The following is a 55,942-nucleotide window of genomic DNA, read 5'->3' on the forward strand; positions in this document are numbered from 1 at the left end:
CCGACCGCGCATGCGGTCATCAGGCCGATGCCGATGTCGAGCCCTGGATAGGCCTGGACCATGCTCGCCGCCATGTAAGCCGACAAGCCGATCACCGCGGCGATCGAAAGGTCGATGTTGCGGGTGATCAGCACCAGCATCTGAGCGAGCGCTGCAACCACGAGCAGCGCGGCATCCATCGACACTGCGGTCAAGTTTGCCGCGCTCACCATGCGCGGGTTGATGATGGTGACCGGGATGGCGACCGCCAGCATCGCGGCGAGCAGACCGAACTCCCGCCGTTTCAGTATGTCGAGCGGTCCTTTTCTCTTCTCCTCGCCGGCGGCCTGTGCCGCCGCATCGGCGCTTTCGCCGGCCTTCGTCGCTGCTTCCAGCACCTTTTCCTGAGTAGCTTCGCCCCTGCTGAATTCGGCCGTCCGATGGCCTTCGCGCAGAACGATGATGCGGTCGCACATGCCGATGAGCTCGGGCAGTTCGGAGGAGATCAGGATGATGGCCATGCCCTGCGCGGCAAGGTCGGCGATCATCGCATGCACTTCCGCCTTGGTGCCGACGTCGATGCCTTGTGTCGGCTCGTCGAGGATGAGGACGCGCGGTTCGGTGCGCAGCCATTTGGCCAACACCACCTTCTGCTGGTTGCCGCCGGACAGTTCCTTCACCGGCTGCGCGTAGCCGGAAAAGCGAAGCTTCATGCGCTTCAGCCAGTCCGAAACCAGATCGATCGCGCGGTCCGTGCGGTAGAAGCCGGAGCGGGCTGCCTTGTCGAGGACGGGCAGCACCGCGTTGTCGAGGATGGAAAAATCCATCACCAGGCTCTGGCCCATGCGGTCTTCCGAGACATAGGCGATGCGCGCATCCATGGCGTCGCGTGCCGATGCGAAGCGCACAGCCTCGCCGTCGATCAGGATTTCGCCGGCATCGGGCTGGTCGATTCCGAACAGCACGCGCGCGATCTCGGTCCGCCCGCTGCCGACCAGGCCGCCGAGCCCGAGCACCTCTCCGGCGTGGAGCTTGAGGTCGATGTTGGAAAAGCCGCCGGCGTGCGAAAGCCCCCTCGCCTCCAGCACCAGCGCGCCGGTTGCGTGGTTTCGTTGCGGATAGAGGTCGGTCACCTCGCGGCCGACCATCATGCCGATGGCGGCGGCGCGGCCAAGCTCGGCCTTCGGCTTGACGCCAATGAGGCGCCCGTCGCGCAGCACCGCGATGCGGTCGGCGATGCGGAAGATCTCGTCCATGCGGTGGCCGACGAACATCATCGCCACGCCATGCAGCCGCAGGTCGGCAACGACGGTGAACAGCCGCTCGACCTCGCGCTGCGACAGGGCGGCCGTCGGCTCGTCCATGATCAGCACCCGCGCGTCGAGCGACAGGGCGCGGGCGATCTCGACCAGTTGCTGTTCAGAGGTGCGCAACATCCCGAGCCGGGTTTCGGCCGGCACGTCGAGGCCGACTGTCGCCAGCACCTTACGCGCACCGGCAAGCATGGCGGCGTTGTCGATGCCGCCGAAGCGGTCGCGCGGTATATGGCCGAGATAGATGTTCTCCGCCACCGAAAGATCCGGGAAAAGACCGGGGTGCTGGTGCATGACCGAGATGCCGGCAGCCTGGGCATCGTGCGGCGAATGGAAGACCACAGGCTTGCCGTCGACTTCGATATGGCCGCCGGTAGGGAGGTACACGCCGGCCAGCAGCTTCACGCAGGTGCTCTTGCCGGCACCGTTTTCGCCAAGCAGAGCCAGCACCTCGCCTGAGCGCAATTCGAAGGACGCGTCCTTGAGGGCAATCGTGCCGCCGAAGGCCTTTGTCGCCTGAACCAGGGCAACGGGGACAGCCACGTCGCTCTTCACCACGGCATCGGCTTCGCCTAATGCGCCCAAGTGCAGCACCCTTCCTCCCTGGTCCTGTTTTTTCAATTTGCTATATTAAATGGTTTGACGCCGCAACTGGAAAATTGACTTCCATGACCCCGAAGGGCACTGTCGCGTCGCGCACGGGTGCAGCTGGAGTGCTCGACCCAGCAGCCTAAAAGCTGCAGGCGGCCAGAGTGGCTCCGCGAGAATGAATGGGGAGGCGCCGGTTTTGTCCGGAAAAGGCAGCAATTCGGTCAAGGTTCGGCATTACAACGAGCGCTTCGTGCTTGATGCCATCCGCCGTCTGAAGGAGGCATCCAAGTCCGATCTGGCGCGCGCCGCAAATCTGACGCCGGCCGCGGTCGCCACCATTGTCGACGGGCTGGAGTCGTCCGGATTCGTAAAGCAAGTGGGAAAAAGGTTCGGGCAACGCGGATCGCCGTCCACCCTCTACCGGCTTACACCGGAGCGCATCTACAGCGCCGGCATCAAGATCGGCCGGCGCGCGCTGGAAGCCGTGCTCGTCGACTTCGCCGGCGAGGTCCGCTCCCGCGAGTCGCACGAATATCGCTTTCCGGACCCCGATCTGGTGCTCAAGGCCGGCAACATGTCGCTGGCCAATTTCGACAAGCTGGTCGAGGGGCTTGGCGATGCCAGCATCGTCGGTGTCGGCATCGCTTCGCCATATTTCCTCGGCGGCTGGAGCGAGGAACTCGGCTTTCCCGATGACCTCGGTAGCCGCTGGGAAGCAATCGATCTGACGACATTCTTCGCCACAAAACCGAAGACCCCGGTCTTCGTGGAAAACGACGCGTCATCGGCCGCACTCGCCGAACTCATCCAGGGGACCGGCGCGCGGTTCCGCGACTTCATGCATATTTCGATCGACACCTTTGTCGGCGGCGGATTGGTGCAAGGCGGCAAGGTCCATACCGGTCCGCACGGCAACAGCGCCGCGCTCGGTCCTTTGCCGGTCTCGCCTTCAAGCCTCGATTCGGTGGCGGCCAAGCCGGCGCGCTACCAGAGCCTGCTGCATCGCGCTTCGATCTATGTGCTGGTCAATCATCTCAAATCGCGCGGCATCGAGATCAATCGCGTGCGCGAACTCGACCCCTTGCCGCCGGGGGCGCGCGAGCCGCTGTCCGAATGGATCGACGATTGTGCCAATGCGCTGGTCGAGGCGATCATCGCCATCACCTCCGTCATCGACATCGAAGCGATCGTCCTCGACAGCATCCTGCCGCGGCCGATCCATCTCGAGCTGCTGGCAAAGGTGCAGACCCAGTTCAACAGGATCAGCGCCATCGGCATCGTGGCGCCGGAAATCGTATCTGGGCAATTCGGCCCCGAGGCCTCGCCGATCGGCGCGGCGATGCTGCCGTTCTCGGCACTGTTGGCGCCCGACAGCGGCGTGCTGATGATCGGCAAGGACAGAACAATGCTGCTGGGTAGCCTTTCGAGGCTTGCCAGCCAAAGCCAACCAGCGAGAAGCTCGGCGACTTCAACGGGATAGGATGGCGCTGCGAGAGAGCATCAAGCTCCGGGCATCATCAACATCAGCTCGCAGTCCGGCACGGGCACGGCGGGCTTTTTGCGCCGGCACCGGAACTTTTAGCGGCCGCTGATCTTCATTCGTCACCGACATTGAAATGCCGATCGGTCCGCGCTCCGCTTCAGTGCGGGCCCAGGAAGCAAGGAGGAGCATATGAACTGGGATCAAATCAAGGGAAAATGGACGCAGTTCAAAGGCAAGGCGAAAGAGCAGTGGGGTGACCTCACCGACGATGATCTTGATCGGATCGAGGGCAACCGAGACCAGCTCTTGGGACGTATCCAGGAGCGATATGGCATCGCCAAGGAAGAGGCAGAGCGCCAGGTAGATAACTGGTCCAGAAGCATCAGCTGAGCCTTGGACGCACCGCCGTCTGCTATCCCACCACCGGGGTAGACTCTGCGTCGCCCGCCGTGCCGACTGGTGCGGTGGGCTCTTCGACAGCGAGGCCCGCGAGGAATCTTTAGCCGTATCTAATGTTCTACTTGCGTGGCGGACAGCCGCTCCCCTCGCTCGGCGTGGCCTCACTGCGCCCAGGCAGGTCAGACTTAGGTCCTAAGCAATACCCTCCAGAAATGGACCGAAGCCCCGGCTGAGGAACGTAGCCGGCTGGCTCACGTTGTAGTGAGCTTTGGCGCGACCAAGATGCGTCTGGGCGGAAGAGTTCAAGCCAGAGAGGAGAAGCCCGACGCTCCGAACGAGCGTCGGGTTTGGGCGTAAATGCAAACGATCAGCCGACTATTCGATTCCCATGCCCAGGCAGCACGTGCTGTTGCCAGGCTTCAGGCCGCCGGGATTCGTCGCCGGCAGATCAGCGTGGTCGGATCTTACAATGACAACGATGAACCGATCAGCGTTGCTGGATATTACAACGATGAGATGAGCGCTCTCTGGCGAGGTGCGGGCGCAGGCGCCGCACTTGGCGCGACGGCTGGTCTGCTGGCCGGTTTTAGCGCTTTTGGAGCTCAGGGCATTGATCCCGCGGGGATGACCGGCATGGCTCTGGTCGGTGCGGCGTGGGGCGGCTTTGGCGGCGGGCTTCTCGGAACCTTCGCCAATTTTGCCCAGAAGCCGGGCAAGCCGAAGATCGCAGAGGGTGTCGTTCTGGTGATGGCCCGCGTCGATGAAAAGCAGGCCGGCGCCGCGCAGGCAGTGCTTCGGAGTTCCGTGGAGATGCCGCGGCGCATCTGCCGTTCCGGACAGATGAAGACGAGCGCTTACACAAATTCAAGCCGGCTCCGCGTCCAATCTGGTGCCCGATGAAGTTTGTTTCGCGAAATGGGAATTCAAACCGGAGGCGCCCGACGAAAGTTTGGCAAACCAACACCTTGGAGGCATGCGGGCTGCTTGCCGTCGTGCTGTCCCTTATCCTTACGGTTCTATTGGCAGGTCTCATCCTTGGCTGAAGCCGTGCCCTTGCCGCCGGCGACACGGTGCCAAGCTCCGGCAATCGGCAACTGGCGAAAGGTGCGGCCAGTTCGAAGGATTAAACCATTCGTGCTAAGCGTTCACAGCTTGTCGCCATAGGAGAGGACGCCGAGATGGACAAACGGGCTGAAGGAGACGCGGAGAGATTGGCTCGAGGCGAGTTCGAGCTCAAAGCCGAACGATATGGCGTGAACGCCTTTCTTCTCGTTGTCGAACTTATAAATCTGCTGGAAAAGCGCGGAACAATCAGCAGCGACGACGTCGCGAAAATAGCCGAGGCCGCCGCACTTGCCGTTGCCGCATCCAGCGAACCCGACATGAACAGCATCAATCTGTTGCAGGCCATCGCCGCCGCACGCCGGCCCAAATAGGGCAAGTCCGGCAGCAATCGGCGCGAACCGATAACGCTATATTGAAACTGATCTCGATCGAGCGTCCGGAGCCATATTAATGTGCAATGACTACGAGCAGCACATCGCCTGGGCCGAGTATTGCCGGATGATGGCTTTGCTGACGCTCAATATTCCCAGCCATCAAACCGAACTGAATCTGCCGCAGGCGGATGACATCCACATCAACGACCCCGCGCCTGTAATGCGGGCTGCCGGCAACACAATCGAACTGGCGTCGATGACGTTCGGCTTTCCTCCGGCCGGACCAAAAGGCGGACCTGTATTCAACTTTCGCTCGGAGGGCCGGCAGTTCGGCAACAGCAAACGCTGCCTTGTCCCGGCGTCGGCATTCTTCGAATTCACGGGAACGAAATATCCGAAAGCCAAGCACAGGTTCACGCTGAATGGCCATCCGTTCATGGCGATTGCCGGGCTTTGGCGCCAGGCTGTCGGCAACAAGCCGCCGACGTTCACGATGCTGACGACCGATCCAAGCCCGGATGTCGCGCCATATCACAATCGGCAAGTGGTTGTGCTGCGGCCATCGGACTGGGCGGCATGGATCCATCTGACGAAGTCCGAGGCTGAACTCATGCGGCCGCTGCCGGAAGGGTCGCTCAGAGCGGAAACAGTTCGCGCAGGTTCCGAGTAGGAACCATCGAATGAGCGTGGAAAAGATTATATGATTGCGCCAACATCGCAGGTAAACTTGTCGACCAAAACTGATGCCGATCTTCTCAGTCCAGCATACGACGGTCTATCGCTATAGCCGGCCGGTGAGGTTCGGCGAGCATCGGCTGATGTTCAGACCGCGCGACAGCTTCGATCAAAGACTCCTGGACCACGCCTTGTCTGTCGATCCCGAGCCGAAAGAGGGTCGCTGGATCCATGACGTTTTCGGAAACTGCGTGGCGGTGATCGATTTCGAGAATCCCGCGAAAGAACTGCGCTTTGCGACAGACATTCGGCTGGACCACACGCCGCAGCATGCGCCCGATTTCCGTATCGACGAAGCTGCGCTTCACTATCCGTTTTCCTACGATCCCGACGAAGCCGCAGATCTCTCCCAGACGATGGAACGTCAATACGAGGATGACAGTGACGAGGTTGGCAAGTGGGCACGACAGTTCCTCAGTGCCGCAGGGCACACCGGGACCGGCAATCTGTTGATGACGCTTTGCTATGCCGTCCACGAGAGCTTTGTGTATTCCCGTCGAAGCGAGCCAGGGACGCAGCCGCCGCTGATGACGTTGCACCTGCGTCGCGGCACATGCCGGGACTTTGCGCTGTTCATGATGGAGGCGGTTCGTTCGCTCGGCTTTGCCGCCCGTTTTGTGACTGGTTACGTCTATGTGCCGAGCCGCGACAGCGCGACGGTTCTTGGCGGCGGGTCGACGCATGCCTGGTGCCAGGTCTACCTGCCGGGTGCCGGCTGGGTCGAGTTCGACCCCACCAATGGCATTGTCGGCAATCGGGATTTGATCAGGGTGGCCGTGGCCCGGCATCCTCGTCAAGCCATTCCGCTTTCCGGGAGTTATTCGGGAAGCGCGTCGAGCTTTCTTGCAATGACCGTCGAGGTGAATGTGGCGAAGGAGATCGGTGCGTAGGAAAATTAGCATCCGCTGATGTTTTCCCGGAACTGTTTGGCCGACGCGGAGTTTGCCCGGTTGCTGAATGACAACAATCGGAGCGTCGATGCGGATCCGCGCAGGTTACACCCTCACCTACGAATGTCCGCAGCCAACGCCGATGCTGTTGGCGCTCGAAATCCATCCATCGCGCCGGGTCGATCTGTTGACGGAACAGGTCATCGATTTCGATCGTCCCGTCGAAGCACGCGGCTACGTCGACGGTTTCGGCAACGCCTGCACGAGGATCGAGGCGCCCTCGGGCCTGACGACGATCTCAACCACCTTCGATATCTACGACAGCGGCGAGCCCGATGCGGTCGCCGAGCAGGCTGTGCAGCACAAGATCAAGGACCTGCCGGACGAAGTGCTCGTCTTTCTTCTCGGCAGCCGCTACTGCGATACCGATCGTCTTGGAGATTTTGCCTGGGCGAAATTCGGCAATACCGCGCCTGGATGCGCGCGTGTCCAGGCGATCTGCGATTTCGTTCACAATCACATCGTCTTCGACTACCAGAAAGCCGACCCGCTGCGGACGGCTCACGACAGCTTCACCGACCAGGCCGGCGTTTGTCGTGACTTTACCCATTTGGCGATCGCGCTATGCCGTTGCATGAATATTCCCGCGCGGTACTGCACCGGCTATCTCGGTGACATCGGGGTACCCCCGGCGCCGTATCCGATGGATTTCAGCGCCTGGTTCCAGGCCTATCTCGCCGGCACCTGGTTCACATTCGATCCTCGCCACAACCGCCCGCGCATCGGGCGGATATTGATGGCAACCGGGCGCGACGCGACCGACGTCGCCATCTCAACCAGTTTCGGTTTTTCGCGGCTTACCCGCTTCGAAGTCGTGACGGAGGAGGTCCAGGCCGAACCTTCCCTGGCGTCTGTCGAAAATTCCGCGTTCTCACCTTGAGCTGCAAGGTTCGTAGAGGTGGGTCGACGATGTCCCGAGGCCCATCTGATCTCGAGGTCAGGGCCGCGCTGCATTCAGGGCGACGCTGGCGCCATGCGAATGCATCCGCCCGCACGATATAAGCGCTTCAGCCCCGCTTGACGTTGCCGGCGGTGACCTCGTCTTTGTGGGCGGCGAAAGCTTCCAAGACTTCGGTTTTCTCAGGCTTCGGAATCTTGAAATGATCCAGGGTCCGCCCGAGTTCCGCTGCGACCTCATCGAATTCCGCAGGGGAAATCCGCAGGTCGCGATGCGCCTCCTCGAGGCCGAGCGGCGTCGTGCCGGGCTTGGTGGCGACGAACTTGAAGGGCCCACCAGAAACGTCGCAGACCCACAGCGTGCGCATGAACTTGAGGCCGGGCAACCTTTCAAGGTTCTTGGTGTGCCATTTGCGCAATTGTGGGTTCTTCGACTTCTTGCCGACGATCGGGTTCTTCACGACGGCGTCGCTGAAATGATCGATCACCGCTGCGATGGCGAACACACCCCCCAGCCTCTCATACAGACTTTCTTCAGCTGTGGTTTTCTTGGCCTGGGCGAGTGCGTTGTCGGCAGGCAATACCGCCGTCGACGCGGCGGCCAGCGCCAGCGCGGCAACAACACTTCGTCTTGTCAAAGAGGTCGAAACGGCCGTTTTCATCCCTGGTTCCCTTCGAGGTTAGGCCAGAGCAAGCCGCAGCCTGTCTGGCGGGCTTCATGAAGTGACATTCGGACACACTTTGTCATATTTTAGCATCGTCTAAGGAACTAACGAGCCCTTCGCCCGAATTATTCCGATGGACGGCATTCTCACGGTCAACATGCGTAAAAAGGGCGAAGGCCGCGCGGATGAGGAAGGCTTAAGCACGCGTCGCTGCACGCGGCAGAGGTCGCGAAGCCACTTCGGCCGCATCGGCGGCCCGATCGATGTTGCGGGCACCGTAGTGTTCCTGGCCTCGCTGGCGGCGGTCGCCTGCGGCCAATAGCCTGTGCTTTTCAAAGATCGCTAGCTTCTGCGGATAGGTGATCCGCACCTTTGCGTTGCACCCGTCGCATTTGAAGTGCGCGATTGTTCTTAGTGCAGAGCCCTTTCTTACCGCCGGATGCGAGCAATCCGGACATTCGAATGTGAGCGCGACATCCGATAAGTCTTTGGCTAAGCCCATTTCCATCCCCTTCGCAAGCTCGGTGGCTACACTCTGGCGATTCTCAATGGGCAATTCAGATGCCAAACGGCTGTGCCAAAGCGGGATTAGACCAATTCACCTCGGAACGCCGCAAAGCTAGTGCGCCTTCTCTGTGCCTTTTGAGCGACGAAGAGACCTAACTTCCTCCAGCAGTTCGCGCTCATTGGTAGTCAAGTTTCGGAAGATTGCGACAATCATCACCGCTAAGGCTTCGGCATCCAGGCTTAAAAGGTCAATGTGTTCATCTGCGCAAACCTGATCAAACACGCGTTCACAAATAGCCAAATCGTGAGGGCTGAGGCGAGTGCTATTGAAACGCCGGCGCGACATTTGCGAGCCTTCGACGCCCGCCGCCCTGTTGCAAAAGAAGCGGGCCCTGGCAAGAAACGCGAGTCGTTGAGTGGTTGTTCCCGGCTGCAAGCTTTGCTAAGCCGCCTGCAGCAGGGGCAGACCAGAAGCCTTTCCCCGCACGCATCATGGCGCATGCGAACGGAGCTGTGCGCCGACCTTGGCATCTCAGACATTTTCGAGCGCCCGCCTGAACGGCTCTGGCTACCATGCGCGGACCGATTTTGGACGGCTGGACCGTTGGACTCACGTCAGACACAGTAGCCTGGGGGCAAGACCGCTTCGAACCATAAACGGGGCCGGCTACCCATTTGACGACGCGGAGGAGCCACGCGTTTCGCTGCTGGCACTCGTCATCGCAGCCAATGCCACCGCGACGACCTAGTTCCAATACTTGAAAACTCTCCCGAGACGGTTTGGCATCATGAACAGTCTTCTTTGGCGGCAGGCGCACTAGGGTGGCCCGAAATTGGTCCGCGCCGTAAGGCGGTACATATGCTAATAGCTAATATTGGGTCGAGGGGGCGACCATGAAAAGGGAGGACCAACCATGAAGCCGCATTCCCTCAGCGCCCGCCGTATTAGCCTGCTTATATTCTCGGTGTGTGCTTTCGGGCTGATGACGTCAGTCTCAATGCCCGCAGACAGCAAATTCGCCGTCGAGCCGGTGGTTGAGAAAAAGGTGACGGAACTGCCCTCCGGACCGTTGTACTGGCGGCTGGATAATCTGCCAACGCTGGCGCAGGCCCAAAGCGCGGCGGGCCCGACCTCGCTTGCGGCGGAGATCGCAGGCAAGGTCTGGCTGTTCACGCTTGGACCGAAGGATGGCTCGACAACCGGCGGAACCAAGGTCATCGAGATCGGACCGATCCCTCCGATCAGTGCAAGCGAGTATTTGCTGCGCGTCAACCGCGCCGGTGGAGCGCCCGGCGTCAAGACGAAGATCCATACGCATCCGGGACCGGAGGCCTTCTATGTGCTGGCCGGCAAGGTCGGCCAGAGGACGCCCCACGGAGCGACCTATGCTGAAGCTGGCACAGCCATGATCGGACACGGGGCCAACACGCCGATGGAGGTGTTCAGCGCCGGCACAACCGATCTCGATGAGCTGGCCATCTTCGTGGTCGACGCCAAGCAGCCGTTCTCGTCGCCGGCCAGCCTCGACTGAGGCGACATTTCCCGGGGTGGTACTTCCGCTCTCCACCTGTTGCAGACAGTCGGTCAACGAGCTGTGAATGTCTGCCCTGGGTCGAACTCGGGTCGTTCAGCGTGTTGGGTTTTGACCCCAACGCCATCGGATTGGGTTCGCCTGACCTGCATAGCCGTCCATTTCCCGCTCGGGGCTCATATTTCCAGCGAGGCCTGACAACGACGGTCCAGGCCTTCATGGGGCGGGAAGTTTCACGATCTTGTCTCTTCTGTAGTCATAGCCGGTCTTCGGAGTTCCGTTGCGATAGTCGTTATAGGTCCAGCGGCCGGTGGCCCAAGCATTGACAAAGTCGGTGCACCACTTCACGCCTCCGGGAGGAGGTCGTCCTCGAACCCATCTCTTTTTCGATGTTACGCCTTTGAGGCAGTGCTGAATTGCAGCGCGCCTCTGTTCCGGACTCTGCAGTTTCGCTCTGCCTGCTTCAAACTGGGTTCTACCATCGCTTTGACAGCCAGCAATCAGCAGTGCTGTTGCGACGATCAATTTGCCGGCGCATTTCAAATGAGGCTCTCCAAATCGGGCACGTCAGTGTACCGCAATTAATTGGCACATGGACCGTCCCGCCACAATCGCTTGGAACGATCAACCGTGCGTCTTCGGCACGCCTGCATCAATTGTGTCGAGCCCCGGCATCTATACACGCCACCGCGAGGTCATCGCGGATGCGATGATGCGGCATGAACGGAACTTGAGAGGTGAAACGGCGAGAGGCGCTCACTTCGGTGGTGGCATCGGCGGCTTAATGTCGGTCCGGTAGAACCAATATCTTGTCCACTCAAAGGGTCCTTTACACACCATCTTTAGGGGTCTGTATTTTGGAGTTTCAAGCCAAGTGGTGCAGCGGTACGACCGGTGTTGGTCGTTGATCATTTTATCATATCTGATGACCACGGTATTTATGCCGTCCAACTTCTCTTCACCGACGCGGCTGCAAGTTCGGTTTATCGGCGTCCCGTCCGGATTCAAGTCGCTGCCCGGAGGACGTGCCGTCGCGATCCAGCGCCCAAAAGGCTGGCGTCGTGAGTATACCATATCGCCTATGTAGATCTCTTCTTGATGCAGAAACCCAGGTTGGTCACCATACCTAATTAAGTGGTCCGTAACCTGAATAGCGGGCGTCCTTAATACTCTTTCGTTGGCTTTGTTTAGAGGACTGCACGCCTCGGCCTCCTGCACATCGCGGGATGCTGTGGAGCCTGGAGCCGCTTTGGATCCCAAAGGCAGACAGATCAAGCAGACTGAAAGGGCGAGGATGAATCGAGCAAAAAGGCTCATCATCCTTGTAAAGCACGTCCCATCGAGCACCGTGAGATAGACCCCGACTGAATTTACTCCATATCCGGCACGTCACCGCTGGTGAATAGCACGGTCGGCGGGCCGTAGTCACCAAGCGCCGGGTTCGCGTCACGGCTCCATGCGATTACGCCAACGTGCTTCCCTGCGAGCGTCTTAGCGGTGCGGATGGCGCGTTCCTCGCTTTGCTGATCGGCCGGACCAAAGGTGGGAAACAGTTCGCCATCCTCGCCACGATTCGAACGCCACGACGACGATCAGCTTGGGCTGCTTCTGGCCAGGCAGAATATGATCCGACATGGCGGTAAGCTATCACATCACAGAGGATTGAGTCGCGTTCGAGACTCGGGAGGTGAGCGTGCAAGACCATCATTTTTGACAAGCCTGCGCGCGTGGCACTCGGCAGGTCGCGGGGCGCCTATTTTTCGGCAACCTCGCCAACCGTGCACAATCATCATCGAGCAGGTCAAGCGGCCTTGGAAGGTGCGCTAGCGAAAACGATCTGGTGCTGCGAGAGAGGATTGAACTCTCGACCTCTCCCTTACCAAGGGAGTGCTCTACCACTGAGCTACCGCAGCCGCCGATGGCGGGGCTTCTGCCATATCGAACCGGCAAGCGCAAGGCCAAGACAAAGACGGGTTGAAAGGCCGCACCAGGCGATTGTTCCGGACATGGCCATGCCACAATGTTGGCTATCCCTTGATCCGCACCGGCGGGTCGCCGGCCGGGGACGGGACGATGAACGACAAGACAATTTCTCCGAACAAGGATGGTCTACCAAAAAAGGCTGGCCGGAAGGACCGGCTGGCCGAGCAGTTGCGTGCCAATCTGCAGAAGCGCAAGGCGCAATCGCGCTCACGGCGAACCGGCGGGGCCGACCAGCGGCCGGACGGGCTGCAGGCGGCAAAGCAGAAGGATTAACGCGAATCGGCTATGTTGGTCGCCGGTATTTTGGCCAAGGTATCGTGGGCCAACGCGGGGAAATAGCCTGTTTCTTGAACCAAGCCGGCCAATGGTCTAGATGGGCCGCAACTGACTCAACCGATTTAACCGGCCTTTCGGCCGAGGGGACGCTCTTCATGGATCGCATCAGAATTGTCGGCGGCAACAAGCTTGCCGGAAGCATCCCGATCTCGGGTGCGAAAAACGCCGCGCTGCCGCTGATGATCGCCTCGCTGTTGACCGACGATACGCTGACGCTGGAAAACGTGCCGCATCTGGCCGATGTCGAGCAGCTCATCCGCATCCTCGGCAATCATGGCGTCGACTATTCGGTCAATGGCCGCCGCGAAAAGCAGCAAGAGGGCTATTCGCGCACCATCACTTTCTCCGCCCGCAACATCGTCGACACCACGGCGCCTTATGAGCTTGTCTCGAAGATGCGGGCGTCGTTCTGGGTGATCGGCCCGCTGCTGGCCCGCATGGGCGAGGCCAAGGTGTCACTGCCCGGCGGCTGCGCCATCGGCACGCGCCCGGTCGACCTGTTCCTCGAAGGCCTGCAGGCGCTGGGCGCCGATATCGACGTCGACACCGGCTATGTCATCGCCAAGATCAAAAACGGCCGGCTTGTCGGCAACCGCTATGTGTTCCCGAAAGTCTCGGTCGGCGCCACCCATGTGCTGATGATGGCGGCCTCGCTGGCCAAGGGCGAGACGGTGCTCGAAAACGCAGCCCGCGAGCCCGAGATCGTCAACCTTGCCGACTGCCTCAACGCGATGGGCGCGAAGATCTCCGGCGCTGGCACCGCGACCATCACCATCGACGGCGTCGAGGCGCTGTCGGGCGCCCGCGTCAGGGTGATCCCCGACCGTATCGAGACCGGCACCTATGCGATGGCGGTGGCGATGACCGGCGGCGACGTCGTGCTGGAAGGCGCGCGGCCCGACTTGTTGCAGACGGCGCTGGACATCATTTCGCAGACCGGTGCCGAGATCACGCAGACCAATTCCGGCATCCGCGTCAGGCGCAACGGCGCCGGCATTTCGCCGGTCGACGTGACGACGGCGCCGTTCCCGGCGTTCCCGACCGATCTGCAGGCGCAGTTCATGGGCCTGATGACGATGGCCAAGGGCAAGTCGCGCATCACCGAGACGATCTTCGAAAACCGCTTCATGCACGTCCAGGAGCTCGCCCGGCTCGGCGCCCACATCACGCTGTCCGGCCAGACGGCGATCGTCGACGGCGTGGCGAAGCTGAAGGGCGCGCCTGTCATGGCAACCGACCTTCGCGCCTCGGTGTCGCTGGTCATCGCCGGCCTTGCGGCAGAAGGCGAGACCACGGTCAACCGCGTCTATCATCTCGACCGCGGCTTCGAGCGGCTGGAAGAAAAGCTGTCCGGCTGCGGCGCGGAGATCGAGCGCATTTCGGGGTAAAGCCTTTCCGCAAGGCTTGCGGTCCGGTTGCGCGGATCGCCAAGACCGCCTAACAGAAGGCCAAATGTAAACCTTCGCAGGTGCGAATTCCGCATGAATGGCCTTAAGCTTGTCGCGCTCGACGATCAGGATCTGAGCATCATCTCGGCGCATGTCCAGGATGCCGTGATGAAGGTCAGCGATCTCGAATACCTGCCTTCGGTCAAGCGCTTCGTGCTGACCATGAACCGCTTCGTCTGGGAGGCGAAATCGGGCTTCTGGCGCCAGCACAATGAGCGGCGGCAAGCGGTGCTGCATTTCGACCGGGTGCTCGCCGCCAAGACCAGCGGCATTGCCCGCGACAAACCGGACGAGGTGCTGTCGCTGCTGGCGATCAGCTTTCTCGCGCTAGACAAGCCGGCCGGCATCGTCGAGCTGATCTTTGCGGGAGGCGGCGCCATCATGCTCGATGTCGAATGCATCGAGGCGCGGCTTGCCGATGTCGGCGGTGCCTGGGAAGCGACGTCGCGCCCGGTCCACAGGGTCTGAGCCGATGGCCATCACGCTTCGCCAGTCCGACGCCGATTTCGAGCAGCGCTTTGCCGCGTTCCTGCTGACCAAGCGGGAAGTCTCGGCCGACGTCGACGCCGTGGTGCGCGAGATCATCGCCAAGGTGCGCGCCGACGGCGACGCGGCGCTCGTCGCCTACACGCAGAAATTCGGCGGCGGCGACCTGACAAGGCTCGGCATTGCGGTGTCCAAGGATGACATTGCCAAGGCTTACGATGCAGCCGATCCGCAGACGGTCGAGGCGCTGAAATTCGCCCGCGAGCGCATCCGCTCCCATCACCAGCGGCAGCTGCCTAAAGACGATCGCTATACCGACGCCGCCGGCGTCGAGCTCGGCTCGCGCTGGACGGCGATCGAGGCCGTCGGGCTCTATGTGCCGGGCGGCACGGCGAGCTATCCGAGCTCGGTGCTGATGAACGCCGTGCCGGCCAAGGTCGCCGGCGTCGAGCGCATTGCCATGGTGGTGCCAGCCTCCGGCGGCGACGTGCCGCCGCTGGTGCTGGTCGCGGCCGACCTTGCCGGCGTTTCCGAAATCTACCGCGTCGGCGGCGCCCAGGCGATCGCAGCCCTTGCCTATGGCACCGAGACGATAAAGCCCGTCGCCAAGATCGTCGGCCCCGGCAATGCCTATGTCGCGGCGGCCAAACGCCAGGTGTTCGGCACGGTCGGCATCGACATGATCGCCGGGCCTTCGGAAGTGCTGGTCGTCGCCGACGGCAGCAACGACCCCGACTGGATCGCAGCCGACCTGCTGGCCCAGGCCGAGCACGACGTGTCGTCGCAATCGATCCTGATCACCAACGACCCTGCCTTCGGCGACGCGGTCGAACAGGCGGTTGAACGCCAATTGCAGAACCTGCCGCGCGCCGCGACGGCGGCGGCGAGTTGGCGCGATTTCGGCGCCATAGTCCTGGTGCCGACGATCGAGGCAGCACTGCCGCTGGTCGACCGCATCGCGGCCGAACATGTCGAGCTTGCCATCGACGACCCAGAGCCTTTCCTGGCGCGGATGCGCAATGCCGGTGCGGTGTTTCTCGGCCGGCATACGCCGGAGGCCATCGGCGACTATGTCGCCGGCTCCAACCACGTGCTGCCGACGGCGCGCTCGGCGCGCTTTTCGTCCGGGCTTTCGGTGCTCGATTTCGTCAAGCGTACCTCGATCCTGAAGCTCGGGCCGGAACAGTTGCGGGCGCTGGCGCCGGCGGCGATCACGCTGGCCAAGGCGGAAGGACTCGATGCGCATGGACGCTCCGTCGCCATCCGGCTGAACATGTAGAAATGTCCGACTACGACGAAACCCGCGCCAGGCTGATCGATGTCGAGCTCGACGAGACGATCGGCCGATCGACGCCCGATGTCGAGCATGAGCGGGCGGTGGCGATCTTCGACCTGATCGAGGAGAACCGTTTCCAGCCGGTCAATGACGACGGTGCCGGGCCATACCGACTGAAACTGTCGCTGGCCGAATCCCGGCTGGTGTTCGCGGTGGCGCGCGAGGACGGCGCAGCCGTGGTCACCCATATCCTGTCGCTGACGCCGCTTAGGCGCATCGTCAAGGATTACTACATGATCTGTGAAAGCTATTACGACGCCATCCGCACCGCGACGCCCAGCCATATCGAGGCGATCGACATGGGCCGGCGCGGCCTGCACAATGAAGGCTCGCAGACGCTGATGGACCGGCTTGCCGGCAAGATCGACATCGATTTCGACACGGCGCGCCGGCTGTTCACGCTGGTTTGCGTGCTGCACTGGCGAGGTTAAACTGGCCGCCCCGCTGCCCCGCTCGATCCTGCCCCGCTCGATCCTGTTTGTTTGCGGCATGAACGCCGTGCGCTCGCCGATGGCCGAATTGCTGGCGCGCAAGGTGCTCCCGCCTACCACTTTCGTCGCCTCGGCCGGGGTGCGCGGCGGCGAACGCGATCCGTTCGTCGATGCCGTGCTGGCCGAAGAGGGGCTGTCGCTCGGCGAACGGCACCCGAGAACGATGGACGACCTCGAAGACGATTATTTCGATCTGATCGTGACGCTGGCGCCGGAAGCCCACCACACCGCGCTCGAACTCACCCGCTCGCTGGCCGTCGAAGTCGAATATTGGCCGATGCCCGACCCGACCGGCGTCAGCGGCACGCGCGAACAGATCATGGCTGCCTATCGCGACGTGCGCGAGCGGCTGAAGGCGCGGATCGGCCGCCGTTTTCTCGGCAACGAGGCTGAAAACGCCGCGGATTAAGCGTGTTCACAAGCGGACGTTTATCATATAGGTTCCGCGCAACTTTCCGGCCGGGGCGCTGGAAGTACCCATCCAAGCAAAGGTATCGAATGCCGAAGGAAGAAGTCCTCGAGTTTCCGGGTGTCGTGACGGAATTGCTGCCCAACGCGATGTTCAGGGTCAAGCTCGAAAACGAACATGAAATCATCGCCCATACGGCCGGCCGCATGCGCAAGAATCGCATCCGCGTTTTGACCGGCGACAAGGTCCTGGTCGAGATGACGCCCTACGACCTGACCAAGGGCCGCATCACCTACCGCTTCAAGTAAGTTCAAGGACCCGGCCGGGATCGCGATGGGCATTTTGCAGAAGCTCGTGCTTGCCTCGGGTTCGCCGCGCCGGATCGAGCTGTTGCAGCAGGCCGGCATCGAGCCGGATCGCGTGCTGCCGGCCGATGTCGACGAGACGCCGCTGCGTGCCGAGCATCCGCGGTCGCTGGCCAAGCGGCTAGCGACGCAGAAGGCCGAGAAGGCGCTGGTCTCGCTGAAAACCGAGACGGACTACCTGCCGAGCTTCGTGCTGGCCGCCGACACGGTGGTTGCCGTCGGGCGGCGCATCCTGCCCAAGGCCGAGACGCTCGACGATGCCGCCAACTGCCTCGGGCTGCTGTCCGGCCGTTCGCACCGGGTCTATTCCGGCATCTGCCTGATCACGCCGGGCGGCAAGCAGCGCTTGCGGCTGGTCGAGACCAGGGTGCGCTTCAAGCGGCTGCCGCGCGAGGAGATCGACGCCTATATCGCGTCGGGAGAATGGCGCGGCAAGGCCGGCGGCTATGCCGTCCAGGGGCTTGCCGGCGCCTTCGTCGTCAAGCTCGTCGGCTCCTACACCAACGTCGTCGGCCTGCCGCTCTACGAGACGGTGGCGCTGCTGAGCGGCGAAGGCTTCAAGGTGCACGTCAACTGGCTGGCGGGTGCGCGGATATGAGCCCGGACGACAAGGTCACGCCGCTGCGACCCAAGCGGCCCTGCCCCGAATGCGGCAAGCCATCGGCGCGCGAAACCTACCCGTTCTGCTCGAAGCGCTGCAAGGACATCGACCTCAACCGCTGGCTGAAGGGCGTCTACGTCATCCCGGGCCGCGACGACGAGGACGACGACGACCACCAGAAATAGCGCCGTCCGCCTGCAGTTTTCCACAAGCTCGGGACGGTTTCGCGGCCGCGATTGTGACCGATGATCGGCCTTGCCGACTGCCTGTCGCTTCCCGCCTGAACTCAATGTCCAGAAGCTGTTCCATCCGGGTAGAGTCGGATGGAACAGGTTCTGGCGTTTTGCCTGAGCATGATCTTTTCCGAAAACCGGATTCCACTTTTCGGGATCATGCTTTTTGTTTGAGCATGATCTTTTCCGAAAACCGGATTCCACTTTTCGAGATCATGCTCTAAGCGCTGGACAGGCCGGATTCCCGTGCTATAACCCACGCGCTTTCAAGGGGTGCCGACGGCGCTTTCATGAACCCGGTGTGCAGATTGCCGCCCGCCGGAGCAGGCCCAGATAGCTCAGTTGGTAGAGCAGCGGACTGAAAATCCGCGTGTCGGTGGTTCGAATCCGCCTCTGGGCACCACTACTTCCTCATATAAAGTCAATGGCTTGCGGTGTCGCCAGCTTGGCGACTTACGGCATTTCATGTCGCGCCGTGTTGCGAACTGTTACCGTTGAGTTTCAAGGGTTTCCTGCGACTGTCGGCAACTCCACGCGACATGAACGCGACATCAGCTTCAACAAAGACCAGCCTCATGGCAAATGCTCGGTTTCAAATTTCATGTGCCCGCCGGCTTTACCGCTTTCTGGCAACCACCAGGAAATTCTGCGCAAGCTCCGCCGGAATCCTGGCACTTGCGCAGATCCTTTCAAACGGCACCATCAATATTTCGCACAGTCTTGGCAGCAATTTCCCGGGTCGCGGCAAAAAACCGTACCCAACTATCCGCTCGACAATAAAGCCATTTGCAATGAGCGTCTGCTCGTATCCTTTAATGCTCAAAGTGTGGCGGACTGTCCCTCCTGCATAACGGTTCAGAATGCGGCAGACCAGCCCTATTGGGGAGGTCGCATTCATGTGGATATTCGAGATTAGCAATCCACCTTCGTTCAAATGCGCGCTGATGGCCGACAGTGCATCCTTCCTGAGCTCATCTTCAGCATTGAGGAAGAATCTGAATGCCGTGACCACGTCGAACCTTTCGGCAAGCGGAGAGAACGTAAGATCAGCGCGGACCAATTTCACGTTCTTCGGAACCCGTGCGCTAGCCAGCATAGATTGGGAGATGTCAACGCCGACGACTTCACCAAAAAATGGAGCTGCGATATTTGCTATGCGGCCTGTGCCGCATGCGAAGTCCAGGCATTTCCGGTTCGGCCCGCCGACAGGCAGGAGAATACGTTCGACCAAAGGCTTTTCGATACCCGACCACAGAGCTGCATAGTAGCCGGACCGGTACGTGTCGGAGTAATGGGCACCGTACCCAGCCGTCTGGTGGCTTGCTCGGTAATCCCGACGAGCGGGTGCACGGTTCTCATGGACGCTCCCGAACGGTCGCCGCTGCGCCCGCAGAAATCTGCGAATGCCAACGAACGATCTCACCGTGAGCACCATGCAACTCGCGCCTCTAGTCTGGCCCGACGCATGCCGTCGCGGGCAATCCGTGCCCCACGATGCGCGCGACGACCTGTTCGAAATTGCGTGGGTCGAGGCCGTCGACACGCATCAGCGGCCATTTGTCTTGCAGGCATTGCCCGATCTCCCTCGCGATATCCGCTTGCTTCAGGCCCCTGACCACTCCGACTTCGAGAAGGCGCTCGAGGTACGGCTGCCGCGCATACCGCTCAATGAGGCGGTGGCGCAGCGTTTCCCCGGGCGCGTCGACTTGAATGAGGAGATCCGGTCGCGGCAGGAACGTCAGGCAATTACGAACCATGTCGATACTTTGATTTCGTCCCAACAGGACGAGCGCGCACAACGCCTGAACAATGCCCTCTTCGAAAATGAAGTACCCTTCTGAGGCCTGCGCCGTATTCCAGGCTTCGAAAAGCAAAACGACGTCGATCTTCAGACGCAACGCCCATATTCGACTTTTTGGAGGGATCGATGCCAAAAGCCGCGCAGCGGCCCCCTCGCTCGGCGGGGTCGAGAACAAGACCGGACTCGCGGTGGCGAGCTTGTGCACCAGACGCTGGATGCCATGGCGTGTCTCCGGGCCTTCATCCTCGACCGAATCGACTTCGCTACCGACAGACACAAAATCAATCCGGCGATAGCCATTGACTGTCTTCACACGGATGTCGTGTTTCGCCAGCTCACGGCAAAGGGCGCGGAGAAGGGTCGTCTTGCCTGCGCCAGGCGGACCGAACAACTCGATAATCATATAGGCATCTCCCGAACAGGAAGCAGAAAGATCGGATGAAGCGAGCTCGCCCGCTCCGGCGGTGTGGCGAGCGTAAACACTCTGGCATCCGCCTGGCCGGTTTGACCCCGCTCGCTGGCATCCTGCTGACGCCGCAAAAAGCTTTGGAGGAGATGCGATGCGATGGAAGACTGCCTTTCCATGGCGTGCAGTCCCGCCTGTTGAGCCGCGACAGCGTTGCTGGTTGACTTGAGAACTTGCAATTGCTTCTCGATCGCCTGCGCTTGCGGCTGGTTGACACGCCTGTCGCTGTCGAACTGGCTCGTCGCCCGTGCCATCTCCTGATCGATCGAGCGCCCAACGGTTGCCCGTTGGTCGACGTCGGTCGTCGTGGCTTCCAGGCGTGCGAGCCTCGACGACGCCGACCCCGCCGCCTGCGCCAACACCTCCGTCGTCGCGCCGCTTGCGCCCATAGGGAACATGGACCTCAGAAAGTCTCTAAATTGCCTGGGGATCAGTGCTTACTATGAGTGCCGAACCATACCATCATCCATCTGAATGACTGCCGGCACCACGGCACGCGCGTTTGGGCGCTGAACAGGGCAACGAGTTCAGGCCGAGCGGGCGGTTTTGGCTTGACGCGACACAAACGCGACATTCGGCCTAAAATCTGAACAATATCAATCACCGACAGCGGACTGAAAATCCGCGTGTCGGTGGTTCGAATCCGCCTCCGGGCACCATTTTTTCCCTGTACGGCCCGGAGATATAAGTAACAGTTTATACCTAAGACATGGGTGACAATCTCGCGCCGAGCGGATTGTCGATGGCGTGCAAGAATTATCTGGACCATGGCGCCAGAGGCTCCTGCTCGCCGGCCAAATGGCGATGAAGAACGCCTTCAGCATCTTGGATTCCGCTCTGGCCACAACCGCCCTACAGACCGAGGGCGCAGCCGTCCTTGCGCGGTTCAGAACCGCCCAGCAGGGTCCCGTTTGCCCAATCGATGCGAATAGCCTGCGCACCGCCGATCGGGTCCGTGGCAGGAATGATTTCGAAACCGCGCCGGCTAAGTTCAGCTACGGTTTCGCGAGCGAGCCCGTGTTCGGCCTGGACCTTCATCGTGCCGCTGACAGGGGCGACCCGCGGCAGATCGATCGCCTCCTGCAGATCCATCCCGAAGTCGAGCACCTTCGTCAGCAGGTGCGCGTGGCCCATTGCCTGGTAGTAGCCACCCATAACGCCGAAAGGCATCTCTGCCCGGCCGCCTCTCGCAAGCATCCCGGGTATGATGGTATGCAGAGGTCGCTTGTTCGGTGCCACTGCATTGGGGTGCCTGGGGTCAAGCGAAAAGCTTTGCCCGCGATTGTGCAAGACGACACCGGAGCGTGGCGAGACCAGGCCCGAGCCAAAGCTGTCGAAGACCGAGTTGATGAAACTGACCGCATTGCGATCCTTGTCGACAACGGAAATATAGACCGTGTCGCTGTGCAGCGGCATATCGAACGCCGGCAGGTCCGCGCGGGCGCGCTTTAGGTCAATCATGCCGGCCAGACGATCGGCCCAAGCATTCGACAACATATCGGCCACCGGGACCTCGGACGCATCAGGATCGGCGACGAGCAGGTCACGCGCGGCGTAAGCGAGGCGTGTCGCTTCGATTTCCAGGTGAAGCCGGTCCGCGGATTGCGGGTCGCCGTTGGCTTCGAAGCGCGAGAGGATGTTTAGAATCAGCAACGCGATCACACCCTGGCCATTCGGCGGACATTCGAACACATCGCAGCCTCGAAACGCCGTGCTGATCGGGGTCACGTACTCGCCTGTTGCCGAGGCGAAATCTTCGAGTGTGTGCAATCCGCCGAGCCCACGAAGATAGGCGACCATGTCTTCGGCCACAGGGCCAGCGTAGAAAGCCTCTCGTCCTTTTCTTGCGATCAGCCGCAGCGTTGCAGCCAACTCAGGCTGGCGATGCACTTGGCCAACGCTTGGCGCGCGACCGTTTGGCAGGAAAATCCGTTTCGCAGTAACATCGGAGGCCAGAAGTTCTTCCTCCAACGCCCAGTCACGATGGACCCGCGGTGAAATGGCGTAGCCTTCCTCGGCGAAGCGTATAGCAGGGGCCAGGATTTGATCGAAGGGCATGTGCCCGTGATCAGCGTGCAATCTGGTCCAGGCATCGATCGCTCCCGGGATGGTGACGGAGCCAGGAGAATTGCGAGCTACCTCCGCCATGCCACGTTCGAGGAACCAGTCAATTGTGAGGACGGCGGGTGTCCTGCCCGATCCGTTGTAGGCGATGACCTCGCCGGATCCGTTTCGCGACAGAAGAGCGAAGCAATCGCCTCCAATGCCTGTCGAGGCTGGTTCGACGACACATTGCACCGCGCAGGCTGCGATGGCGGCATCCATGGCGTTGCCGCCGGTCGCCATGATCTCCACCGCCGTCAGGGTCGCCGACGGATGAGAGGTGGCGGCCATGGCCTCGCGTGAAACGACGACCGAGCGCGTTGGTTTCTCAAAATTTCGCATGCTACGCCCTTCTGATCGTGCTCAAGAGGCGGCGTCCCTCATCGTCGAGGGGCGGTGCCGCAGATGCCGCGACATCCAGTATTCGAGTGCCGCCAAGGCACGGATGATCGCGAAATTCAAAGTGAGATAAATGGCGCCCGCGCAGATGAAGACTTCAAAGGCGCGGTAAGTCTGGGAGATCAATCCCTGGGCAATTCCAGTCACCTCCATCAAGGTCACGATGGAGGCCAGAGACGTGCCCTTGATCATCAGGATGATTTCGTTGCCGTAACTCGGCAGAGCCTGGCGAAAGGCCAGCGGCAGGATAACATGCCGATAGGTCAGACAGGTGGACAGGCCGACAGACCGGGCCGCCTCGACAAGGCCGCGCGGCACCGATTGAATCGCGCCGCGGAGGATTTCACTGCCATAGGCGGTGGTGTTGAGTGTCAGCGCGATGATTGCGCACCAGTAGGGTTCGCGGAAAACGGCCCATAATCCAATTGCCGACAGTTGGTGCCGGAACTGACCAAGGCCATAATATGTCAGAAAAATCTGCACCAGCAGGGGCGTGCCCCTGAACACGGCAACGAAGCCACGGATCGGCAAAACGACGAAGGGCGATTCCGATTGCTGGGCAAGCGCCAATGTGACGGCAAGGACGAAGCCGGCAACAATGGAAGTCAGGGCCAATTCTATCGTAAGCGGCAGGCCGGCGAGGAGCTTCGGCAGGATTTCGAGGAAAAAACTGAAATCTATCATGCCGACCGGACGCGCCACGGCGCCTTTCGTTCCAGACGGTAAAAGGCATGGCCCGTGACGGAAGCGATAGCCAGATAGAGCAAGGCTGCAGCAATGTAGAAGATGAATGGTTCACGGGTCGAACCTGCAGCGATCTGTGCCTGGCGCATCAGTTCAACGAGGCCGATTACCGATATCAGCGACGAGTCCTTCAGAACCAACTGCCACACGTTGCCGAGACCTGGCAGCGCGTAGCTCAGGAGCTGGGGAAAAATAACCTGTCGCAGCCGCTGCAGCCGGTTGAGACCAAGCGCGCAAGCGGCATCGTGCTGTCCTTGGTCGATGGCGAGGTAGGCCCCTCGATAGACCTCGGCTTGATAGGCGCCCGAGATGATTGCGATGGCCAAGGTTCCAGTGGCAAAGGCCGGAACGCCGACGAATCCGGACCCGCCCAGGCTATGACCAAGCGAGGTCAGGGCGACACTTCCTCCATAGTAAAGCAGATAAATGGTCAGAAGGTCGGGCACGCCTCGGAAAACCGTGCAATAGCCAAGGGCCAAGAACCTCAATACCTTGGAGTTGCGGAGACGGCCGGCCGCTGCCAGCCCACCGAATACAGCGCCAAGCGCAAAGCCCAGCACAGACAGAAGCACTGTAACCGAGGCCGCCATGAGAAGAGCAGCCCCCCAACCTCCGTGCTGGAAACCAAGTAGCCGGAATGCGTCAACCATCGATACCCCCGGCAGGGCGAACGGCTCAGCTCCGGAACGGGTCAGGAATGGCCGTTCGCCGACAAGCGCCTACTTGACTGGAGTGACGTCGCTCTTGAGCCATTTAAGCGACAGGGTTTTGATCGTGCCATCGGCGATCGCGGCGTCGATGGCCCCGTTGAGCATATCTTTCAGCTTGATGTCCTCTTTGCGGATACCGGCACCGGAGCCAAGACCGAAGAGCCCCCCGACAAATCCCGGCCCGGCAAGCGTATAGTCGCTGAACTCCGGTTTGCCCAGCGTGGCGGCCAGCGCTGTCTGCTGTGCGAAGAGCGCGTCGATGCGACCCGCGGCAAGATCGAGATCGTGTTGCTCGGTGGTCTTGTATTCGCGAATCTCAGCGACGTCCGAGAAGTATTTTTTCACAAATTCCAGGTTCGCCGTTGCGGCCTGAACTCCAATGATCTTTCCCTTCAGCAATGGCTTGAGCTTGTCGATTGCCGCCTGCGCAGAGGCTTCATTCTCCAGCTTGAACCGCTCGTTGGAAATGCCGACCTTGCCCAGTTCGCTATCCTTTGCGACCGCGAAACCTGAGGGATCCACCGCATATGGCTGGGTAAAGTCAATGATCTTCAGACGTTTTTCAGTGATGAACATGCTCGCCATGATCACGTCGAACTTGCCGACGGTCAGCGCGGGGATCATGCCGTCCCAGTCCTGTGCGACGATCTTGCACTCGATCTTCATTCGCCCGCACAAATCATTGGCGAGATCGACTTCGAAGCCGTCCAGTTTGCCGTCGGCTGTTGTGAAATTCCAGGGCGCGTAGGCTCCTTCGGTGGCAATGGTAATTGCCTTTGGTGTTTCTTGTGCGACGGCGGCCTGGACCAGGCCGAACAGGACCGACGCAATGGCTGCGATGCGGCTAATTTTCATGTCATTCTCCTCTTTTTTGCCGGTATGGCAGTTCCCTTTCGTCGTGCCGGATTATCTTCCGGCTTCAACGAGTTAGATGGCGTTTTCTAGCGGCGGCCGGGACTTGCGAAGTTGGCCAGAAGGGGCGCTGTCTCGACGATATGATCCCGCATGACGATCTCTGCCTTGCCGGCATCACCTGACCGCAACACCTCAATCAGGATCTCGTGCTCGGCGCGCGCGCTGGCGGGCTTGTCGACATAGTCGAACCAGATGCGCAGGTAGGGTTCGATCACGACGTGCAGGCTGGCAATCTGCCGGACCAGCTTGGGTCGGTTGCTCAGTTGGCAAATCTGCAAATGGAAGGCCTGATGGCGCACGACCCAGTCGCTGCTGCCGGTCTGGCTGGCGCGCTCCATGCGGTCGAGCTGGCGTTCCAGTTCTTCAAGCACTTCGACATCGATGTGCGGCATGGCAAGCCTCACCGCCAACCCTTCGAGCACCGAGCGCATTTCAAAGGTTTCGTAAATCTCATCGAGGGTAAGCCCGGCGACGATGCAGCCACGGTTCGGGCGAATGACCACAAGACCTTCCGCGGCCAGCTGGCGGAACGCTTCGCGAACCGGCATGCGGCTCATGCCGATTTCCGTCGCGATCTCTTCCGGGATAAGCCGGTCCCCGGCGCGGTAGCGCCCCATCCTCAAGGCACGCTGAATGTGGCGATAAGCCTCCTCCTCGGCGGTCGTGATGCCCAGCGGCTCGATTGCGTCTGCTGCCATGTCCTTGGTCCAATCAGAGCGTATCTGTGTATCCACTTATCCAGTTGTCGCGACCTGTGTCAAGCACCGAAGCTTGTGCGCGTTAGAATTTCTCTTGTGAGAATAAACACTTGGGGGGAAAATGGGGCAAGCACACCGTCATCAGCTAAGCCGCTGATCGGCCGCTTTCAACGTCCGGCAAAAAGGCCCGCCGCTCCATTTGCGAAGCGGCGAGGCCCCATATTCGGGGACGATCGCCGGAGTGTTCCCCGGCATTGCTTACAGCGCAATTCAGGTGCCAGAATTATTGACCCAAAACGGGTCACCGCATCGGAGGCGAGAAGGCGGACCTTCCGCGATCACGCTACTGCCGCGCTTTGCCATCGCTGCTACATTACTTTGCGGCGGACCTGATTTTTCCGCCTGGCCGGCGTCCGTCAGGCAACTTACCCCAACGCGCCCCCCAAGTGACGCCGGCCATTTTCCCCATATTGCAGCACGGGCGCGCCGATTCCGTTATGCGCTTTCGAGCTATGGCAATCCGCCGGCGAGCCGCTTTGTCCAGCCTGCAATTGTCAGCCCGAAGGCCATTCCGGCGCAGTCTGCCACCCAGTCGAATAGATCCGGGTGGCGCCCTATCAGCTGCACGGCCTGAAGGCCCTCGATCGCCGCGCCCGTGAGCACGAGGAGGACGATCAGCTTCGCCTTGTGTTCCGGCCAGCCGAGACTTCCGAGAGCCGCCAGCACGACGAAGGCGGCGGCGTGATTGAGCTTGTCGTGACCAAACGTGAAAGCCAGGCCAAGACCCTGCAGGAGCTGCTCCGGCAAAAGGGCGAACAGCAGAACGCCGGCAAACGCGGAGGGAAAAGCAATCCTTGCCACGATCTGATAAGAATCCAGGCGCAACAAGGGTGAAATGGCCTTTCGTCCGAAATCGGCAGGGAACACCGCTGGCCGCTGAATCGAGAGCGAGCGCGGCGTCCAATTTCCGCCGTCCGGGCGTCCGGTGCATCGTCAGAATGAATGAATGCTTCGGGTCAGCCGCTGCACAGGCCGGGCTCGTGGCAAGTGGTCTGCAATGGTGTGGCTTCCGCGATCACGCAATTACCCGCCGCGCCAACGCAGCTACTATCTGGCTGCGGCGGACCTGATTTCCGCTTGGCCGGCGCTGCATCAGGCACCTTACCCCACGCCTCACGAAGCAGCGCCGGCCATCTCTCCCAGCTAAAGCGCGTCGCGTTCGACCGGCCTCATGCGACGTGCTTAAAGTTCTTGTCTTGATGCATGTCGTTATCGCAAAACCGCTTCACACTTTTGCGCGACATGCATTGGATTTCCACCGGTTGCGCGATGACCCGGCCCGCATCAAAAAGCCCGCCGCCCTGTCGGACGACGGGCTCCGTTGCCTGGGCGCCAGGGCGCCGCGGTAGCGACTTCTGCTGCTTATGCTCCCGCAGGTCTCCAATATGCTGCCGCCGCATGGCGTTGCGCATCGGCTAAACAAACGAAGCCCGCGCCTCTGGCGGAGGGCGCGGGCCGACCGGGTTGCACCCCGATCTGCAGCAGAAACCCGGGAGGTTCCCGCTGCTTAAGATAACAATTAGAGACTTCTAATGTTCCCTTGGGGAAGATGCCGGCTGCTCCAGAAATCTCATGGTCGGCACGACAACGATAGGGCCGTCAACTCATGCGCATGTTGATCTGGAAAATCCGTTCGTCGAAATGCCGCGTTTCGACGGCAAAGGTCAAAGCCACTTCAAGCACCAGACCGTCATGGTCGTTCCGGACCTTGACTGTGATCCTTCGGTGAGGAAGGCCATCCCTGGCCATCTCGCCCAATGTGCGAAGGGCTTCTTTCCTGACCAGCGGGAAATCGTCACATGACGTTCCCTGATCGTCGGAATAGACGATTCCGTCTTCATCGGAATCGAAGAAATAAAGGGGCATTGGCTTGGCCGAAGCAGCGGCATCCGGGCACGTTGTCGATAGCTGACCGGAATTCTCGGCAGATTGTGATCAGTGCCTTTCCAACCGCCGGCTCCGCCGCCGTCTCACTTGCGCTCGCGCAATGCTTTCACCGCTTGCGAGAGGATCATCCGGTCGCCACCGGTCCTTTTGATCAGCTTGCTCACCTGGCTGGGCGAGACACCATTTTCCCGCGCGAAATATTCGACTTCATAATACTCATCCGCCGACACGCGGTTGCGGTCGCTGAAGTCTCGCTTGCTCTTGTCATCGGCCATTTCTCTTCTCCTCGTCTCTTCTCCTCGCCTCAGGGTCAACTTTGGTCAGAAGCACGCTGCAATTGAGGGTTCGCCCGCCACAAAAGTGACGCGCGAACCCTATCGGCGCAGGAAGGGACAGGGCTGCGCAGATGCCAGGTTCGATCGGAATGGAAACAGCCAAGATCGGTGCGAGCAACCGTCGACATTTTCCAAAGAATCCTCCCGGAACGTGCAGCCAGCAACGAGTTTGAGCGGCGGCGGTTCCGGGCTTCGCGACAAACCTACCCTTTGCCCGCGAGGATCAGACTTAGGTCCTGCGGCAACACGTCGATTGGTCCCCGCCGGGTGGGACCGAAGCCCCGTCGACGGAACGTTTTCAGCTGGCTTCCGTTCGAATGAGCCTTGGCGCGAAGAGCGGACCGAGTTCGCAAAGGAGACGACCATGAGAATGCATCTTTCCACCGCGGCGGCGGGACTTTTGCTGCTGGCAGGCGTCGGCGCCGCTGCGGCGCAAGACGTTGTCATCGAACCGCAGCAGGAAACCGTCATCAGGGAGTATGTGAAAAAGCAGCCGCTGGCCTCGGTGAAAATCCCTGGGGTGGAGCTCAACATCGGCTCGACGCTCCCCGACACCGTCGAGCTTCATGAGGTCCCGAACGTCAAATATCGTTATGTCGTCATTGACAACCGCACCGTTGTCGTGGACCCAGGCACGCGCAAGGTCATCAAGGTCATCGAGTGACGTGAAAACTCGGGCAGCCGTCGCCCGTCGCTCAGAAATGAGCGGCGGGTGACGTTTGCGTCAGGCGGTTCCTCGGCGCTCAGCTGGGACCCGCCTTACCGTCGAGGGCCGGGGGGCCTCACAGGCAGTTTCAATGCGAACAATCAGCAGACTTTTCGATTCCCATGACCAGGCGGCCCGTGCCGTCGAAACGCTTCAGGCAGCAGGAATTGCTCGCCAGGAGATCAGCGTCATCGGACCCTACGATGATGAAATCGGCGCCGTCTTGCGCGATCCAGGTACGGGTGCCGTCCTTGGCGCGGCAGCCGGTTTGTTGGCCGGCCTCGGCGCCTTTGATATGCCCGGCATCGATCCTCTCGGCGCGGGATGGCTGGCATCGGCCGTCGTCGGTGCAGTCTTGGGCGGCGTTGCCGGCGCGACATTGTCCCGTATCGGCAAGCAGCCGGGCCAGCCGGATGCCGCACAAGGTGTGATCCTGGTGCTGGCGCATGTCGATGAAAGACAGGCCGACACCGCACAGGCGGTGCTTGGAGCTTCCGTTCAGGCGACGCAGTCTTTGGCCAGGGCGGCTTGAAGATCAAGCGCGGGCAAAGCACTTTGATCAGACCGAGCAGCAGGGCGATCAAAGCACGCACCCAAAAATCTCTGGCAAGCCGCCGCCAGAAAGTGTTGAACACCGTGCCGATCACATTCGGCGAGCGGTTGCGCTCGGCGAGGCTTGATGATTTGCTGTCGGTTTGCGGAGAACGAATGATGCATGAGCCTGTCGGTCAAGACGAATATGGGTCGACCAGCCCGTTCGATCCGGACGATCTGTCGAGGTTGAACGCGATCGGCCCGAGCGCCGGCAGCAACGATTTCGAAAAATACGCGGTAGCCGTGATCATCGTATTCGGCGCCCTGATCATCGGCGGCCTGATGGCCGCCGGCTTGAGCTTCGGGCGCCGCAGCACCTTCTTTTTCGCGCTTGGCGGCGCCACCGCGGCATGGATATCCGGCAACGCGCTCCTGCTCGATCGGCCGCGCATCTACGCCCTGTTCGTCGGCGTCGCGGCGTTGATGCTGATTGCGTCGACCATCGCGCTGGTCACCTGAAGCAAGGCGAATCTTCCTATTGACCGTGACCTTATCCGAAAACCGGTTCCACCTTTTGGGACCATGGTCTAATACCCGATAGCCTCGCCGGATGCGGCGCGGCTGTCGATGGCACCGTTGTAGCGGGCGCCGCCGCCCTTCTCGATTTCCGCCAGGCTCTTGCCGCCGACCAGGATGCCGGCCGCCTGGCCCCAATTCGCCTCGGCGAGATCGAGGCGGTAGCCCATGCCGGTAAGCAGCTTTTCGGTATCCGGCGACAGGCCGAAGGGTTCGATATAGACCGTGTCGGGTAACCATTGGTGGTGGATGCGCGGAGCGTCGATCGCTTCCTGGATGTTCATGCCGTGATCGATGACGTTGACGATCGCCTCCAGCGTGATGGTGATGATGCGTGAACCGCCAGGGCTGCCGATGACCATGAACGGCTTGCCGTCTTTGGCGAGGATGGTCGGGCTCATCGACGACAGCGGCGTCTTTTTCGGCGCGATCGCATTCGCCTCGCCCTGGACGAGGCCGTAGAGATTGGGCACGCCGGGTTTCTGGGTGAAGTCGTCCATCTCGTTGTTGAGCAGGATGCCGGTGCCGTCGGCGACGACGCCGGCGCCGAAAGAGCCGTTCAGCGTGTAGGTTACCGCGACGGCGTTGCCGTCATTGTCGATGATCGAATAATGCGTCGTCTCGTTGCTCTCGCCAAAGCCCTTCGGCATCAATTCCTGCGACACGCCGGCCCGGAACGGATCGATCTTTTCGCGGATTTCCCTGGCGTAATTCTTGTCGAGCAGTTTTGCGACCGGATTGTCGACGAAGCCGGGATCGCCGAGCGCCGAATTCCGGTCGACATAGGCGTGGCGCATCGCCTCGACCATGACGTGAACCGTCTCGGCCGAACCAGCGCCGAGATAGGACAGCGGATAGAACTCAAGCACGTTGAGGATCTCGCAGATGATGACGCCGCCGGAGCTCGGCGGCGGCGAGGACGTGATCTCGTAGCCGCGATAATTGCAGGTCGCCGGCTTGAGCTCGCGCACCGCGTAGTTTTCGAAATCCGCCTTGGCCAGAATGCCGCCCTTCTCGCCGCTCGCCTTGACGATGGCGTCGGCGATCGCGCCTTTGTAGAAGGCATCCGCACCGCGTTCGGAAATGGCGGCAAGCGAAGCCGCGAGATCGGGCTGAACGAGGCGCTCGCCGACGGTGTAAGGCTTGCCGTCCGGCTTGAGGAAAACGGCCGCCGCCGCCGGGTCCCTCGCCAACCGCTCCGCGCCGCCCTGGAGCAAGGCCGCATCGCCCTGCTCCAGTACGAAGCCTTCCCTGGCAAAGCGGATGGCCGGCGCCAGCAAGTCCTGCCGCGTCAGCGTGCCGTATTTCTCCCGCGCCATCTCGAAGCCGGCGACCGAACCCGGCACGCCGACGGCCAGATAGCCGTCGAGACTGGCGCCCTTTACCGGCTTGCCGTCCTTGTCGAGATACATGGTTTTGGTTGCGGCGAGCGGCGCGCGCTCGCGGAAATCGAGGAAGGTCGAGCGGCCGTCCTTGAAGCGGATGGTCATGAAGCCGCCACCGCCGATATTGCCGGCGGTCGGATAGACCACGGCCAGCGCATAGCCGACGGCGACCGCGGCATCGACGGCATTGCCGCCCTTCTTCAGCACCTCGACGCCGACTTCAGACGCAAGATGCTGGGCGGTCACCACCATGCCGTGCTCGCCCTTCGCCGGCTGCGGCGAAGCGGCGAAGGCGAGGAACGGCACGAAGGTCAGGGTGAGGGAAAGGCTGACGGCGATTAGGGTTCGGCGGTGCATGGCCGTTCTCCGTGGCTTGAGGTGAGCCTAGGAAACGCGCTTGGAGCGGTTGAGTCTACTGACAATAATGGGATCGGCGAGGCTTGCACCTTCTATCAACACCTGAGGTTCCTCGCCGCGAAGCGGCCGGAGAGGGGGCCTTCGTAGAGCGCGGCTCCCCCTCTCCGTCTCGGCTTCGCCGAGCCACCTCTCCCCCACTTTCGTGGGGGCGAGGAATCCAAGCTGAAATGAAGGCGCGATTCAACGCTGGCGAGCAACTTTGTTCTTGCTTTGTGCCGGCAGCTATGCTACTAATCTGGGTGTGGTGCTAATTGGCTCCAACGACCCGCCTCTGGCGGGTTTTTCATTTTCACCCCGACATCAAACAATCCCGCCGCCGACGCTCGCCACCGCCGGCCGTTCGGCTGCGACCTTCGCCCGGTAGCCGGCGGCGCGGTAGGCTGCGACCGGATCGATGGCGCCGCCGGTCTTTAGTCGTGCCATGGCGAGGATCGGCTCGACATCGGTGCGATAGGCTATCTTCAGCGTCTGCGTTGCCATCAGCGCATCATTGGCGTCCTGGAAGCCTTCGAGCGCCTTGCGATCGACCAGCAGCGCCTGGGCATAGGCGCGCTGCACTTCAACCGCCGACAGCATCAGGCTTTCGATCGGATCGGTGACGTTGTGGCTCTGGTCGAGCATGTGGGCCGGATCGAACCCTTCGGCACCGGAAAGCTCGGCATCGACCAGTTCGTTGAAGACCAGGAACAGCCGGTAGGGATCGATCGAGCCGGCGTCGAGGTCGTCGTCGCCATATTTCGAATCGTTGAAATGGAAGCCGCCGAGCTTCTTGAACTGGATCAGCCGCGACACGATCATCTCGATGTTGACGTTGGGGGCGTGATGGCCGAGGTCGACCAGGCAGAACGCCTTGTCGCCAAGCTCTTTGGCGATGATGTAGTTGGTGCCCCAATCCTGCACGACGGTCGAATAAAAGGCCGGCTCGTACATCTTGTGCTCGGTGAACAGCTTCCAGTCGTCCGGCAGTCCGGCATAAATCTCCTTCATCGCGTCGAGATAACGCTCGAACGCCTTGGCGAAATTAACCTGGCCGGGAAAATTCGAGCCGTCGCCGATCCACACCGTCAGCGCTTTCGAGCCCAGCGTCCTGCCGATCTCGATGCATTCGAGATTATGCTCGACCGCCTGCCGGCGTGTTGCGGCATCGGCATGCGACAACGAGCCGAACTTATACGAAAGTTTTTGGTCCCTGGCGTCGGAGAAGGTATTGGAGTTGATGGCGTCGAAGCCGAGGCCGAAGCGGGATGCCGCCTGCTTCAGCCGGTTCGGATCGGCCTTGTCCCACGGAATATGCAGCGAGACGGTCGGCGTCGCCTGCGTCAGTTGGCGGATGACGGCGCAGTCCTCGATCTTGTCGAAAATGTCGCGCGGCTCGCCAGCGCCGGGAAAGCGGGCAAAGCGGGTGCCGCCGGTGCCGACGCCCCAGGACGGGATGGCGACGGCGAATTTCTCGACCTTGTCGCGTATGGCATCGATGGCGATGCCGCGGCGGTCGAGGCGCTCGCCGAGGGACTCGTAGTCGCGCTTGAGGTCGGCATTGCGCGCGGCATTGTGCCTGTCGACGAGGTCGGCGGAGATGATGGTTTCGGACATGGTGGTTTCCTCCCAAATGCGTTCGGTTGACGCTGCCCCTCATCCGCCTGCCGGCACCTTCTCCCCGTATAGAGACGGAGAGAAGGGAAGCGCTCCGGCATTGGCGACCCCCTCTCCCCGTCCTTACGGGGAGAGGGTAAGGGTGAGGGGCAGCGCCGCCTTCAAACTATTATCGCGTAAAACTCTGCGCGTTGCCGGCATCGACGTTGATGATGTTGCCGGTCGATTTTGCCGACATGTCGGAGGCGAAAAAATAGATCGCTTCGGCGATGTCCTCGGGGAATACCGACCGCTTCAGCATTGAGCGCGAGCGGTAATGCTCTTCGAGATCGTCGGTCGACATCTTGTAAGCGGCGGCGCGCTGTTCCTTCCATTCGCCGGTCCAGATCTTCGAGCCGCGCAGCACGGCGTCGGGATTGACGACATTGACCCGGATCTGCGCTTCCGCGCCCTCCAGTGCCAGGCAGCGCGCCAGATGGATCTCGGCGGCCTTGGCCGTGCAATAGGCGGCGGCATTGGGCGATGCGGCAAGGCCGTTCTTGGAGGCGACGAAGACGACGTTGCCGCCGATCTTTTGCGTCCGAAACAGCCGGAACGCCTCCCGCGAAACCAGGAAATATCCCGTCGACAAGATGTCCATGTTCTTGTTCCACAGCGCCAGCGTGGTGTCCTCGATCGGCGCCGAGGAGGCCAGGCCAGCGTTGGACACCAGGATGTCGATGCCGCCGAACTCGACCGCTGTCTCGGCAAAGCCGGAGATCACCTGATCCTCGGACGTGACGTTGATGACGACGGGCCGCACGAAATCCTTGCCGTAGGCCTTGGCAAGCTCGTCATTGGCGCTGGCAAGGGCTGCCTCGTCGATATCGGCCAGCACGACGCAGGCGCCTTCGCGCAGCAGCCGGTTGGCGGTGGCGCGGCCAATGCCGCCGGCGCCGCCGGTGACCAGCGCGATTTGGCCGGCAAGAGCTTTCGGTTTCGGCAGGCGCTGCAGCTTTGCCTGTTCGAGCAGCCAGTATTCGATATCGAAGGCTTCCTGGTCGGGCAGCCCGACATAGGTCGACACCGTCGAGGCGCCGCGCATGACGTTGATGGCGTTGACGTAGAATTCGCCCGATATACGCGCCGTCGCCTTGTCGCCGGCGAAGGTGAACATGCCGACACCGGGCATCAGATAGACCACGGCGTTCGGATCGCGCACCGGTGGCGAATCCGCGTGCTTGCAGCGGTTATAATAGGCCTGATAGCCGACGCGATACTCCGCCACATCGTCGACAAGACGGGCAATGACGGCATCGACATCGGGATTCCTGGGCTCGAACTCGATGACCAGCGGCCGGATCTTGGTGCGCAGGAAGTGGTCCGGGCAGGATGTGCCGAGTGCCGCCAACGGCCGCAAATCCCTGGAATTGACGAATTCGAGCACCGCAGGAGAATCGTCGAAATGGCCGAGCTTATGGCTTTTCTCCGAGATCAGGCCGCGGATCCTCGGCATCAGTTTTGCAGCCACAGCGCGACGCGCCGGTGCATCGAGCGATTTGACGATTTCGCCGCCGAAGATCGGCTTGCCCTGGCTCTTGCGCTCGAACCAGTCGATCGCCTGGTTGATCACCGAAATCGTCGTCTCGTAGCATTCCTTCGGCGTGTCGCCCCAGCTGAACAGGCCATGGCTTGCCAGCACGACACCCTTGGCCTCGGGGTTCTCGAGGCAGAATTTCTCCAGCCACAGGCCGAGTTCGAAGCCCGGGCGCTTCCATGGCAGCCAGCCGATCGTGTCGCCGAATATCTCCTTGGTCAGCGCCTGCGAATCCTTGGCGGCGGCAATAGCGATGATGGCGTCGGGGTGCATGTGGTCGACATAAGGCTTCGGCACGAAGGCATGCAGCGGTGTGTCGATCGAGGCCGCGCGCGGGTTGAGGTTGAAAGTGCAGTGGGGCAAATAGCCGACCATCTCGTCTTCATGTTCGAGGCCACGATAGAGACCTTTCAGCGCGCGCAATTTGTCCATGTAGAGCGTGGCGAAGCCGTCGAGTTTGATCGAGGCGCTGTCGCCGCCCGAGCCCTTGACCCACAGCACTTCCACGCTCTGCCCAGTGAGCGGATCGTTTTGCCAGATCTTGGAGGAGGTGTTGCCGCCGCCATAATTGGTGACGCGCTTGTCGGAGCCAAGAACATTCGAGCGATAGACCAGACGTTCGGGCTCGCTCATCGCTTGCGCTTTTGCGTCATCCCAAAGATTGGCGAGGCGCGTGCCGGAGCGCTTGTCGAGCATAGGTAATCCTCCCTTTGGGACACGCAAACGGCGCGGGTCCCTTTTGTGCGAATTTCTACGCAAGCGGCTGTCTTGTCAATCACAAACGATCAATATCAATCATATTGCACTGCACAATGAAATTATCTGATCGGAAATGATTGACACTGCGCGCTTTGGGTGCCTAGATGCTCAAGCAGGGAGGAACCATGCACGAGAAAGAGCGCCACAGGATCATTCTGTCCGCCGTCCAGGAAAAGCCTGTGGTGACGGTGCAGGAGATGGTCGACCTGACGGAGTCGTCGGAGGCGACGATCCGGCGCGACATCGCGGCATTGCATGTGCAAAAGCGGCTGCGCCGAGTGCGCGGCGGCGCCGAGGCGCTCTCGCCTCCGCAGTTCATCGGCCTTGCCGGCCGGCCGTTTTCCGTCAACGAGACGATCAACGCTTCGCAGAAGCGGGCGATCGCACGAGAGGCCGTGGAACTCTGCAAGGACGGCGAGCCGATCATCATCAATGGCGGCACCACCACGTTCCAGATGGTGCATTTCCTGAGCGGCCGCCGCATGCCGATCTTCACCAATTCCTTTCCGATCGCCGAGCACCTGCTCAGGCATTCCAAGAACACGGTGATGCTGTCGGGCGGCACCATCTACCGCGAGCAGAACATCATCCTGTCGCCCTTCGACAATGACGTGACGCGCAATTTCTACGCGCGCCGCATGTTCATGGGCGCGCAGGGACTGGGGCCGCTGGGTCTTATGGAAGGCGACCCGCTGCTGATCCAGGCCGAGCAGAAGCTTATCGACCAGGCGGACGAATTGGTGGTGCTGGTCGACTCCTCGAAATTTCGCAAGCGCTCGAGCCTGATCCTGTGCGGCCTGTCGCGCATCGCCACGGTGATCACCGACGACGGCATCGAGGATCGCGAAGCCAAGATGCTGGAGACCGCCGGCGTGACGCTGATCGTCGCCCGCACAACGGCAAGCAATAAGGAAGAATCTTCGCTGCAGGCCTGAGAAAACTCACGCCCGCAGCGGCGATGGAATGCAACGCTCAAGGGAGGATATTCGATGAGCTTTCTGAAGAAACTGATGGTTACGGCGGCGTTTTCCGCCGCCATGTTCGTGAATGCCGCCTATGCCGAAAACGTCAAGATCGCGCTGGTGGTGAAGTCGCTCGGCAACGGCTTCTTGGACGCCGCCAACAAGGGCGCCGAAGAGGCGGCCAAGGAACTCGGCGACGTCGAGATCATCTACACCGGCCCGACCAAGGCGACCGCCGAAGCGCAGATCGAAGTGGTCAATTCGCTGATCGCCCAGAAGGTCAACGCCATCGCCATTTCGGCCAATGACGCCGACGCGCTGGTTCCGGCGCTGAAGAAGGCGATGGAACGCGGCATCACCGTCATCTCGTGGGATTCAGGCGTCGCGCCGGAAGGCCGCCAGCTTCACCTCAACCCTTCCGACACCAACCTGATCGGCGAGACCATCATCAAGCTTGCCGCCGACTACCTGCCGGAAGGCGGCGATGTCGCCATCCTGTCGGCTTCGTCCACCGCGACCAACCAGAACGCCTGGATCGACGCGGCCAAGAAGGTGCTGCCGGAGAAGTTCCCCAAGATCAAGCTCGTCGCCACCGTCTATGGCGACGACGACTCGGCCAAGAGCACGGACGAGGCCAAGGGCTTGCTGAAGTCCTACCCGAACCTCAAGGCGATCATCGCACCGACCACGGTCGGCGTCGTTGCCGCCGCGCAGGTGGTGACCGATGAAGGCCTGATCGGCAAGGTCAACGTCACCGGCCTGGCGCTGCCATCGGAGTTCAAGAAGTTCATCGACAATGGCGCCAGCCAAGCGGTTGCGCTGTGGAACCCGATCGACCTCGGCTATTCGGCCGTCTACCTCGCCCACGACCTGGCGGTGAAGAAGGAAGAGGCGAAGCCCGGTGCTACGCTGTCGATCGGCCGCGTCGGCAAGGTCACGCTCGACGACACCAACTCGGCTGCGATGGCTCCGCCCTTCCAGTTCGACAAGTCGAACATCGAAAAGTTCTCCAAGATCTATTGATCCTGGAGCCTTCGAACTGGTGCGGCGGGACCTTGGCCCCGCCGCGGCCTCAACCGGACCTAGTTTCAGGGCTTGATACGATTATGGACACGACAGCCCAACACGAAGTGGCGAAGGAAGCGCCTTTGTCTCCCGGGCCGCGGCTGACGCTGTCCGGCATCTCGAAAAGCTTTCCCGGCGTGCGCGCGCTGCACGATGTCAGCCTGTCGCTCTATCCCGGCCAGGTGACCGCGCTGATCGGCGAGAACGGCGCCGGCAAGTCGACGCTGGTCAAGATCATGACCGGCATCTATCAGCCCGATTCAGGCACAATCAACATCGACGGCCAGCCCGTCGCTTTGCCCAGCGCCCATGCCGCCTTCGGGCATGGCATCACCGCCATCCATCAGGAAACCGTGCTGTTCGACGATCTGACGGTGGCCGAAAACATCTTCCTCGGCCATGCGCCGCGCACCCGCTTCAAGACCATCGACTGGCGCACCATGCGCAAGAATGCCCGCGAGGTGCTGGACACGATGGGCGCCGGCCATATCGACGCCGATGCCAGGCTGAAGGATCTCGGCATCGCCAACAAGCATCTCGTCGCCGTTGCCCGCGCCATGTCGATCGACGCGCGGATCGTCATCATGGACGAGCCGACGGCAGCACTTTCGATGAAGGAGATCGAAGAGCTTTTCCTGCTGATCGAATTCCTCAAGAGCGACGGCAAGGCGATCCTGTTCATCAGCCACAAATTCGATGAGATCTACCGCATCGCCGACCGCTATACCGTGTTCCGTGACGGCGAGATGGTTGGCGAAGGCCTGATCAAGGATGCCGGCCAGAGCCAGATCGTGCGCATGATGGTCGGCCGCGCGGTCGACCATATCTTTCCGCAGCGCAAGGCCGAGATCGGCGCTCCGGTGCTGGCCGTCTCCGGCCTGTCGCATCCGACCGAGTTCGATGATATCGGCTTCGAGCTGCACAGGGGCGAGATCCTCGGCTTCTACGGTCTTGTCGGCGCCGGGCGCAGCGAGGTGATGCAGGCGATATCAGGCATCACCCGCACCAGCGGCGGCACGATCACGCTGGAAGGCAAAGCGATCGCGCCGAAATCGGCGGCGGATTCGATCGATGCCGGCATCGTCTATGTGCCGGAGGAACGCGGCAAGCAAGGCGTGGTGATCGGCCTGCCTATCTTCCAGAATGTCTCGCTGCCTTCGCTCAAGCGAACCTCCAAATCCGGCGTATTGCGGCTGGCGGAAGAGTTTGCGCTAGCCCGCTCCTACACAGAGCGGCTCGACCTGCGCGCCTCCTCGCTCAGCCAGGACGTCGGCACGCTGTCGGGCGGCAACCAGCAGAAGATCGTCATCGCCAAATGGCTGGCGACCGCGCCCAAGGTGATCATACTGGACGAGCCGACCAAGGGCATCGACATCGGCTCGAAGGCCGCCGTGCACGGCTTCATGGCCGAGCTCGTCGCGCAAGGCCTGTCGGTTATCATGGTGTCGTCCGAACTGCCGGAAATTCTCGGCATGTCCGACCGTGTCGTCGTTATGCGCGAGGGCCGCATTGCCGCGGTCTACGACAATAAGGGGCTCGACGCCGAAACGCTGGTCAGGACGGCAGCGGGGATCGCGGCATGAAGGCTCTTCTCAAATACCGCGAAGTCTGGCTGCTGGCGGCAATCGCCGTGCTGATCGGGCTGATCTCGATGCGTTTTCCGGGCTTTGCCGCTCCCGGCAATGTGCGCCAGGTGTTCAACGACACGTCGATCCTGATGATCCTGGCGCTCGGCCAGATGGTGGTTATCCTGACCCGCTCGATCGACCTGTCGATGGCAGCCAATCTCTGCTTCACCGGCATGGTGGTGGCGATGCTGAACGCCGCGCATCCGGCAATCCCGATCCCGCTGCTGATCGTCATCGCACTTCTGGTCGGCCTGGTGCTCGGCGCCATCAATGGCCTGTTGGTGTGGCGGCTGAACATTCCCTCGATCGTGGTAACGCTCGGCACTCTCACCATCTACCGCGGCGCCACCTTCGTTATTTCAGGCGGCGCCTGGGTCAACGCCGACCAGATGAGCCCCGATTTCATCGGCCTGCAGCGCGCGACGTTCCTCGGCATACCGGTGCTGTCATGGATTGCCCTGCTGGTCATCGCCTTGTTCTTCCTTGTGATGACGCGCACGGCGCTCGGCCGCTCGATCTACGCCATCGGTGTCAACCCGACCGCATCGGTCTATGCCGGCATCGACGTCGGCCGGACGAAATTCATCGTCTTCTGCATTTCGGGGATGATCGGCGGCCTCTGCGGCTATCTCTGGATCTCGCGCTACGTCATCGCCTCGGTCGAGGTCGCCAACGGCCATGAGCTCAACATCATCGCCGCCTGCGTCATCGGCGGCATCTCCATCGCCGGCGGCATCGGCTCGGTCGGCGGCGCGGTGCTCGGCGCGCTGTTCCTCGGTATCATCTCCAACGCGCTGCCGGTGATCAATATCTCGCCCTTCTGGCAAATGGCGATTTCGGGCAGCGCCATCATCCTGGCCGTGGTGCTCAACGCGCGCGGCGAACGCCGGCAAGGCCGCATCATCCTCAAAAAGGCGGAAGTGGCATGACCGATACCCCTGCCCCGCGCCATGTTCCGAACCGACTCGACAAGCCGTTCACTGCGGCGATCTTCTCATGGGAGGCGCTGCTGGTCGTCGTGGCGGTCGCCATCTTTGCCGTCAACAGTTTTGCCTCGCCCTATTTCCTCGACGCGTGGTCGCTGTCGGACCTGACTTTCAACTTCACCGAAAAGGCGCTGATCGCGCTGGCCATGGCACTGCTGATCATCTCCGGCGAAATCGACCTGTCGGTCGCCGCTATCATCGCACTCGCCTCGACGATGATGGGCATGGCGGTGCAGGCCGGCGCCGGCACGCCTGTCCTGGTGGCAATCGGCATCGTCGTCGGGCTCGGCTGCGGCGCCTTCAACGGGCTGCTCGTCACCAGGCTGGGGCTGCCGTCGATCGTCGTCACCATCGGCACGATGAGCCTGTTTCGCGGCGTTGCCTTCATCATCCTCGGCGACCAGGCCTACAAGGGCTATCCCGCGAGCTTCGCCTTCTTCGGCCAAGGTTATGTCTGGTGGGTGGTGTCGTTCGAACTGACGCTTTTCCTGGTCGCGGCCGTCGTCTACTGGTTCCTTCTGCATCGGACGAGCTTCGGCCGCCGGGTCTTTGCCATCGGCAACAACCCGGTTGCGGCGCAGTTTTCCGGCGTGCGTGTCGGCCGCATCAAGTTCATCCTGTTTTGCCTGACCGGCCTGATGGCGGGCATCGCCTCGGTGCTGATTACGTCACGGCTCGGCTCGACCCGGCCGTCGATCGCGCAGGGCTACGAACTCGAAGTCATCACCATGGTGGTGCTCGGCGGCGTCAGCATTCTCGGCGGCGCCGGCAGCATTCTGGGCGTCGTGCTGGCGGCCTTCATCATGGGGCTGGTGACCTTCGGTCTTGGCCTGCTCAACGTGCCGGGGATCGTCATGTCGATCTTCATCGGCCTGCTGCTGATCATCGTCATCGCGCTGCCGATCCTGTGGCAGCGCGTGCGGCGGGAGCGCTTTGCCTGATGCCCGAAAAATATGCGTTCAAGATGAAGCTCAATCCCGGCATGAAGGCCGAATACAAGAGGCGCCACGACGACATCTGGCCGTCACTCGTCGCGTTGCTAAAACAGGCTGGTATCTCCGATTACTCGATCCATCTCGACGAGGAGACCAACACCTTGTTCGGCGTGCTGTGGCGCCGTGACGACCATGGCATGGACGAATTGCCTAAGCATCCGGCGATGCAGCGCTGGTGGGCCGAGATGGCAGACATCATGGAAACCAAGCCGAACAACGAGCCGGTGGCGGTGCCGCTGGAAACAATGTTCCATATGGAATGACCCGCCACGTCGCCGTCATCGATATCGGCAAGACCAACGCCAAGGTGGCGCTGGTCGATCTCGCCGCAGCAAGCGAAGTGGCGCTGCGCAGGATGGTCAACGAGCCGGTTCGGCAACGCCCGTATCCGCACCACGACGTCGAGCGGTTATGGGCGTTCATCCTCGGCAGCCTGGCAGAGATCGATCGCGAGCAGCGCATCGACGCGATATCGATCACCACCCATGGCGCAACGGCGGTGCTGGCCGACGCATCAGGCGAACTGGCGCTGCCGGTGCTCGATTACGAGTTCGACGGTCCGGATGCCTTCGCCAAGGACTACGACGCGATCCGCCCGCCTTTCACCGAGACCGGCACGCCGCGCCTGCCGGCCGGCCTCAATCTCGGCGCGCAGTTGTTCTGGCAGCAGAAGCGCTTTCCAGCGGATTTCGCCAGGGCCGCCGCGATGCTGATGTATCCGCAATACTGGGCCTTGCGCCTGACCGGCGTCGCCGCCAGCGAGGTGACTTCGCTCGGCTGCCACACCGATCTGTGGAACCCGTGGAAAGCGGATTTTTCCCCACTGGTCGACCGGCTGGAATGGCGCCGGCTAATGGCGCCGGTGCGGCAGGCCAAGGACCGCTTGGGCCCGATCCTGCCCGCTCTGGCGCGGCAAACCGGCCTTGATCCGCAAACGCCGGTGTATTGCGGCCTGCACGATTCCAACGCCTCGCTGCTGCCGCATCTCCTGTCCGACAAGCCGCCTTTCTCCGTCGTCTCGACCGGCACCTGGGTGGTGTCGATGGCGGTTGGCGGCAGCAAGGTCACGCTCGATCCGGCGCGCGACACGCTGGTCAATGTCAACGCGTTCGGCGATGCCGTGCCCTCGGCGCGCTTCATGGGTGGCCGCGAGTTCTCCGTGCTGACGGAAGGCCAATCGGAAGACTGGACCGAAGACGATGTCGCCGCGGTGCTCGCGCGCAAGACGTCCCTGTTGCCTTCGACCCAACAGGATTCGGGGCCGTTTCCGCACTATGCCGCGGCGTGGCTCAGCGCCGAAGGTATGACGGCCGGCCAGCGCTTTGTCGCCATCTCGTTCTACCTGGCGCTGATGACCGCGACCTGCCTCGATCTGATCGGCGGCGGGGGGTCAACCATCGTCGAAGGACCCTTCGCCCGCAACCGGCTGTTCACCCGCATGCTGGCTGCGGCGACGGCGCGCGCCGTCATTGCCTCCGCGGCTGCGACAGGCACCAGCATCGGCGCCGCCTTGCTGGCGTCGGACCAGGGGACACCGCAAGGCAGAGGCGAAAGGACCGAACCGTCGGCCGATCCACTCTGGACAAGTTACGTGCGCTCCTGGCGTTCGGCAGTCGACGAACGAGCCTGACCGCCGAGCTCATGGCGCCCTGCGGTCAGGCCGTTGCTAGCCCGCGTAGAGCAATCCTTGTGGATCGATCTCCGGCTTGCGGCCGGCGACCACGTCGGCAAGGAATTTTCCCGAACCGCAGGCCATGGTCCAGCCGAGATGGCCGTGGCCGGTATCGAGATATAGATTGTCATACCGCGCCCGGCCGATGACCGGCACGGAGTTCGGCATCATCGGGCGAAGTCCAGCCCAGAGCTCGGCCTTGCTCTCGTCGAAGGCGCCGGGGAACAGGTCCTTGCCGGTGTTCAGGATCGAGTTGAAATCGCGCGGCTTGAACGTGCGGTCGAAACCGGTGAACTCCGCCGTCGAGGACATCCGCAGCCGATTTCCCAGCCTGGAATAGCCGATCAGCCGGTCCTCGTCGGCGCCGCCCATGATCGGCCCGTTGCTTTCATCTTCCAGCGGAACGGTCACGGTATAGCCCTTCACGGGATAGACGGGCAGGTCGATGCCGTAGCGGCGGCCGAGCAGACCGCTCTCCGGCCCCATGGAAATGACCACGGCGTCGCCGGCCACCGGGCCGGCCGAGGTCATCACCGCGCGCACCCGGTCGCCGTCGATGTCGAGGCCTTCGACCGTCGTGCCGTAGAGGAATTGGACACCGAGTTTTTCGGCGGCATAGGCAGCGAGGCGCTGCGTGAATTGACTGGAATCGCCGGTCTGGTCGATCGGCGAATAGACGCCGCCGGCAATTTTGTCCTTGGCTCCGGCAAGGCCGGGCTCGAGCTCGACCAGCCGGTCGCGGCCGACGATCTCGATCGGCAGGCCATGTTCGGCGAGATAGCGGTAATTGTCGGTGCCGGTATCAAAGCTCTGCTGCGAGCGGAAGAAATACAGAATGCCTTTCTTGCGCTCGTCATAGTGGATGCCGGTGTCGGCGGAGATGGCGTTGATGCAGTTGCGCGAATAGAGCGCCAGGCGCAGCTTGATCTCGGTGTTGGCGCGCATGCGCTTATGCGTGCACTGGCGCAGGAAGCGCAGGCTCCAGGCGACAAAATACGGATCGAAGCGCAGCCGCACCTTGATGCCGAGATCGTGGTTGTAGAGGGCTCGCAGGAACGTTTTAAGCGCGGCGGGCGAAGCCCAGGCGGTGGCATCGCCGGGAGATACCAGGCCGGCATTCGACTGGCTGGTGCCGCGCGCCGCCGCCGGATGGCGCTCGATCACCGTGACTTCATGGCCGTCGCTGGCCAGACAATAGGCCGCCGCCGTGCCAACGACGCCGGCTCCAAGCACCGATATTTTCATGCCGCCCCCAAGTCGAACGCAGCCGAACGCCTGCACGCTCAGCCGTGAGGCCCTTCAATAGCGCCTCTGCCTCCTGCCGACGAGCCCTTACGGAGAGCCCGCGCTTAGCCCAGAGCCGAATTCTTGCTGGTCAGGATGCGCTCCCAGGCAAGCGCATCGGAGACGATCTGGTCGAGGTTGTCACGCTGCGGGGTCCAGCCGAGTTCGCCGCGGGCCAGCTCCGAATTGGCGACAACCGCGGCGGCGTCACCGGGGCGGCGCTCGCCCATCCGCACCTCGAAATCATGGCCGAAGACGCGGCGTACGCTGTCGATGACCTCGAGCACCGAATAGCCGTGGCTGTAGCCGCAATTGGCGACCAGGCTCGATCCGCCGGCACGCAGCCGCTGCAGGGCCAGCCGATGCGCCGCCGCCAGGTCGCTGACATGGATATAGTCGCGCATGCAGGTGCCGTCCGGCGTCGGATAGTCGGTGCCGAACACCTGCATGAAGGGGCGCTTGCCGAGCGCCGTCTCGCAGGCGACCTTGATCAGATGCGTGGCGCCGGGCGTCGACTGGCCGGTGCGGCCCTTCGGGTCGGCGCCGGCGACGTTGAAATAGCGCAGCGCCGTATAGCGCAGCCCATAGGCAATAGCCGCGTCGCGGAGCATCCATTCGCTCATCAGCTTGGACAGGCCGTAGGGCGATTCCGGCGCAAGCCTGGCGTCCTCGCGCACCGGCTCCAGGCCGGCGCCGCCATAGACGGCGGCGGTCGAGGAAAAGATGAAATTGGGCACGCCTTCGCGCACCGCGGTCTCGATCAGGGTGCGTGTCTTGCAGGTGTTATTCTCGTAATAGGCAAGCGGGTCGGCCACCGATTCGGGCACGACAATCGAGCCGGCGAAATGGATGATCGCGTCGACCTTGTTGTCGCGGATGATCGAGGCGACCAATTCCTTGTCGGCGACATCGCCGACGACGAGCTTTGCTTCCGGAGCCACCGCCCATTCAAAGCCGGTCGAAAGCCGGTCGAGGACGACGACGCTGTCGCCCGTGTCCAGCAACTCCCAGACCATATGGCTGCCGATATAGCCGGCACCGCCTGTCACCAAAACCGTCATCCGCATCCTCGCTATTCATGATTTATCGGAACTGTCTCAATCGTCGCCGTACTGGAAAACCTGCCGCCAGGCCATTACAATCTGCGGTAACCAGTCTCATCGGCGGGTGGCATTGTCCTGAAACAAGATTGATCCACATCAAGGGAATAGGCCACGTTCCGTGGTCGTTAGGAACAGGCCTGGGGCGTGGCATTTTGACCAAAACGGTGCGGTGGACGGCGAATAGGCCAATGACTATGATCCCGCGCAAAATTGGGAAGGCGACATGAATTACCAGCGGTTTTTCGAGGAAGCGATCGACCAGCTCCATGCAGAGCGTCGCTATCGCGTCTTCGCCGACCTTGAGCGTATCGTGGGAAAATTCCCGCGCGCCATCTGGCGTGCCAATGGCCGCGCCGAGGAAATCACCGTCTGGTGCTCCAACGATTATCTCGGCATGGGCCAGCATCCCGACGTCATCGCCGCGTTCCAGAAGGCGGCAGGCAAAATGGGATCGGGGGCTGGCGGCACCCGCAACATTTCGGGCACCAGCAACCCGCTGGTCGAGCTCGAACTGGAGCTTGCCGACCTGCACGACAAGGAAGCGGCACTGGTTTTCACCTCCGGCTTCGTTTCAAACGAAGCGTCGATCTCGACCATTGCAAAGCTGCTTCCCAATTGCCTGATCATCTCGGACGAGCTTAACCACGCTTCGATGATCGAGGGTGTGCGGCGCTCGGGCGCCGAGAAGAAGATCTTCCGCCATAACGACGTCGCGCATCTCGAAAGCCTGCTGCAGGCGGCCGGCCGCGAGCGTGCCAAGCTGATCGTCTTCGAGAGCGTCTATTCGATGGATGGCGACATCGCGCCGATCAAGCAGATCGTCGACCTCGCCGAGCGTTACAATGCGATGACTTATATAGACGAGGTCCATGCCGTCGGCATGTACGGGCCGCGCGGCGGCGGCATCACCGAGCGCGAAGGGCTGGCCGACCGCATCGACATCATCGAGGGCACACTGGCCAAGGCGTTCGGCACGCTTGGCGGCTACATCACCGGCACCAGCGCCGTGATCGACGCCGTGCGCTCCTATGCGCCGGGCTTCATCTTCACCACGGCGCTGCCGCCGGCGATCGCTGCCGCGGCAACCACCTCGATCCGCCATCTCAAGCGCTCGCAGGCCGAGCGCGACGCGCAGCTGCGTCAGGCGACGCGGACCAAGGAAGTGCTTGCCGCGGCCGGCCTGCCGGTAATGGAGTCACCTACCCACATCGTGCCGCTGCTGGTCGGCGATCCCGAGCTCTGCAAGATGGCCAGCGACCGCCTGCTCGGCGTGCACGGCATCTATATCCAGCCGATCAATTACCCGACAGTGCCGCGCGGCACCGAACGGCTGCGCATCACGCCGACACCGTTCCATTCTGACGCGCTGATTGCCTCCTTACAGGACGCGCTAGTCGAGACATGGGATGCGTTGGGGATTCCCTACGGTTCGGCCGGCCGGCCTTCAGTGGCCAAGAGCGACCGCGTCATTCCGTTGCTGGTGCCGAAGTCGGGCGGGTAACCTCCGCCGCTACGGGCACCATTGCGGAAGCCGCCTATCGGTGCCGCCTCATTTTTCAGTGCTGCGATGCCTGGCGCGAAGCTCAACACACCTCACACAGTCTTCATCCATTTCGCCAGCCGGTGCGCGGCTTCTTCGAGCTGGTCGAGGCGGCGGTGGAAGCATAGCCTGAGGAAAGCTTCGCCGCCGGGGCCGAAGGCGGTGCCGGGGGCCAGGCCGACATTGGCGCGGTCGACCATGTCGAAAGCGGCAGCGCGGGAATCGGTGATGCCGTCGACGGCGAAGAACAGATAGAACGCGCCCTGCGGCACGGTGAACCGCGCCCTGCCGGTTTCGGCGAGAATGCCGCAGACGAGGTCGCGCGCCGCCCTCGCCCGCTCCACCTGTTCGACGATGAAGGCATCGCCCTCGTCGAGGGCGACGACGGCGCCGCGCTGCATGAACTGCGCAACGCCGGAAGTCGAATACTGGACCAGGTTCTCGAACACCTGCTGCAAGGCGGGATGGATCTTGATCCAGCCGATGCGCCAGCCGGTCATCGCCCAGTTCTTGGAAAAGGAATTGACGAACAGGATGCGGTCCTCATCGGCCATGATGTCGATGAACGACGCCGCGCGGCCATGGCCGTAGTGGAACAGCGAATAGATCTCGTCGGCAATGATCCACAGGCCCCTTTCGCGGGCGAGATCGAGGATTGCCTGCAGCGTCTCCTTGTCGGCGGTCCAGCCGGTCGGGTTGGACGGCGTGTTGACGAACAGCGCCTTGGTCCGTGGCGTGATCGCCGCTGCGATCTTGTCGACATCGCAGGACCAGCCATTGCCGGACTGATCAAGGGTGACTGCAACCGGAACGGCGCCGGCCACGCCGGCGGCGGCGGCGAAATTCGGCCATGCCGGCGACAGGTAGACAAGTTCGTCGCCCTTGCCGGCCACCGCGTCGATGGCCATCTGGATGGCATGCATGCCGGAGCCGGTGACGATGAATTCTTCGTTGGCGAAAGTCTTGCCGAAATGCCTGGTGTAGTAGCGGGCGAGCGCCTGCCTGAGTTCGGGAATGCCCCGCTGCCAGGTGTAGAAGGTCTCGCCGGCGGCCAGCGCCTTGGCGGCGGCATCGGTGATGAAGGCAGGCGTCGGCAGGTCGCCCTCGCCGGCCCAAAGCGGGATCATACCGTCGCGGCCGCGGCCACGATTCATGACGGCGACAATGCCGCTTTCGGGCGCCGCCCGCGCTTCGGCGCGCAGAGTATCGATCAGGGTCATGGATGGGTCCGTTTTCGTTTGCTCGACTGCTAGCGTGTTTCAGGGCGGACGAAAACAGAAAACCCCGGCCGCAAGCGACCGGGGTTTTGGTCCAGAAAGTTGCCGCAGGCGCTACTTTCTGGCGAGGAGATCGCGAATTTCGGTGAGCAGCGCGACGTCGGCTGGTGGCGGAGCGGCCGGGGTAGCCGGTTTCTCGCGCTCCAGCCGCTGGCGCAGATTGTTCACCGCCTTGACCATCAGGAAGATAATGAAGGCGAGGATAAGGAAGTTCAACGCCACGGTGATGAAGCTGCCATAGGCGAAGACCGCGCCCTGTTTCTTGGCATCCGCCAGCGATGTGGCGTTAACGGCCGAGGACAAGGGCAGAAAGTAGTTGTTGAAGTCTAATCCGCCCAAAATCGCCCCGATGACCGGCATGATGATGTCGTCGACCAGCGAGGTGACGATCTTGCCGAAGGCAGCGCCGATGATGACGGCGACGGCCAGGTCCATCACATTGCCCCTGGAAATGAATTCCTGAAACTCTTTCAGCATTCGACCCTCCTTTTCCTGACCGGCCGTGCTGCCGTCCACGCCCTCGGCATCGACCGGCAGGCAGAATAGCAAAAACCTGCGGTTGCGACAGGAGCAAAGACGTGTTTCCCCGGCCTGGATTGCGCGAAGCCGCGGCCATAATGCGCCGAAAGCCGCGATGGACTCGGTGGCCAAGCTGTGATTGCGTCTGCAAGGCCGGATGAAAAAGCCGGCGCAGGGAGGAAGTTCGAGGCGTGCAGGGCTGGTTCATCGTCATCATCGCGATCGCCTATGTGACGTTGCTGTTTGCTATCGCCAGCCTGGGCGACCGGCGCTCGACTTCATCCGGGCCTGGCCGCGCCCGGCCCTTTATCTATGCGCTCAGCCTCGCCATCTACTGCACCTCCTGGACCTTCTTCGGCTCGGTCGGGCTCTCCTCCGAGCGCGGCCTCGAATTCCTCGGCATCTATATCGGACCGGTTCTGGTGTTCGTGTTCGGCTTTCCGCTGCTGCAGCGCATCGTCAGGCTGGCAAAGACCGAGAAGATCACCTCGATCGCCGACTTTCTCGGCGCCCGCTACGGCAAGAGCTTCGCTGTCGGGGCGATCGCCACGCTGATCGCAACCATAGGCGCGGTGCCTTACATGGCGCTGCAATTGAAGGCGATCTCCGGCTCGGTCAGCCTGATGGTCGAGCACTATACCGGCTCGCCGCCGTCGTTCGATCCGTTCGTCAGCGACATCTCGCTTGTCGTTGCCATGCTGCTGGCGCTGTTTGCCGTGCTGTTCGGCACGCGCCATGCCGACGCCACCGAACACCAGGACGGTCTGGTGCTGGCGGTGGCGGTCGAGACCGTGGTCAAGCTCGCCGCCTTCCTGGCGATAGGCCTGATGGTCACGTTTCTGATCTTCGGCGGGCCAGGCGATATGTTCGACCGGCTCGCCGAAAACACGCAGGTGCGCCAGGCGATGGGCTACAACACCTCGCTCGCGACCTGGCTGGTACTGACATGCCTGAGCGGCTTTGCCATCCTCATGCTGCCGCGCCAGTTCTACGTCACCATCGTCGAGAACCGCAGCGAGGCTGAGCTGCGCACGGCGACATGGGTGTTTCCGCTCTATCTCGTGGCAATCAACCTGTTCGTGCTGCCGATCGCGCTGGCCGGCCTGGAACTGGTCGGCCCCAGGACCAGCAGCGACCTCTATGTGCTGTCACTGCCGCTGTTCAGCGGCCACGACGTGCTGGCCATGGCCGCCTTTATCGGCGGCCTGTCGGCGGCGACGGCAATGGTGATCGTCGAAAGCGTCGCGCTGTCGATCATGATCTCCAACGACCTGATCATTCCGCTGTTCGTGCGCCGGCTGCTGCGGACCACGACCTCAGAGAGCGAGGACTGGTCGACGCTCATCCTCAATGTGCGGCGGGCGGCGATCTTCATCATGCTGTTCATCGCCTTCCTCTACTACCGCGAGAGCACAAACAGCGCGCGGCTATCCTCGATCGGCCTGATGTCGTTCGCCGCGATCGCGCAGTTCGCGCCGGCAATGATCGGCGGCCTGGTCTGGCGCGGCGCCAACGGAAGGGGTGCGGCACTCGGCATGGTGGCCGGCATCGTCGTCTGGAGCTACACGCTACTGCTTCCCTCGCTCGCCGCGCCCGAGACCGGCATCCTCGTCCACGGCCTGTTCGGCTTCGATGCATTGCGGCCGCAAGCCCTGTTCGGCACCGTCGCCGAGCCGCTGAACCATGGCGTGCTGTGGAGCCTGTCGATCAATACGTTGTTTTTTGTGTTCGGCTCACTGTCGCGCGCGTCGGTGCCGCTGGAACGCATCCAGGCGTCGATCTTCGTGCCGCGCGAGGCGGGGCCGCTGCCGAGCCTGCGCCGCTTCCGCACCACGATCACCGTCAACGACCTCAAGGACACGATCGCGCGCTATCTCGGTGTCGAACGCACCGAGCGCTCCTTCCAGTCATTCGAGAAGAGCAGCGGCACTTCACTGCACGGCAACGAACAGGCCAGCATGGATGTCATCCGCTTCTCCGAGCAGCTTCTGGCCAGTGCCGTCGGCTCCTCCTCGGCGCGGCTGATCCTGTCGCTGCTGCTGCGCCGCAACGACCGCGAATCCAAGGACGCCTTCCGCCTGCTCGACGACGCCACCGAGGCGCTACAGCACAATCGCGACCTGCTGCAGATCGCACTCGACCAGATGGAACAGGGCATCACCGTCTTCGACCGCGATTTCCGGTTGATCTGCTGGAACCGCCAGTACCGGGCGCTGTTCGACCTGCCCGACGAAATGGGCCAGGTCGGCGTCTCGCTCGATCGTATCCTGCGCCACCTTGCCGAGCGCGGCGATATACCGCCAGACCAGCGCGTCACCATGCTGAACCGCCTGACCAGCTTCGTCAGCCCATGGCAGATGGAGCTGAAGACCAGCGGGCGTATCCTGGAATTGCGCTCCAATCCGATGCCGGACGGCGGCATCGTCGCCACCTATGCCGACATCTCAGGGCGCGTCGAGCAGGATCTGGCGCTGAAGCGCGCCAATGAATCGCTGGAACAGCGCGTGAAGAGCCGCACCGCCGAGCTCACCCGCGTCAACGAGGAGCTGGCGCAGGCGCAGATGCTGGCCGAAGAGGCCAATCTCGGCAAGACGCGCTTCCTCGCTGCCGCCGGCCACGACATCCTGCAGCCGCTGAACGCCGCCCGCCTCTATTGCTCGTCGCTGATCGAGAAGACCGGCAAGGGGCCTGCCGGCAAGGCGGCGATGAATATCGAATCGTCACTGGAATCGGTCGAGACCATCCTCGGCGCGGTGCTCGACATTTCGCGCCTCGATGCCGGCGCGATGAAGCCGGACGATACGAGCTTCGGCCTCGACGGGCTGCTGCGCCAGATCGGCAACGACTTCCGGCCGCTTGCCGCCGAAAAGAAGCTCGAACTCTCGATCATGCCGTCGTCGCTCAGCGTCATGACGGATCGAAATCTGCTGCGCCGGCTGATCCAGAACCTGGTCTCCAACGCCATCAAATATACGCGCCATGGCCGCATCCTGGTCGGCGTGCGGCGGCGCGGCGAACTGGCCGAGATCCAGGTTATCGACACCGGCATCGGCATTGCCGGCGACAAGCTCAACACCGTGTTCCGCGAATTCACCCGGCTCGACGAGGGCATGCGCGAGGCGGAAGGCCTCGGCTTGGGGCTCTCCATCGTCGACCGCATCGCCCGCGTCCTGCGCCTTGAAATCCGGATCTTCTCCAATCCCGGCAAGGGCACGCGCTTTTCCGTGCTGCTGCCGGTGGCGGCCGTGCAGGCACCGCGGCGCGAGGCCGAGGCGAAGCCGCCTGCCCGCGCTACGACCTCGCTTGCCGGGCTGCATGTGCTCTGCATCGACAATGACGGCCGCATCCTCGACGGCATGCGGCTGCTGCTCGAGGGCTGGGGCTGCAGCGTCGACACGCTTTCCGGCGCGGAGGATCTCGACAGGTCCGCCATGCATCGGCCGGACATTGTGCTTGCCGACTATCATCTCGACGACAAGACCGGCCTCGAATTGATCGCCCAGTTGCGTGCGATCCATGGCGAGGACCTGCCGGCCGTGCTGGTCACCGCCGACCGCTCCAGCGAGGTTCGCGCCGCCGCCGGCAGGCTCGACGTGCCTGTGATCAGCAAGCCGTTGAAACCGGCGATGCTGCGCTCGATGATGGCCAGGGTCAGGCCGCTGGCGCCGGCGGCCGAATAAGAATCAGCCGGCGGCCTGCACCGGGTCGCTGCCGATCTTGGACAAAAGGATGACCGCCTGGGTGCGGCTGTCGACGCCGAGCTTCTGCAGGATGGCCGAGACATGCGCCTTGATCGTCGCTTCGGAGACGCCGAGCTCATAGGCTATCTGCTTGTTGAGCAGTCCCTCCGCCAGCATGCCGAGCACGCGCGTCTGCTGTGGCGTCAGCGCCTGCAGCCGCTTGATCAGGTCGGAAATCTCGGGATCGCGCTCGACGCCGAGATCGACCCCGGCGGGTGCCGCGATATCACCTGCGAGCACCGACTGCACCGCATTGCGGATCTCTTCCATGCTGGCCGATTTGGAGATGAACCCCGAGGCGCCCAGGTCGAGCGCGCGCCGGATCGTCACCGGATCGTCATGCGCCGAGACCACCATCATCGGCACCGCCGGATGGATGCCGCGCAACGAGATCAGGCCGGAAAGGCCGCTTGCGCCCGGCATCGAGAGGTCGAGCAGGACCAGATCGACATCCTCATTGGCCAGGACCAGCGCCTTGGCGCTTTCGAAATCGCCGGCCTCGTGAATGGCGGCAACATCTCCGATGCCGGCGAGTGCCTCCCTCAATGCACCGCGAAAAAGCGGATGATCGTCGGCGATGACGAATGTGTAGCCCAACGGTGATATCCCTCCCCGAATCCCGTTGGCGATTTTCCGCCTTGCAGGATCTGAACGATCATAACGCTACGCCGCTGTTCGGCGTGGCCGGCTTGCTATTCCCGCCCTAGGTCTTTTTGCGAATTGCCTAGGTCTTTTGCGAATTGGGCTTGGCGCCGTCTTCGTCCTTGTCCATGTCCTTGACGATATCCATGAAGCTGCGCAGGAAGCGCTCCATGTAGCCCATCGTCTTGTTGAAATCCTCCTCGCTGGGCAAAGTCGATTCGAAACGCGCGGCAAGCGAATTTTCGAGCTTGGCGACGCGTTCGTCGAGCGCCTTCACCGAATTTTGCAGCCGGTCGATCTGATCCTGGAAGGCGGCACGTTCGTCGGCCGCTGTCTTGCAGACGAGCTGACCGGAACGCTCCTCGCAGAGCGACATGGCGCCGGTCTGCGTATCCATGCGCACATAGCCATTGGCCGATTTTTCCAGCCGGTAGCGATCGGCTTCCTCGGAAAAGGCCGAAGCTGCGACAAGCGAGACCAGTGCTGCGGGGATCAAGACGTGTTTCAGACGCATGTTTTCCTCCATGAGCCAGTCGGCGCAATCTATCACAGTTTGCGCCGGAATTGGGGAAGAACCTGAAATGGGGAAGAACGCGGGCCTGCCCTTCCCCGCGTCGTCGGTTCGGACTATAGCGCAACGATGTCCGAGATCATCTACAAGATAGTTCCCGAGGCGCTGTGGCGCGAGGCTGAACGAGAAGGCCGCTTCACCGGCGCGCCGATCGACGTCGCCGATGGCTTCATCCATTTTTCCACCGCCGGGCAGGTTCGGGAAACGGCAGGCAAGCATTTCGCCGGCCAGAGCGGGTTGCTGCTGGTCGCCGTCGACGGCGCGCACCTCGGCGATGCGCTGAAATACGAGGTCTCGCGCGGCGGCGCCTTGTTCCCGCATCTTTATGGCGGGCTCGGCCTCGATGCGGTCGTCTCGGTGCAGGCATTGCCGCTCGGTGCCGACGGCCGGCACGAATTCCCGGCGCTGGAGGCCGAATGAGCGCGTTCGACCGGATCGGCCAGAAACTGCTGTTCACGCTCGATCCGGAAACCGCGCATGGGCTGTCGATTGCCGCGCTGAGATGCGGCCTGCCGGTCGCCGGGCGCCCTTTGCGAGACGACAAGCTAAAGGTCAGCCTTTGCGGGCTCGATTTCCCGAACCCGCTCGGCATGGCCGCCGGCTACGACAAGAATGCCGAAGTGCCGGACGCACTGCTCGGCCTCGGCTTCGGCTTCGCCGAGGTCGGCACGATCACGCCGCTGCCGCAGACGGGCAATCCGAAGCCGCGCATCTTCCGGCTGCCTTCGGACGGGGCAGTGATCAACCGGCTGGGCTTCAACAATGAAGGCCACGCCGCCGCGGAAAAACGTCTTGCTGCCCGCAAGGGCCGCGCCGGCGTCGTCGGCGTCAACGTCGGGGCCAACAAGGACAGCGCCGACCGCGTCGGCGACTATGAGCGCGGCGTGATCAGGTTTGCGCGATACGCCGGCTATCTGACGATCAACATCTCCTCGCCAAACACGCCGGGCCTGCGCAACATGCAGGCGCGCGAACAGCTTGGTCAACTCCTGTCGCGGGTCATGGCCGCGCGTGCGGCGGCACCGGCAAAGCCGCCCGTCTTTCTCAAGATCGCGCCGGACCTGGTCGAGGCCGAACTGGAGGACATCGCCGCCGAGATCACCGACAAGCAAATGGACGGCGTCATCGTCTCCAACACCACGATCGCGCGAGCCGGCCTGCGCAGCGCGGGCCTTGCCGGCGAGACCGGCGGGCTTTCGGGAAAACCCTTGTTCGAGCGCTCGACCATCGTGCTGGCAAGGATGCGAAAACTACTTGGCCCGGATCCCGCCATCATCGGCGTCGGCGGCGTCGATTCCGCCGAGACGGCGCTGGAAAAGATCCGTGCCGGCGCCGATCTCGTCCAGCTCTATACCGGCATGATCTATGCCGGGCCTGCGCTGCCGGGGCGTATTCTTTCCGGCATGGTCCGTTTCATGGACAGTCAAGGGCTGAAGTCGCTGCGCGAGCTTCGCGACAGCCGCCTCGATCACTGGGCGACGAAACCGCTTTAGCGATCAGTTAAAGACCGTGCGCACCCGCAGCCGCAATATAGTGAGCAGGCTGAAGCCGCGTACCAGCAGGAACACGTGCAGCGCCGCCCACAGGCCGTGATTGCCGAACGCCGGCGCCAGGATCAGCAACGCGGCGCTGAACGCCAGGAACGACACCAGCATCATGTTGCGCATGTCGCGCGACCATGTCGCGCCGATGAAAACACCGTCCATCTCGAAAGCCAGCACGCCGCTGAGTGCGGTGAATGCCGCCCATGGCAAGTAGATGTCGGCGACGGCGCGGACGTCTGTCGAGGTCGTGATCAGGGCGACCAGACCGGTGCCTTCCAGCAGGAGCACGAGCGTCGCCACGCCTGCCAGGCCGAGCCCCCAAAGCAGCGTCAGCCGCACCGCCTGGTCAAACGCCGTGGCGGCACGGGCGCCGATGGCGCGCCCGGCCAGCTGTTCGGCGGCGGTGGCGAAACCGTCGAGGAAATAGCCGGCAACCAGGAAGAGGTTCATCAGCACGGCGTTGGCGGCCAGCGTCAGCGTGCCGAATTGCGCGCCTTGGCGCGTGAACAGCGCGAAGGCGGCGAGCAGTGAGAAGGAGCGGATCATGATATCGCGATTGAGCGACATCATGC

At 62.1% G+C, this 55,942-nt stretch carries 55 protein-coding genes, 2 tRNA genes and 1 pseudogene (2 of these 58 only partly in view); 33 read left to right on the forward strand and 25 right to left on the reverse strand.

Annotated features, from left to right (window positions below; translation table 11 throughout):
• Positions 1–1,886, reverse strand: partial view of an ATP-binding cassette domain-containing protein gene (locus NKI50_RS14215; RefSeq protein ID WP_502900365.1) — the 5' portion only. Its footprint begins 673 nt before the window's first position; only the first 1,886 of its 2,559 coding nucleotides appear in the window; it begins with the start codon at positions 1,884–1,886; its stop codon lies beyond the left edge, outside the window.
• 193 nt (positions 1,887–2,079) lie between these two features.
• On the opposite strand from NKI50_RS14215, the gene NKI50_RS14220 reads away from it, so the two are divergent.
• From NKI50_RS14220 to NKI50_RS14250, 7 genes are all read left to right on the forward strand, one after another.
• A complete protein-coding gene (locus NKI50_RS14220) occupies positions 2,080–3,363 on the forward strand; it encodes an ROK family transcriptional regulator (protein ID WP_352482410.1) in 1,284 nt (427 codons plus the stop codon).
• 192 nt (positions 3,364–3,555) lie between these two features.
• A complete protein-coding gene (locus NKI50_RS14225) occupies positions 3,556–3,756 on the forward strand; it encodes a CsbD family protein (RefSeq protein ID WP_023719429.1) in 201 nt (66 codons plus the stop codon).
• 366 nt (positions 3,757–4,122) lie between these two features.
• Positions 4,123–4,665, forward strand: a complete 543-nt coding sequence (locus tag NKI50_RS14230) for a hypothetical protein (RefSeq protein WP_352716920.1) — start codon at positions 4,123–4,125, stop codon at positions 4,663–4,665.
• A 278-nt stretch (positions 4,666–4,943) separates the two neighbouring features.
• A complete protein-coding gene (locus NKI50_RS14235) occupies positions 4,944–5,201 on the forward strand; it encodes a hypothetical protein (protein ID WP_023719431.1) in 258 nt (85 codons plus the stop codon).
• Positions 5,202–5,280: 79 nt separating this feature from the next.
• Positions 5,281–5,874 (forward strand): SOS response-associated peptidase, encoded by a 594-nt coding sequence (locus NKI50_RS14240; RefSeq protein ID WP_352547873.1) that lies wholly within the window; start codon positions 5,281–5,283, stop codon positions 5,872–5,874.
• A gap of 73 nt (positions 5,875–5,947) precedes the next feature.
• On the forward strand, positions 5,948–6,829 hold the full coding sequence (locus NKI50_RS14245) for a transglutaminase family protein (protein WP_352716923.1): 882 nt from the start codon (positions 5,948–5,950) through the stop codon (positions 6,827–6,829).
• 88 nt (positions 6,830–6,917) lie between these two features.
• Entirely contained in the window at positions 6,918–7,769 is an 852-nt protein-coding gene (locus tag NKI50_RS14250; protein WP_352547875.1) for a transglutaminase-like domain-containing protein, read from the forward strand.
• Positions 7,770–7,896: 127 nt separating this feature from the next.
• Here the strand turns inward: NKI50_RS14250 and NKI50_RS14255 are convergent, their stop codons facing one another.
• Positions 7,897–8,448 carry a group I truncated hemoglobin gene (locus NKI50_RS14255; protein ID WP_352716925.1) on the reverse strand — a complete coding sequence of 184 codons (552 nt, stop codon included), beginning with the start codon at positions 8,446–8,448 and terminating at the stop codon, positions 7,897–7,899.
• Positions 8,449–8,584: 136 nt separating this feature from the next.
• Here NKI50_RS14255 and NKI50_RS14260 point away from each other — a divergent pair, with 136 nt between their 5' ends.
• Positions 8,585–8,773 carry a hypothetical protein gene (locus tag NKI50_RS14260; protein WP_023719436.1) on the forward strand — a complete coding sequence of 63 codons (189 nt, stop codon included), beginning with the start codon at positions 8,585–8,587 and terminating at the stop codon, positions 8,771–8,773.
• 1,099 nt (positions 8,774–9,872) lie between these two features.
• On the forward strand, positions 9,873–10,490 hold the full coding sequence (locus NKI50_RS14265; protein ID WP_352716927.1) for a cupin domain-containing protein: 618 nt from the start codon (positions 9,873–9,875) through the stop codon (positions 10,488–10,490).
• Between the two features lie 1,370 nt (positions 10,491–11,860).
• Here the strand turns inward: NKI50_RS14265 and NKI50_RS14270 are convergent.
• Positions 11,861–12,125: pseudogene (locus tag NKI50_RS14270) on the reverse strand (hypothetical protein).
• Positions 12,126–12,328: 203 nt separating this feature from the next.
• Positions 12,329–12,403 (reverse strand) — tRNA-Thr (locus NKI50_RS14275).
• A 160-nt stretch (positions 12,404–12,563) separates the two neighbouring features.
• On the opposite strand from NKI50_RS14275, the gene NKI50_RS14280 reads away from it, so the two are divergent.
• The 10 genes from NKI50_RS14280 to NKI50_RS14325 all read left to right on the forward strand — a co-directional run bounded on the left by NKI50_RS14280 (position 12,564) and on the right by NKI50_RS14325 (position 18,581).
• Positions 12,564–12,746: a hypothetical protein gene (locus NKI50_RS14280; RefSeq protein ID WP_023719440.1), complete on the forward strand. Its 183-nt coding sequence runs from the start codon at positions 12,564–12,566 to the stop codon at positions 12,744–12,746.
• A 158-nt stretch (positions 12,747–12,904) separates the two neighbouring features.
• Positions 12,905–14,197, forward strand: coding sequence for a UDP-N-acetylglucosamine 1-carboxyvinyltransferase (gene murA, locus NKI50_RS14285; RefSeq protein ID WP_352716929.1), 1,293 nt, complete (start codon positions 12,905–12,907; stop codon positions 14,195–14,197).
• 93 nt (positions 14,198–14,290) lie between these two features.
• On the forward strand, positions 14,291–14,725 hold the full coding sequence (locus tag NKI50_RS14290) for a DUF2948 family protein (protein WP_352716931.1): 435 nt from the start codon (positions 14,291–14,293) through the stop codon (positions 14,723–14,725).
• Positions 14,726–14,729: 4 nt separating this feature from the next.
• Positions 14,730–16,022 (forward strand): histidinol dehydrogenase, encoded by a 1,293-nt coding sequence (gene hisD, locus NKI50_RS14295; RefSeq protein ID WP_023719443.1) that lies wholly within the window; start codon positions 14,730–14,732, stop codon positions 16,020–16,022.
• A 2-nt stretch (positions 16,023–16,024) separates the two neighbouring features.
• Positions 16,025–16,510: a UPF0262 family protein gene (locus tag NKI50_RS14300; RefSeq protein ID WP_023719444.1), complete on the forward strand. Its 486-nt coding sequence runs from the start codon at positions 16,025–16,027 to the stop codon at positions 16,508–16,510.
• Positions 16,511–16,568: 58 nt separating this feature from the next.
• Positions 16,569–16,979 (forward strand): arsenate-mycothiol transferase ArsC, encoded by a 411-nt coding sequence (locus NKI50_RS14305; RefSeq protein ID WP_023719445.1) that lies wholly within the window; start codon positions 16,569–16,571, stop codon positions 16,977–16,979.
• Between the two features lie 89 nt (positions 16,980–17,068).
• A complete protein-coding gene (infA, locus tag NKI50_RS14310; RefSeq protein ID WP_006200926.1) occupies positions 17,069–17,287 on the forward strand; it encodes a translation initiation factor IF-1 in 219 nt (72 codons plus the stop codon).
• 25 nt (positions 17,288–17,312) lie between these two features.
• Positions 17,313–17,942, forward strand: coding sequence for a Maf-like protein (locus tag NKI50_RS14315; RefSeq protein WP_023719446.1), 630 nt, complete (start codon positions 17,313–17,315; stop codon positions 17,940–17,942).
• Positions 17,939–18,130: a DNA gyrase inhibitor YacG gene (gene yacG, locus NKI50_RS14320; RefSeq protein WP_023719447.1), complete on the forward strand. Its 192-nt coding sequence runs from the start codon at positions 17,939–17,941 to the stop codon at positions 18,128–18,130. Before NKI50_RS14315 ends, yacG begins: the two co-directional genes overlap by 4 nt.
• Positions 18,131–18,505: 375 nt before the next feature.
• Positions 18,506–18,581 (forward strand) — tRNA-Phe (locus NKI50_RS14325).
• A gap of 213 nt (positions 18,582–18,794) precedes the next feature.
• On the opposite strand, the gene NKI50_RS14330 is transcribed toward NKI50_RS14325, so the two are convergent.
• From NKI50_RS14330 to NKI50_RS14380, 11 genes are all read right to left on the reverse strand, one after another.
• Positions 18,795–19,409: a class I SAM-dependent DNA methyltransferase gene (locus NKI50_RS14330; RefSeq protein ID WP_352482429.1), complete on the reverse strand. Its 615-nt coding sequence runs from the start codon at positions 19,407–19,409 to the stop codon at positions 18,795–18,797.
• A 217-nt stretch (positions 19,410–19,626) separates the two neighbouring features.
• A complete protein-coding gene (locus NKI50_RS14335; RefSeq protein WP_352716933.1) occupies positions 19,627–20,382 on the reverse strand; it encodes an AAA family ATPase in 756 nt (251 codons plus the stop codon).
• Positions 20,379–20,834 carry a hypothetical protein gene (locus NKI50_RS14340; protein ID WP_352716935.1) on the reverse strand — a complete coding sequence of 152 codons (456 nt, stop codon included), beginning with the start codon at positions 20,832–20,834 and terminating at the stop codon, positions 20,379–20,381. The genes NKI50_RS14335 and NKI50_RS14340 overlap by 4 nt, the downstream gene beginning before the upstream one ends.
• Positions 20,835–21,297: 463 nt before the next feature.
• Positions 21,298–22,890: a gamma-glutamyltransferase gene (ggt, locus tag NKI50_RS14345; protein WP_352716937.1), complete on the reverse strand. Its 1,593-nt coding sequence runs from the start codon at positions 22,888–22,890 to the stop codon at positions 21,298–21,300.
• A 21-nt stretch (positions 22,891–22,911) separates the two neighbouring features.
• The gene (locus NKI50_RS14350; protein ID WP_352716986.1) at positions 22,912–23,631 is read right to left on the reverse strand and encodes an ABC transporter permease; all 720 of its coding nucleotides are present in this window, start codon (positions 23,629–23,631) and stop codon (positions 22,912–22,914) included.
• Positions 23,628–24,341 carry an ABC transporter permease gene (locus NKI50_RS14355; RefSeq protein ID WP_023719453.1) on the reverse strand — a complete coding sequence of 238 codons (714 nt, stop codon included), beginning with the start codon at positions 24,339–24,341 and terminating at the stop codon, positions 23,628–23,630. Before NKI50_RS14355 ends, NKI50_RS14350 begins: the two co-directional genes overlap by 4 nt.
• Before the next feature lie 69 nt (positions 24,342–24,410).
• Positions 24,411–25,256, reverse strand: a complete 846-nt coding sequence (locus tag NKI50_RS14360) for a transporter substrate-binding domain-containing protein (protein WP_023719454.1) — start codon at positions 25,254–25,256, stop codon at positions 24,411–24,413.
• A gap of 86 nt (positions 25,257–25,342) precedes the next feature.
• Positions 25,343–26,014, reverse strand: coding sequence for a GntR family transcriptional regulator (locus tag NKI50_RS14365; RefSeq protein ID WP_023719455.1), 672 nt, complete (start codon positions 26,012–26,014; stop codon positions 25,343–25,345).
• A 510-nt stretch (positions 26,015–26,524) separates the two neighbouring features.
• A complete protein-coding gene (locus NKI50_RS14370) occupies positions 26,525–26,941 on the reverse strand; it encodes a VanZ family protein (protein WP_352482449.1) in 417 nt (138 codons plus the stop codon).
• Between the two features lie 732 nt (positions 26,942–27,673).
• Positions 27,674–27,940, reverse strand: a complete 267-nt coding sequence (locus NKI50_RS14375; RefSeq protein WP_352493800.1) for a DUF6894 family protein — start codon at positions 27,938–27,940, stop codon at positions 27,674–27,676.
• Positions 27,941–28,044: 104 nt separating this feature from the next.
• Positions 28,045–28,236: a DUF3606 domain-containing protein gene (locus NKI50_RS14380; protein ID WP_023719459.1), complete on the reverse strand. Its 192-nt coding sequence runs from the start codon at positions 28,234–28,236 to the stop codon at positions 28,045–28,047.
• A gap of 424 nt (positions 28,237–28,660) precedes the next feature.
• Here NKI50_RS14380 and NKI50_RS14385 point away from each other — a divergent pair, with 424 nt between their 5' ends.
• The 3 genes from NKI50_RS14385 to NKI50_RS14395 all read left to right on the forward strand — a co-directional run bounded on the left by NKI50_RS14385 (position 28,661) and on the right by NKI50_RS14395 (position 30,055).
• Positions 28,661–28,960 carry a DUF1236 domain-containing protein gene (locus NKI50_RS14385; RefSeq protein WP_023719460.1) on the forward strand — a complete coding sequence of 100 codons (300 nt, stop codon included), beginning with the start codon at positions 28,661–28,663 and terminating at the stop codon, positions 28,958–28,960.
• Positions 28,961–29,093: 133 nt separating this feature from the next.
• Positions 29,094–29,534, forward strand: a complete 441-nt coding sequence (locus tag NKI50_RS14390) for a hypothetical protein (RefSeq protein ID WP_352716940.1) — start codon at positions 29,094–29,096, stop codon at positions 29,532–29,534.
• A 176-nt stretch (positions 29,535–29,710) separates the two neighbouring features.
• Complete coding sequence (locus NKI50_RS14395) at positions 29,711–30,055, forward strand: hypothetical protein (RefSeq protein ID WP_198030499.1); 345 nt, start codon at positions 29,711–29,713, stop codon at positions 30,053–30,055.
• 68 nt (positions 30,056–30,123) lie between these two features.
• On the opposite strand, the gene ggt (NKI50_RS14400) is transcribed toward NKI50_RS14395, so the two are convergent.
• From ggt (NKI50_RS14400) to NKI50_RS14410, 3 genes are all read right to left on the reverse strand, one after another.
• On the reverse strand, positions 30,124–31,854 hold the full coding sequence (gene ggt / locus NKI50_RS14400; protein ID WP_352716942.1) for a gamma-glutamyltransferase: 1,731 nt from the start codon (positions 31,852–31,854) through the stop codon (positions 30,124–30,126).
• Between the two features lie 360 nt (positions 31,855–32,214).
• Positions 32,215–33,507 (reverse strand): L-rhamnose catabolism isomerase, encoded by a 1,293-nt coding sequence (gene rhaI / locus NKI50_RS14405; protein WP_023719463.1) that lies wholly within the window; start codon positions 33,505–33,507, stop codon positions 32,215–32,217.
• Between the two features lie 169 nt (positions 33,508–33,676).
• Positions 33,677–35,779: a bifunctional rhamnulose-1-phosphate aldolase/short-chain dehydrogenase gene (locus NKI50_RS14410; RefSeq protein WP_352716944.1), complete on the reverse strand. Its 2,103-nt coding sequence runs from the start codon at positions 35,777–35,779 to the stop codon at positions 33,677–33,679.
• A gap of 188 nt (positions 35,780–35,967) precedes the next feature.
• On the opposite strand from NKI50_RS14410, the gene NKI50_RS14415 reads away from it, so the two are divergent.
• The 7 genes from NKI50_RS14415 (at position 35,968) to NKI50_RS14445 (ending at position 43,108) form a co-directional block, all read left to right on the forward strand.
• The gene (locus NKI50_RS14415; RefSeq protein WP_352493797.1) at positions 35,968–36,777 is read left to right on the forward strand and encodes a DeoR/GlpR family DNA-binding transcription regulator; all 810 of its coding nucleotides are present in this window, start codon (positions 35,968–35,970) and stop codon (positions 36,775–36,777) included.
• 54 nt (positions 36,778–36,831) lie between these two features.
• Positions 36,832–37,827 (forward strand): rhamnose ABC transporter substrate-binding protein, encoded by a 996-nt coding sequence (gene rhaS, locus NKI50_RS14420; RefSeq protein WP_352716946.1) that lies wholly within the window; start codon positions 36,832–36,834, stop codon positions 37,825–37,827.
• An 83-nt stretch (positions 37,828–37,910) separates the two neighbouring features.
• On the forward strand, positions 37,911–39,452 hold the full coding sequence (locus tag NKI50_RS14425; protein WP_352716949.1) for a sugar ABC transporter ATP-binding protein: 1,542 nt from the start codon (positions 37,911–37,913) through the stop codon (positions 39,450–39,452).
• Positions 39,449–40,426, forward strand: coding sequence for an ABC transporter permease (locus tag NKI50_RS14430; RefSeq protein WP_352716951.1), 978 nt, complete (start codon positions 39,449–39,451; stop codon positions 40,424–40,426). Before NKI50_RS14425 ends, NKI50_RS14430 begins: the two co-directional genes overlap by 4 nt.
• Complete coding sequence (locus NKI50_RS14435) at positions 40,423–41,424, forward strand: ABC transporter permease (protein ID WP_352482463.1); 1,002 nt, start codon at positions 40,423–40,425, stop codon at positions 41,422–41,424. The genes NKI50_RS14430 and NKI50_RS14435 overlap by 4 nt, the downstream gene beginning before the upstream one ends.
• Positions 41,424–41,741: an L-rhamnose mutarotase gene (gene rhaM, locus NKI50_RS14440; RefSeq protein ID WP_352482465.1), complete on the forward strand. Its 318-nt coding sequence runs from the start codon at positions 41,424–41,426 to the stop codon at positions 41,739–41,741. Before NKI50_RS14435 ends, rhaM begins: the two co-directional genes overlap by 1 nt.
• On the forward strand, positions 41,738–43,108 hold the full coding sequence (locus NKI50_RS14445; RefSeq protein WP_352716953.1) for an FGGY-family carbohydrate kinase: 1,371 nt from the start codon (positions 41,738–41,740) through the stop codon (positions 43,106–43,108). The genes rhaM and NKI50_RS14445 overlap by 4 nt, the downstream gene beginning before the upstream one ends.
• 36 nt (positions 43,109–43,144) lie before the next feature.
• Here the strand turns inward: NKI50_RS14445 and NKI50_RS14450 are convergent, their stop codons facing one another.
• Together NKI50_RS14450 and galE are read right to left on the reverse strand one after the other, a co-directional pair.
• Entirely contained in the window at positions 43,145–44,395 is a 1,251-nt protein-coding gene (locus tag NKI50_RS14450) for a D-amino acid dehydrogenase (protein ID WP_352482468.1), read from the reverse strand.
• Positions 44,396–44,499: 104 nt separating this feature from the next.
• Complete coding sequence (gene galE, locus NKI50_RS14455) at positions 44,500–45,495, reverse strand: UDP-glucose 4-epimerase GalE (RefSeq protein ID WP_023719473.1); 996 nt, start codon at positions 45,493–45,495, stop codon at positions 44,500–44,502.
• Between the two features lie 265 nt (positions 45,496–45,760).
• Here galE and hemA point away from each other — a divergent pair, with 265 nt between their 5' ends.
• Positions 45,761–47,038, forward strand: coding sequence for a 5-aminolevulinate synthase (gene hemA, locus NKI50_RS14460; protein ID WP_023719474.1), 1,278 nt, complete (start codon positions 45,761–45,763; stop codon positions 47,036–47,038).
• A 92-nt stretch (positions 47,039–47,130) separates the two neighbouring features.
• Here hemA and NKI50_RS14465 read toward each other — a convergent pair whose 3' ends face one another.
• Together NKI50_RS14465 and mscL are read right to left on the reverse strand one after the other, a co-directional pair.
• Positions 47,131–48,297: a pyridoxal phosphate-dependent aminotransferase gene (locus NKI50_RS14465; RefSeq protein WP_352547899.1), complete on the reverse strand. Its 1,167-nt coding sequence runs from the start codon at positions 48,295–48,297 to the stop codon at positions 47,131–47,133.
• 111 nt (positions 48,298–48,408) lie between these two features.
• Positions 48,409–48,831, reverse strand: a complete 423-nt coding sequence (gene mscL, locus NKI50_RS14470) for a large conductance mechanosensitive channel protein MscL (protein WP_023719476.1) — start codon at positions 48,829–48,831, stop codon at positions 48,409–48,411.
• A 233-nt stretch (positions 48,832–49,064) separates the two neighbouring features.
• On the opposite strand from mscL, the gene NKI50_RS14475 reads away from it, so the two are divergent.
• On the forward strand, positions 49,065–52,553 hold the full coding sequence (locus NKI50_RS14475) for a PAS domain-containing hybrid sensor histidine kinase/response regulator (protein ID WP_352547900.1): 3,489 nt from the start codon (positions 49,065–49,067) through the stop codon (positions 52,551–52,553).
• A gap of 3 nt (positions 52,554–52,556) precedes the next feature.
• On the opposite strand, the gene NKI50_RS14480 is transcribed toward NKI50_RS14475, so the two are convergent.
• Both NKI50_RS14480 and NKI50_RS14485 read right to left on the reverse strand, forming a co-directional pair.
• Positions 52,557–53,219 (reverse strand): response regulator, encoded by a 663-nt coding sequence (locus NKI50_RS14480; protein ID WP_502893818.1) that lies wholly within the window; start codon positions 53,217–53,219, stop codon positions 52,557–52,559.
• 118 nt (positions 53,220–53,337) lie between these two features.
• Positions 53,338–53,769 (reverse strand): hypothetical protein, encoded by a 432-nt coding sequence (locus NKI50_RS14485; RefSeq protein WP_352493790.1) that lies wholly within the window; start codon positions 53,767–53,769, stop codon positions 53,338–53,340.
• A gap of 126 nt (positions 53,770–53,895) precedes the next feature.
• On the opposite strand from NKI50_RS14485, the gene NKI50_RS14490 reads away from it, so the two are divergent.
• On the forward strand, positions 53,896–54,246 hold the full coding sequence (locus NKI50_RS14490) for a DUF952 domain-containing protein (protein ID WP_352716957.1): 351 nt from the start codon (positions 53,896–53,898) through the stop codon (positions 54,244–54,246).
• Positions 54,243–55,319, forward strand: coding sequence for a quinone-dependent dihydroorotate dehydrogenase (locus NKI50_RS14495; protein ID WP_352716959.1), 1,077 nt, complete (start codon positions 54,243–54,245; stop codon positions 55,317–55,319). Before NKI50_RS14490 ends, NKI50_RS14495 begins: the two co-directional genes overlap by 4 nt.
• A gap of 3 nt (positions 55,320–55,322) precedes the next feature.
• Here the strand turns inward: NKI50_RS14495 and NKI50_RS14500 are convergent, their stop codons facing one another.
• Positions 55,323–55,942: the 3' portion of an MATE family efflux transporter gene (locus tag NKI50_RS14500; protein ID WP_352716988.1), read on the reverse strand. 805 nt of this gene lie beyond the right edge of the window; the window shows 620 of its 1,425 coding nt (coding positions 806–1,425); the start codon falls outside the window, past its right edge; it ends in the stop codon at positions 55,323–55,325.

The organism is Mesorhizobium sp. M0563 (assembly GCF_040321065.1).
Lineage (GTDB): Bacteria > Pseudomonadota > Alphaproteobacteria > Rhizobiales > Rhizobiaceae > Mesorhizobium.

What these genes read in the sequence shown, in the direction of transcription:
- NKI50_RS14225 (WP_023719429.1), top strand. Translation starts at nt 3,556, where the DNA reads ATGAACTGGGATCAAATCAAGGGAAAATGGACGCAGTTCAAAGGCAAG.
- NKI50_RS14230 (WP_352716920.1), top strand. Translation starts at nt 4,123, where the DNA reads ATGCAAACGATCAGCCGACTATTCGATTCCCATGCCCAGGCAGCACGT.
- NKI50_RS14235 (WP_023719431.1), top strand. Translation starts at nt 4,944, where the DNA reads ATGGACAAACGGGCTGAAGGAGACGCGGAGAGATTGGCTCGAGGCGAG.
- NKI50_RS14240 (WP_352547873.1), top strand. Translation starts at nt 5,281, where the DNA reads ATGTGCAATGACTACGAGCAGCACATCGCCTGGGCCGAGTATTGCCGG.
- NKI50_RS14245 (WP_352716923.1), top strand. Translation starts at nt 5,948, where the DNA reads ATGCCGATCTTCTCAGTCCAGCATACGACGGTCTATCGCTATAGCCGG.
- NKI50_RS14250 (WP_352547875.1), top strand. Translation starts at nt 6,918, where the DNA reads ATGCGGATCCGCGCAGGTTACACCCTCACCTACGAATGTCCGCAGCCA.
- NKI50_RS14255 (WP_352716925.1), bottom strand. Translation starts at nt 8,448, where the DNA reads ATGAAAACGGCCGTTTCGACCTCTTTGACAAGACGAAGTGTTGTTGCC.
- NKI50_RS14260 (WP_023719436.1), top strand. Translation starts at nt 8,585, where the DNA reads ATGGACGGCATTCTCACGGTCAACATGCGTAAAAAGGGCGAAGGCCGC.
- NKI50_RS14265 (WP_352716927.1), top strand. Translation starts at nt 9,873, where the DNA reads ATGAAGCCGCATTCCCTCAGCGCCCGCCGTATTAGCCTGCTTATATTC.
- NKI50_RS14280 (WP_023719440.1), top strand. Translation starts at nt 12,564, where the DNA reads ATGAACGACAAGACAATTTCTCCGAACAAGGATGGTCTACCAAAAAAG.
- murA (WP_352716929.1), top strand. Translation starts at nt 12,905, where the DNA reads ATGGATCGCATCAGAATTGTCGGCGGCAACAAGCTTGCCGGAAGCATC.
- NKI50_RS14290 (WP_352716931.1), top strand. Translation starts at nt 14,291, where the DNA reads ATGAATGGCCTTAAGCTTGTCGCGCTCGACGATCAGGATCTGAGCATC.
- hisD (WP_023719443.1), top strand. Translation starts at nt 14,730, where the DNA reads ATGGCCATCACGCTTCGCCAGTCCGACGCCGATTTCGAGCAGCGCTTT.
- NKI50_RS14300 (WP_023719444.1), top strand. Translation starts at nt 16,025, where the DNA reads ATGTCCGACTACGACGAAACCCGCGCCAGGCTGATCGATGTCGAGCTC.
- NKI50_RS14305 (WP_023719445.1), top strand. Translation starts at nt 16,569, where the DNA reads ATGAACGCCGTGCGCTCGCCGATGGCCGAATTGCTGGCGCGCAAGGTG.
- infA (WP_006200926.1), top strand. Translation starts at nt 17,069, where the DNA reads ATGCCGAAGGAAGAAGTCCTCGAGTTTCCGGGTGTCGTGACGGAATTG.
- NKI50_RS14315 (WP_023719446.1), top strand. Translation starts at nt 17,313, where the DNA reads ATGGGCATTTTGCAGAAGCTCGTGCTTGCCTCGGGTTCGCCGCGCCGG.
- yacG (WP_023719447.1), top strand. Translation starts at nt 17,939, where the DNA reads ATGAGCCCGGACGACAAGGTCACGCCGCTGCGACCCAAGCGGCCCTGC.
- NKI50_RS14335 (WP_352716933.1), bottom strand. Translation starts at nt 20,382, where the DNA reads ATGATTATCGAGTTGTTCGGTCCGCCTGGCGCAGGCAAGACGACCCTT.
- NKI50_RS14340 (WP_352716935.1), bottom strand. Translation starts at nt 20,834, where the DNA reads ATGGGCGCAAGCGGCGCGACGACGGAGGTGTTGGCGCAGGCGGCGGGG.
- ggt (WP_352716937.1), bottom strand. Translation starts at nt 22,890, where the DNA reads ATGCGAAATTTTGAGAAACCAACGCGCTCGGTCGTCGTTTCACGCGAG.
- NKI50_RS14350 (WP_352716986.1), bottom strand. Translation starts at nt 23,631, where the DNA reads ATGATAGATTTCAGTTTTTTCCTCGAAATCCTGCCGAAGCTCCTCGCC.
- NKI50_RS14355 (WP_023719453.1), bottom strand. Translation starts at nt 24,341, where the DNA reads ATGGTTGACGCATTCCGGCTACTTGGTTTCCAGCACGGAGGTTGGGGG.
- NKI50_RS14360 (WP_023719454.1), bottom strand. Translation starts at nt 25,256, where the DNA reads ATGAAAATTAGCCGCATCGCAGCCATTGCGTCGGTCCTGTTCGGCCTG.
- NKI50_RS14365 (WP_023719455.1), bottom strand. Translation starts at nt 26,014, where the DNA reads ATGGCAGCAGACGCAATCGAGCCGCTGGGCATCACGACCGCCGAGGAG.
- NKI50_RS14375 (WP_352493800.1), bottom strand. Translation starts at nt 27,940, where the DNA reads ATGCCCCTTTATTTCTTCGATTCCGATGAAGACGGAATCGTCTATTCC.
- NKI50_RS14380 (WP_023719459.1), bottom strand. Translation starts at nt 28,236, where the DNA reads ATGGCCGATGACAAGAGCAAGCGAGACTTCAGCGACCGCAACCGCGTG.
- NKI50_RS14385 (WP_023719460.1), top strand. Translation starts at nt 28,661, where the DNA reads ATGAGAATGCATCTTTCCACCGCGGCGGCGGGACTTTTGCTGCTGGCA.
- NKI50_RS14390 (WP_352716940.1), top strand. Translation starts at nt 29,094, where the DNA reads ATGCGAACAATCAGCAGACTTTTCGATTCCCATGACCAGGCGGCCCGT.
- NKI50_RS14395 (WP_198030499.1), top strand. Translation starts at nt 29,711, where the DNA reads ATGATGCATGAGCCTGTCGGTCAAGACGAATATGGGTCGACCAGCCCG.
- ggt (WP_352716942.1), bottom strand. Translation starts at nt 31,854, where the DNA reads ATGCACCGCCGAACCCTAATCGCCGTCAGCCTTTCCCTCACCCTGACC.
- rhaI (WP_023719463.1), bottom strand. Translation starts at nt 33,507, where the DNA reads ATGTCCGAAACCATCATCTCCGCCGACCTCGTCGACAGGCACAATGCC.
- NKI50_RS14410 (WP_352716944.1), bottom strand. Translation starts at nt 35,779, where the DNA reads ATGCTCGACAAGCGCTCCGGCACGCGCCTCGCCAATCTTTGGGATGAC.
- NKI50_RS14415 (WP_352493797.1), top strand. Translation starts at nt 35,968, where the DNA reads ATGCACGAGAAAGAGCGCCACAGGATCATTCTGTCCGCCGTCCAGGAA.
- rhaS (WP_352716946.1), top strand. Translation starts at nt 36,832, where the DNA reads ATGAGCTTTCTGAAGAAACTGATGGTTACGGCGGCGTTTTCCGCCGCC.
- NKI50_RS14425 (WP_352716949.1), top strand. Translation starts at nt 37,911, where the DNA reads ATGGACACGACAGCCCAACACGAAGTGGCGAAGGAAGCGCCTTTGTCT.
- NKI50_RS14430 (WP_352716951.1), top strand. Translation starts at nt 39,449, where the DNA reads ATGAAGGCTCTTCTCAAATACCGCGAAGTCTGGCTGCTGGCGGCAATC.
- NKI50_RS14435 (WP_352482463.1), top strand. Translation starts at nt 40,423, where the DNA reads ATGACCGATACCCCTGCCCCGCGCCATGTTCCGAACCGACTCGACAAG.
- rhaM (WP_352482465.1), top strand. Translation starts at nt 41,424, where the DNA reads ATGCCCGAAAAATATGCGTTCAAGATGAAGCTCAATCCCGGCATGAAG.
- NKI50_RS14445 (WP_352716953.1), top strand. Translation starts at nt 41,738, where the DNA reads ATGACCCGCCACGTCGCCGTCATCGATATCGGCAAGACCAACGCCAAG.
- NKI50_RS14450 (WP_352482468.1), bottom strand. Translation starts at nt 44,395, where the DNA reads ATGAAAATATCGGTGCTTGGAGCCGGCGTCGTTGGCACGGCGGCGGCC.
- galE (WP_023719473.1), bottom strand. Translation starts at nt 45,495, where the DNA reads ATGACGGTTTTGGTGACAGGCGGTGCCGGCTATATCGGCAGCCATATG.
- hemA (WP_023719474.1), top strand. Translation starts at nt 45,761, where the DNA reads ATGAATTACCAGCGGTTTTTCGAGGAAGCGATCGACCAGCTCCATGCA.
- NKI50_RS14465 (WP_352547899.1), bottom strand. Translation starts at nt 48,297, where the DNA reads ATGACCCTGATCGATACTCTGCGCGCCGAAGCGCGGGCGGCGCCCGAA.
- mscL (WP_023719476.1), bottom strand. Translation starts at nt 48,831, where the DNA reads ATGCTGAAAGAGTTTCAGGAATTCATTTCCAGGGGCAATGTGATGGAC.
- NKI50_RS14485 (WP_352493790.1), bottom strand. Translation starts at nt 53,769, where the DNA reads ATGCGTCTGAAACACGTCTTGATCCCCGCAGCACTGGTCTCGCTTGTC.
- NKI50_RS14490 (WP_352716957.1), top strand. Translation starts at nt 53,896, where the DNA reads ATGTCCGAGATCATCTACAAGATAGTTCCCGAGGCGCTGTGGCGCGAG.
- NKI50_RS14495 (WP_352716959.1), top strand. Translation starts at nt 54,243, where the DNA reads ATGAGCGCGTTCGACCGGATCGGCCAGAAACTGCTGTTCACGCTCGAT.